The sequence below is a fragment of the Cupriavidus sp. 22TCCZM04-2 genome, assembly GCF_057798895.1.
In genome coordinates, this window is sequence record NZ_JBYOJS010000011.1 from 57,062 (window position 1) to 110,363 (window position 53,302).

The 53,302-nt window shown below is 62.8% G+C and carries 68 protein-coding genes and 1 tRNA gene (2 of these 69 cut by a window edge); 45 read left to right on the top strand and 24 right to left on the bottom strand.

The annotated features are described in order from the left end of the window. The 4 genes from clpX to AC3FKG_RS17235 form a co-directional block, all read left to right on the top strand. A protein-coding gene (clpX, locus tag AC3FKG_RS17220) for an ATP-dependent Clp protease ATP-binding subunit ClpX (protein ID WP_483711237.1) crosses the window boundary here: on the top strand, positions 1-769 show its 3' portion. It extends 509 nt beyond the left edge of the window; 769 of the gene's 1,278 nt are visible here — the last part of the coding sequence; its start codon lies off the left edge, out of view; it ends in the stop codon at positions 767-769. 256 nt (positions 770-1,025) lie between these two features. Continuing rightward, positions 1,026-3,437 (top strand): endopeptidase La, encoded by a 2,412-nt coding sequence (lon, locus tag AC3FKG_RS17225; RefSeq protein WP_483711238.1) that lies wholly within the window; start codon positions 1,026-1,028, stop codon positions 3,435-3,437. A gap of 242 nt (positions 3,438-3,679) precedes the next feature. Continuing rightward, positions 3,680-3,755, top strand: a tRNA-Val gene (locus AC3FKG_RS17230). A gap of 174 nt (positions 3,756-3,929) precedes the next feature. Continuing rightward, positions 3,930-5,057, top strand: coding sequence for a site-specific integrase (locus tag AC3FKG_RS17235; RefSeq protein ID WP_488743635.1), 1,128 nt, complete (start codon positions 3,930-3,932; stop codon positions 5,055-5,057). On the opposite strand, the gene AC3FKG_RS17240 is transcribed toward AC3FKG_RS17235, so the two are convergent. The 18 genes from AC3FKG_RS17240 to AC3FKG_RS17325 all read right to left on the bottom strand — a co-directional run bounded on the left by AC3FKG_RS17240 (position 5,023) and on the right by AC3FKG_RS17325 (position 15,837). Further along, positions 5,023-5,268, bottom strand: a complete 246-nt coding sequence (locus AC3FKG_RS17240) for a helix-turn-helix domain-containing protein (RefSeq protein WP_488743636.1) — start codon at positions 5,266-5,268, stop codon at positions 5,023-5,025. The genes AC3FKG_RS17235 and AC3FKG_RS17240 overlap by 35 nt on opposite strands. Next, on the bottom strand, positions 5,265-5,429 hold the full coding sequence (locus tag AC3FKG_RS17245) for a hypothetical protein (RefSeq protein WP_488743637.1): 165 nt from the start codon (positions 5,427-5,429) through the stop codon (positions 5,265-5,267). Before AC3FKG_RS17245 ends, AC3FKG_RS17240 begins: the two co-directional genes overlap by 4 nt. Next, positions 5,426-5,623, bottom strand: coding sequence for a hypothetical protein (locus AC3FKG_RS17250; RefSeq protein WP_488743638.1), 198 nt, complete (start codon positions 5,621-5,623; stop codon positions 5,426-5,428). Before AC3FKG_RS17250 ends, AC3FKG_RS17245 begins: the two co-directional genes overlap by 4 nt. After that, positions 5,616-5,975, bottom strand: a complete 360-nt coding sequence (locus AC3FKG_RS17255) for a hypothetical protein (protein ID WP_488743639.1) — start codon at positions 5,973-5,975, stop codon at positions 5,616-5,618. The genes AC3FKG_RS17250 and AC3FKG_RS17255 overlap by 8 nt, the downstream gene beginning before the upstream one ends. Further along, a complete protein-coding gene (locus AC3FKG_RS17260) occupies positions 5,972-6,226 on the bottom strand; it encodes a DUF7220 family protein (protein WP_488743640.1) in 255 nt (84 codons plus the stop codon). The genes AC3FKG_RS17255 and AC3FKG_RS17260 overlap by 4 nt, the downstream gene beginning before the upstream one ends. Then, positions 6,223-6,909 carry a dATP/dGTP diphosphohydrolase domain-containing protein gene (locus AC3FKG_RS17265; RefSeq protein ID WP_488743641.1) on the bottom strand — a complete coding sequence of 229 codons (687 nt, stop codon included), beginning with the start codon at positions 6,907-6,909 and terminating at the stop codon, positions 6,223-6,225. Before AC3FKG_RS17265 ends, AC3FKG_RS17260 begins: the two co-directional genes overlap by 4 nt. Before the next feature lie 62 nt (positions 6,910-6,971). Continuing rightward, the gene (locus tag AC3FKG_RS17270; RefSeq protein WP_488743642.1) at positions 6,972-8,402 is read right to left on the bottom strand and encodes an SNF2-related protein; all 1,431 of its coding nucleotides are present in this window, start codon (positions 8,400-8,402) and stop codon (positions 6,972-6,974) included. 2 nt (positions 8,403-8,404) lie between these two features. Continuing rightward, positions 8,405-8,560 carry a hypothetical protein gene (locus tag AC3FKG_RS17275; protein WP_488743643.1) on the bottom strand — a complete coding sequence of 52 codons (156 nt, stop codon included), beginning with the start codon at positions 8,558-8,560 and terminating at the stop codon, positions 8,405-8,407. Beyond that, a complete protein-coding gene (locus AC3FKG_RS17280; RefSeq protein ID WP_488743644.1) occupies positions 8,557-8,877 on the bottom strand; it encodes a VRR-NUC domain-containing protein in 321 nt (106 codons plus the stop codon). Before AC3FKG_RS17280 ends, AC3FKG_RS17275 begins: the two co-directional genes overlap by 4 nt. Then, positions 8,870-9,433 (bottom strand): 3'-5' exonuclease, encoded by a 564-nt coding sequence (locus AC3FKG_RS17285; RefSeq protein WP_488743645.1) that lies wholly within the window; start codon positions 9,431-9,433, stop codon positions 8,870-8,872. The genes AC3FKG_RS17280 and AC3FKG_RS17285 overlap by 8 nt, the downstream gene beginning before the upstream one ends. 28 nt (positions 9,434-9,461) lie before the next feature. Beyond that, a complete protein-coding gene (locus AC3FKG_RS17290; protein ID WP_488743646.1) occupies positions 9,462-11,552 on the bottom strand; it encodes a DNA polymerase family A protein in 2,091 nt (696 codons plus the stop codon). A 119-nt stretch (positions 11,553-11,671) separates the two neighbouring features. After that, on the bottom strand, positions 11,672-11,962 hold the full coding sequence (locus tag AC3FKG_RS17295; protein WP_488743647.1) for a hypothetical protein: 291 nt from the start codon (positions 11,960-11,962) through the stop codon (positions 11,672-11,674). Positions 11,963-11,974: 12 nt separating this feature from the next. Then, entirely contained in the window at positions 11,975-12,541 is a 567-nt protein-coding gene (locus AC3FKG_RS17300; RefSeq protein WP_488743648.1) for a hypothetical protein, read from the bottom strand. A gap of 3 nt (positions 12,542-12,544) precedes the next feature. Beyond that, positions 12,545-12,673, bottom strand: coding sequence for a hypothetical protein (locus tag AC3FKG_RS17305; protein WP_488743649.1), 129 nt, complete (start codon positions 12,671-12,673; stop codon positions 12,545-12,547). Between the two features lie 38 nt (positions 12,674-12,711). Then, the gene (locus tag AC3FKG_RS17310; protein ID WP_488743650.1) at positions 12,712-13,008 is read right to left on the bottom strand and encodes a hypothetical protein; all 297 of its coding nucleotides are present in this window, start codon (positions 13,006-13,008) and stop codon (positions 12,712-12,714) included. Between the two features lie 154 nt (positions 13,009-13,162). Next, entirely contained in the window at positions 13,163-13,783 is a 621-nt protein-coding gene (locus AC3FKG_RS17315; protein ID WP_488743651.1) for an ssDNA-binding protein, read from the bottom strand. Positions 13,784-13,785: 2 nt separating this feature from the next. Continuing rightward, positions 13,786-15,177, bottom strand: coding sequence for a DUF2800 domain-containing protein (locus tag AC3FKG_RS17320; protein ID WP_488743652.1), 1,392 nt, complete (start codon positions 15,175-15,177; stop codon positions 13,786-13,788). Positions 15,178-15,183: 6 nt separating this feature from the next. Further along, positions 15,184-15,837, bottom strand: coding sequence for a hypothetical protein (locus AC3FKG_RS17325; protein ID WP_488743653.1), 654 nt, complete (start codon positions 15,835-15,837; stop codon positions 15,184-15,186). 177 nt (positions 15,838-16,014) lie between these two features. On the opposite strand from AC3FKG_RS17325, the gene AC3FKG_RS17330 reads away from it, so the two are divergent. The 17 genes from AC3FKG_RS17330 (at position 16,015) to AC3FKG_RS17410 (ending at position 21,419) form a co-directional block, all read left to right on the top strand. Continuing rightward, entirely contained in the window at positions 16,015-16,155 is a 141-nt protein-coding gene (locus AC3FKG_RS17330; RefSeq protein WP_488743654.1) for a hypothetical protein, read from the top strand. A 5-nt stretch (positions 16,156-16,160) separates the two neighbouring features. Next, the gene (locus AC3FKG_RS17335) at positions 16,161-16,382 is read left to right on the top strand and encodes a hypothetical protein (RefSeq protein ID WP_488743655.1); all 222 of its coding nucleotides are present in this window, start codon (positions 16,161-16,163) and stop codon (positions 16,380-16,382) included. After that, positions 16,379-16,594 carry a hypothetical protein gene (locus tag AC3FKG_RS17340; protein WP_488743656.1) on the top strand — a complete coding sequence of 72 codons (216 nt, stop codon included), beginning with the start codon at positions 16,379-16,381 and terminating at the stop codon, positions 16,592-16,594. Before AC3FKG_RS17335 ends, AC3FKG_RS17340 begins: the two co-directional genes overlap by 4 nt. After that, entirely contained in the window at positions 16,594-16,869 is a 276-nt protein-coding gene (locus AC3FKG_RS17345; RefSeq protein WP_488743657.1) for a hypothetical protein, read from the top strand. The genes AC3FKG_RS17340 and AC3FKG_RS17345 overlap by 1 nt, the downstream gene beginning before the upstream one ends. Further along, complete coding sequence (locus tag AC3FKG_RS17350) at positions 16,866-17,081, top strand: hypothetical protein (RefSeq protein WP_488743658.1); 216 nt, start codon at positions 16,866-16,868, stop codon at positions 17,079-17,081. The genes AC3FKG_RS17345 and AC3FKG_RS17350 overlap by 4 nt, the downstream gene beginning before the upstream one ends. After that, the gene (locus tag AC3FKG_RS17355; RefSeq protein WP_488743659.1) at positions 17,078-17,305 is read left to right on the top strand and encodes a hypothetical protein; all 228 of its coding nucleotides are present in this window, start codon (positions 17,078-17,080) and stop codon (positions 17,303-17,305) included. The genes AC3FKG_RS17350 and AC3FKG_RS17355 overlap by 4 nt, the downstream gene beginning before the upstream one ends. Next, positions 17,302-17,775 carry a hypothetical protein gene (locus tag AC3FKG_RS17360; RefSeq protein ID WP_488743660.1) on the top strand — a complete coding sequence of 158 codons (474 nt, stop codon included), beginning with the start codon at positions 17,302-17,304 and terminating at the stop codon, positions 17,773-17,775. The genes AC3FKG_RS17355 and AC3FKG_RS17360 overlap by 4 nt, the downstream gene beginning before the upstream one ends. Before the next feature lie 3 nt (positions 17,776-17,778). Then, positions 17,779-18,093 (top strand): DUF4884 domain-containing protein, encoded by a 315-nt coding sequence (locus tag AC3FKG_RS17365; RefSeq protein ID WP_488743661.1) that lies wholly within the window; start codon positions 17,779-17,781, stop codon positions 18,091-18,093. Beyond that, positions 18,093-18,335: a hypothetical protein gene (locus AC3FKG_RS17370; protein ID WP_488743662.1), complete on the top strand. Its 243-nt coding sequence runs from the start codon at positions 18,093-18,095 to the stop codon at positions 18,333-18,335. Before AC3FKG_RS17365 ends, AC3FKG_RS17370 begins: the two co-directional genes overlap by 1 nt. A gap of 7 nt (positions 18,336-18,342) precedes the next feature. Further along, positions 18,343-18,825 (top strand): hypothetical protein, encoded by a 483-nt coding sequence (locus tag AC3FKG_RS17375; RefSeq protein ID WP_488743663.1) that lies wholly within the window; start codon positions 18,343-18,345, stop codon positions 18,823-18,825. After that, on the top strand, positions 18,822-19,322 hold the full coding sequence (gene dut / locus AC3FKG_RS17380) for a dUTP diphosphatase (RefSeq protein WP_488743664.1): 501 nt from the start codon (positions 18,822-18,824) through the stop codon (positions 19,320-19,322). The genes AC3FKG_RS17375 and dut overlap by 4 nt, the downstream gene beginning before the upstream one ends. Before the next feature lies 1 nt (position 19,323). Further along, positions 19,324-19,494 (top strand): hypothetical protein, encoded by a 171-nt coding sequence (locus AC3FKG_RS17385; protein WP_488743665.1) that lies wholly within the window; start codon positions 19,324-19,326, stop codon positions 19,492-19,494. 35 nt (positions 19,495-19,529) lie between these two features. Then, positions 19,530-19,898, top strand: coding sequence for a hypothetical protein (locus AC3FKG_RS17390; protein ID WP_488743666.1), 369 nt, complete (start codon positions 19,530-19,532; stop codon positions 19,896-19,898). Positions 19,899-20,003: 105 nt separating this feature from the next. Beyond that, positions 20,004-20,291 carry a hypothetical protein gene (locus AC3FKG_RS17395; protein ID WP_488743667.1) on the top strand — a complete coding sequence of 96 codons (288 nt, stop codon included), beginning with the start codon at positions 20,004-20,006 and terminating at the stop codon, positions 20,289-20,291. Next, positions 20,288-20,575 carry a hypothetical protein gene (locus AC3FKG_RS17400; protein WP_488743668.1) on the top strand — a complete coding sequence of 96 codons (288 nt, stop codon included), beginning with the start codon at positions 20,288-20,290 and terminating at the stop codon, positions 20,573-20,575. The genes AC3FKG_RS17395 and AC3FKG_RS17400 overlap by 4 nt, the downstream gene beginning before the upstream one ends. Before the next feature lie 2 nt (positions 20,576-20,577). Then, positions 20,578-20,937: a DUF2493 domain-containing protein gene (locus AC3FKG_RS17405; RefSeq protein WP_488743669.1), complete on the top strand. Its 360-nt coding sequence runs from the start codon at positions 20,578-20,580 to the stop codon at positions 20,935-20,937. Then, the gene (locus AC3FKG_RS17410) at positions 20,934-21,419 is read left to right on the top strand and encodes a DUF1643 domain-containing protein (protein ID WP_488743670.1); all 486 of its coding nucleotides are present in this window, start codon (positions 20,934-20,936) and stop codon (positions 21,417-21,419) included. Before AC3FKG_RS17405 ends, AC3FKG_RS17410 begins: the two co-directional genes overlap by 4 nt. Positions 21,420-21,454: 35 nt before the next feature. Here the strand turns inward: AC3FKG_RS17410 and AC3FKG_RS17415 are convergent, their stop codons facing one another. Together AC3FKG_RS17415 and AC3FKG_RS17420 are read right to left on the bottom strand one after the other, a co-directional pair. Continuing rightward, a complete protein-coding gene (locus AC3FKG_RS17415; protein ID WP_488743671.1) occupies positions 21,455-21,769 on the bottom strand; it encodes a hypothetical protein in 315 nt (104 codons plus the stop codon). Between the two features lie 29 nt (positions 21,770-21,798). Next, the gene (locus AC3FKG_RS17420; RefSeq protein WP_488743672.1) at positions 21,799-22,218 is read right to left on the bottom strand and encodes a hypothetical protein; all 420 of its coding nucleotides are present in this window, start codon (positions 22,216-22,218) and stop codon (positions 21,799-21,801) included. Between the two features lie 346 nt (positions 22,219-22,564). Here AC3FKG_RS17420 and AC3FKG_RS17425 point away from each other — a divergent pair, with 346 nt between their 5' ends. The 6 genes from AC3FKG_RS17425 to AC3FKG_RS17450 all read left to right on the top strand — a co-directional run bounded on the left by AC3FKG_RS17425 (position 22,565) and on the right by AC3FKG_RS17450 (position 26,959). Further along, positions 22,565-22,864 (top strand): hypothetical protein, encoded by a 300-nt coding sequence (locus AC3FKG_RS17425; RefSeq protein WP_488743673.1) that lies wholly within the window; start codon positions 22,565-22,567, stop codon positions 22,862-22,864. A 49-nt stretch (positions 22,865-22,913) separates the two neighbouring features. Next, complete coding sequence (locus tag AC3FKG_RS17430) at positions 22,914-23,102, top strand: helix-turn-helix transcriptional regulator (RefSeq protein ID WP_488743674.1); 189 nt, start codon at positions 22,914-22,916, stop codon at positions 23,100-23,102. After that, entirely contained in the window at positions 23,099-25,618 is a 2,520-nt protein-coding gene (locus tag AC3FKG_RS17435; RefSeq protein ID WP_488743675.1) for a PriCT-2 domain-containing protein, read from the top strand. The genes AC3FKG_RS17430 and AC3FKG_RS17435 overlap by 4 nt, the downstream gene beginning before the upstream one ends. Before the next feature lie 264 nt (positions 25,619-25,882). Continuing rightward, positions 25,883-26,326: a helix-turn-helix domain-containing protein gene (locus tag AC3FKG_RS17440; protein ID WP_488743676.1), complete on the top strand. Its 444-nt coding sequence runs from the start codon at positions 25,883-25,885 to the stop codon at positions 26,324-26,326. A gap of 79 nt (positions 26,327-26,405) precedes the next feature. Further along, positions 26,406-26,684, top strand: a complete 279-nt coding sequence (locus tag AC3FKG_RS17445) for a hypothetical protein (protein WP_488743677.1) — start codon at positions 26,406-26,408, stop codon at positions 26,682-26,684. Beyond that, a complete protein-coding gene (locus AC3FKG_RS17450; protein WP_488743678.1) occupies positions 26,681-26,959 on the top strand; it encodes a hypothetical protein in 279 nt (92 codons plus the stop codon). The genes AC3FKG_RS17445 and AC3FKG_RS17450 overlap by 4 nt, the downstream gene beginning before the upstream one ends. Before the next feature lie 320 nt (positions 26,960-27,279). Here AC3FKG_RS17450 and AC3FKG_RS17455 read toward each other — a convergent pair whose 3' ends face one another. From AC3FKG_RS17455 to AC3FKG_RS17470, 4 genes are all read right to left on the bottom strand, one after another. Further along, entirely contained in the window at positions 27,280-27,690 is a 411-nt protein-coding gene (locus AC3FKG_RS17455) for a hypothetical protein (RefSeq protein ID WP_488743679.1), read from the bottom strand. 546 nt (positions 27,691-28,236) lie between these two features. Continuing rightward, positions 28,237-28,524, bottom strand: coding sequence for a hypothetical protein (locus tag AC3FKG_RS17460; protein WP_488743680.1), 288 nt, complete (start codon positions 28,522-28,524; stop codon positions 28,237-28,239). Positions 28,525-28,539: 15 nt separating this feature from the next. Beyond that, the gene (locus AC3FKG_RS17465; RefSeq protein ID WP_488743681.1) at positions 28,540-29,943 is read right to left on the bottom strand and encodes a DNA polymerase III subunit beta family protein; all 1,404 of its coding nucleotides are present in this window, start codon (positions 29,941-29,943) and stop codon (positions 28,540-28,542) included. Between the two features lie 42 nt (positions 29,944-29,985). Next, the gene (locus AC3FKG_RS17470; protein WP_488743682.1) at positions 29,986-30,639 is read right to left on the bottom strand and encodes an antirestriction protein ArdA; all 654 of its coding nucleotides are present in this window, start codon (positions 30,637-30,639) and stop codon (positions 29,986-29,988) included. Positions 30,640-31,184: 545 nt separating this feature from the next. On the opposite strand from AC3FKG_RS17470, the gene AC3FKG_RS17475 reads away from it, so the two are divergent. The 18 genes from AC3FKG_RS17475 to AC3FKG_RS17560 all read left to right on the top strand — a co-directional run. Then, positions 31,185-31,589 carry a DUF1441 family protein gene (locus AC3FKG_RS17475; RefSeq protein ID WP_488743683.1) on the top strand — a complete coding sequence of 135 codons (405 nt, stop codon included), beginning with the start codon at positions 31,185-31,187 and terminating at the stop codon, positions 31,587-31,589. A gap of 73 nt (positions 31,590-31,662) precedes the next feature. After that, complete coding sequence (locus tag AC3FKG_RS17480) at positions 31,663-33,717, top strand: terminase gpA endonuclease subunit (protein ID WP_488743684.1); 2,055 nt, start codon at positions 31,663-31,665, stop codon at positions 33,715-33,717. A 76-nt stretch (positions 33,718-33,793) separates the two neighbouring features. Then, a complete protein-coding gene (locus AC3FKG_RS17485) occupies positions 33,794-34,009 on the top strand; it encodes a phage head-tail joining protein (RefSeq protein WP_488743685.1) in 216 nt (71 codons plus the stop codon). Then, the gene (locus AC3FKG_RS17490) at positions 34,006-35,526 is read left to right on the top strand and encodes a phage portal protein (RefSeq protein WP_488743686.1); all 1,521 of its coding nucleotides are present in this window, start codon (positions 34,006-34,008) and stop codon (positions 35,524-35,526) included. The genes AC3FKG_RS17485 and AC3FKG_RS17490 overlap by 4 nt, the downstream gene beginning before the upstream one ends. Beyond that, entirely contained in the window at positions 35,523-35,720 is a 198-nt protein-coding gene (locus AC3FKG_RS17495) for a hypothetical protein (protein WP_488743687.1), read from the top strand. The genes AC3FKG_RS17490 and AC3FKG_RS17495 overlap by 4 nt, the downstream gene beginning before the upstream one ends. A gap of 56 nt (positions 35,721-35,776) precedes the next feature. After that, the gene (locus AC3FKG_RS17500) at positions 35,777-36,796 is read left to right on the top strand and encodes a head maturation protease, ClpP-related (protein WP_488743688.1); all 1,020 of its coding nucleotides are present in this window, start codon (positions 35,777-35,779) and stop codon (positions 36,794-36,796) included. 11 nt (positions 36,797-36,807) lie between these two features. Further along, positions 36,808-37,161, top strand: a complete 354-nt coding sequence (locus tag AC3FKG_RS17505) for a head decoration protein (protein ID WP_488743689.1) — start codon at positions 36,808-36,810, stop codon at positions 37,159-37,161. Positions 37,162-37,194: 33 nt separating this feature from the next. Beyond that, complete coding sequence (locus AC3FKG_RS17510; RefSeq protein WP_488743690.1) at positions 37,195-38,190, top strand: major capsid protein; 996 nt, start codon at positions 37,195-37,197, stop codon at positions 38,188-38,190. A 3-nt stretch (positions 38,191-38,193) separates the two neighbouring features. Further along, on the top strand, positions 38,194-38,502 hold the full coding sequence (locus AC3FKG_RS17515; RefSeq protein ID WP_488743691.1) for a hypothetical protein: 309 nt from the start codon (positions 38,194-38,196) through the stop codon (positions 38,500-38,502). Then, positions 38,502-39,227, top strand: coding sequence for a phage tail protein (locus AC3FKG_RS17520; protein WP_488743692.1), 726 nt, complete (start codon positions 38,502-38,504; stop codon positions 39,225-39,227). Before AC3FKG_RS17515 ends, AC3FKG_RS17520 begins: the two co-directional genes overlap by 1 nt. After that, positions 39,220-39,672 carry a hypothetical protein gene (locus AC3FKG_RS17525; RefSeq protein WP_488743693.1) on the top strand — a complete coding sequence of 151 codons (453 nt, stop codon included), beginning with the start codon at positions 39,220-39,222 and terminating at the stop codon, positions 39,670-39,672. Before AC3FKG_RS17520 ends, AC3FKG_RS17525 begins: the two co-directional genes overlap by 8 nt. A gap of 82 nt (positions 39,673-39,754) precedes the next feature. Continuing rightward, positions 39,755-40,522 carry a phage tail tube protein gene (locus AC3FKG_RS17530; RefSeq protein WP_488743694.1) on the top strand — a complete coding sequence of 256 codons (768 nt, stop codon included), beginning with the start codon at positions 39,755-39,757 and terminating at the stop codon, positions 40,520-40,522. Between the two features lie 92 nt (positions 40,523-40,614). Further along, positions 40,615-44,427, top strand: coding sequence for a tape measure protein (locus tag AC3FKG_RS17535; protein WP_488743695.1), 3,813 nt, complete (start codon positions 40,615-40,617; stop codon positions 44,425-44,427). After that, positions 44,424-44,822, top strand: coding sequence for a hypothetical protein (locus AC3FKG_RS17540; RefSeq protein WP_488743696.1), 399 nt, complete (start codon positions 44,424-44,426; stop codon positions 44,820-44,822). Before AC3FKG_RS17535 ends, AC3FKG_RS17540 begins: the two co-directional genes overlap by 4 nt. Positions 44,823-44,825: 3 nt before the next feature. Next, complete coding sequence (locus AC3FKG_RS17545) at positions 44,826-48,488, top strand: hypothetical protein (RefSeq protein ID WP_488743697.1); 3,663 nt, start codon at positions 44,826-44,828, stop codon at positions 48,486-48,488. 8 nt (positions 48,489-48,496) lie between these two features. Then, positions 48,497-49,723, top strand: coding sequence for a hypothetical protein (locus tag AC3FKG_RS17550; protein WP_488743698.1), 1,227 nt, complete (start codon positions 48,497-48,499; stop codon positions 49,721-49,723). A 9-nt stretch (positions 49,724-49,732) separates the two neighbouring features. Continuing rightward, complete coding sequence (locus AC3FKG_RS17555) at positions 49,733-50,917, top strand: hypothetical protein (RefSeq protein WP_488743699.1); 1,185 nt, start codon at positions 49,733-49,735, stop codon at positions 50,915-50,917. Between the two features lie 9 nt (positions 50,918-50,926). After that, a protein-coding gene (locus AC3FKG_RS17560) for a DUF2341 domain-containing protein (protein WP_488743700.1) crosses the window boundary here: on the top strand, positions 50,927-53,302 show its 5' portion. 1,092 nt of this gene lie beyond the right edge of the window; 2,376 of the gene's 3,468 nt are visible here — the first part of the coding sequence; it begins with the start codon at positions 50,927-50,929; its stop codon lies off the right edge, out of view.

A 53,302-nucleotide genomic window follows, 5' to 3' on the forward strand; every position in this document is an offset into this window, starting at 1 on the left:
GAACTGCAATTACGAGGTCGAGAAGGCGCAGCGCGGGATCGTCTATATCGACGAAATCGACAAGATCTCGCGCAAGTCGGACAACCCGTCCATCACGCGCGACGTGTCGGGCGAGGGTGTCCAGCAGGCGCTGCTCAAGCTGATCGAAGGCACGATGGCATCGGTGCCGCCGCAGGGTGGCCGCAAGCATCCGAACCAGGACTTCCTGCAAGTCGACACCACGAACATTCTGTTCATCTGCGGTGGCGCATTCGACGGCCTGGAGAAGGTCATCATGCAGCGCTCGGACAAGACTGGCATCGGTTTTGCGGCCCAGGTCCAGAGCAAGGAAGAGCGCGATGTCAGCGAAGTGCTGCCGCAGACCGAGCCGGAAGACCTGATCAAGTTCGGCCTGATTCCGGAACTGATCGGCCGCCTGCCGGTGGTTGCCACGCTGGCCAAGCTGGATGAGGCCGCGCTGCTGCAGATCCTGGTCGAGCCCAAGAATGCGCTGGTCAAGCAATACCAGAAGTTGCTGGCGATGGAGGGCGTGGAGCTGGAAATCCGCCCCGGGGCGCTTTCCGCGATTGCGCGCAAGGCAATTCGCCGCAAGACGGGTGCGCGTGGCCTGCGATCGATCCTGGAGCAGTCGCTGATGGATGTCATGTACGACCTGCCCAACTACAAGGGCGTGCAGAAAGTGGTCATCGACGAGAGCACCATCAACGGAGATGCACCTCCGCTGCTGATGTACGAGGAACAGCAGCCGAAGGTGTCAGGCTCCAACTGACGCGAGCGCTGTCCGGGGTGAAGTGGTCAGGAGCCCACGACAGCCAGCCAGCAAGGCCGTTCGCGTAGAAGCGAGCGGCTTTTTTTGTTTATTTCAACCGACGAAGAGGAGGAAACGCGGGTATGCTGTTCCAGATGGGCCTGCAAGTGCAGGATGCGGCATCAGCCTGTCAATCCGAATCGGTTTCGTCAGCGGTATCTTGTAATCGATTTGGGCGGCCCAATTTACGCCTTAAATGACTGACTTGGGGAAAATGATGTCCGGAACACAACTCCTCCCGGCCGAGCCGATTCGCCTCCCATTGTTGCCGCTGCGCGACGTGGTGGTGTTTCCGCACATGGTGATCCCGTTGTTCGTGGGACGCCCGAAGTCCATCAAGGCGCTTGAGACTGCGATGGAGTCGGGCAAGAGCATCATGCTCGTGGCGCAGAAGACTGCTGCCAAGGACGAACCGACCGCCGACGACCTGTATGAGGTCGGCTGCATCGCCAATATCCTGCAAATGCTGAAGCTGCCGGACGGTACCGTGAAGGTGCTGGTCGAAGGCACGCAGCGTGCAAACATCCGCGAGGTCAGCGAGGACGAGTCGCACTTCATGTGCGAAGCCGTCCCCGTACCGCCCGAGCCGGTTGAGAGCGCCGAGACCGAGGCCCTGCGCCGCGCGATCGTGTCGCAGTTCGACCAATACGTAAAGCTCAACAAGAAGATCCCGCCGGAGATCCTGACTTCGCTGTCGGGCATCGACGAGGCCGGGCGCCTGGCCGACACCATCGCCGCGCACCTGCCGATCAAGCTCGAGCAGAAGCAGAAGATCCTGGAGATGGTCAATGTGACCGAGCGCCTGGAAAGCCTGCTGTCTCAGCTCGAGGGCGAGATCGACATCCTGCAGGTGGAAAAGCGCATCCGCGGCCGCGTCAAGCGCCAGATGGAGAAGAGCCAGCGCGAGTACTACCTGAACGAGCAGGTCAAGGCGATCCAGAAGGAACTGGGCGAGGGCGAGGAAGGCGCCGACCTGGAAGAACTCGACAAGCGCATCAAGGCTGCGCGCATGCCGAAGGAAGCCAAGAAGAAGGCCGATGCCGAATTCAAGAAGCTCAAGCTGATGTCGCCGATGTCGGCGGAAGCCACCGTCGTGCGCAACTACATCGACACGCTGGTGAACCTGCCGTGGCGCAAGAAGAGCAAGGTCAACAACGACCTGGCCAACGCCGAACGCGTGCTCGACGAAGACCACTATGGTCTCGAGAAGGTCAAGGAACGGATCCTCGAGTATCTTGCCGTGCAACAGCGCGTGGACAAGGTCAAGGCGCCGATCCTGTGCCTGGTCGGGCCTCCGGGCGTGGGCAAGACCTCGCTCGGCCAGTCGGTGGCGCGCGCCACGAACCGCAAGTTCGTGCGCATGGCACTCGGTGGCGTGCGCGACGAGGCCGAGATCCGCGGCCACCGCCGTACCTACATCGGTTCGATGCCGGGCAAGATCCTGCAGAGCCTGTCGAAGGTCGGCGTGCGCAATCCGCTCTTCCTGCTCGACGAGATCGACAAGATGGGCCAGGATTTCCGCGGCGATCCGTCGTCGGCGCTGCTCGAGGTGCTGGATCCGGAACAGAACCACACGTTCCAGGACCACTACATCGAAGTCGACTTCGATCTGTCCGACGTGATGTTCGTAGCGACGTCGAACTCGCTGAACATCCCGCCGCCGCTGCTCGACCGTATGGAAGTGATCCGCCTGTCGGGATACACCGAGGAAGAGAAGCTCAACATCGCCACGCGCTACCTGCTGCCGAAGCAGATCAAGAACAACGGTCTGAAGGCTGGCGAGATCGAGGTGACCGATGCGGCGATCCGCGACATCATCCGCTATTACACGCGGGAAGCCGGTGTCCGTTCACTCGAGCGCGAGGTGTCCAAGATCGCCCGCAAGGCGGTCAAGCTGCTGCTGCTGAAGAAGGAGTCGGGCACGATCAAGGTCGATTCGGACAACCTCGACAAGTTCCTGGGCGTGCGCAAGTACGACTTCGGCCTGGCCGGCAAGGAAAACCAGGTTGGTCAGGTGACCGGTCTGGCATGGACGGAAGTGGGCGGCGATCTGCTGACCATCGAAGCCGCGATCATGCCGGGCAAGGGCAACATCACCCGCACCGGTTCGCTGGGCGATGTGATGAAGGAATCGGTCGAGGCCGCACGTTCGGTGGTGCGTTCGCGGGCGCGTCGCCTGGGCATTGCGGATGAGATGTTCGAGAAGCGCGACATCCACATCCACGTGCCAGAAGGCGCCACGCCCAAGGACGGTCCGTCGGCTGGCGGCGCCATGACGACCGCGCTGGTGTCGGTGCTGACCGGCATTCCGGTGCGTGCCGATGTGGCGATGACGGGCGAGATCACGCTGCGAGGCGAGGTGCTGCCGATCGGTGGCCTCAAGGAAAAGCTGCTGGCTGCCCACCGCGGTGGTATCAAGCTGGTGCTGATCCCCGAGGAAAACGTCAAGGACCTCGCAGAGATTCCTGACAACGTGAAGAACGCCATCGAGATCGTGCCGGTTCGCTGGATCGACAAGGTGCTGGAGCTCGCACTCGAGCGCAAGCCCGAGCCGCTGGCCGAGGAAGATGCCAAGCCGGCGGACGTGTCGGACAAGGCAACGGCCAAGGTCGAGATGATCCACCACTGATCCGGTTGCTGCACAGCGGACGAAACGCCGCGGAGTCACATCCGCGGCGTTTTTCTTTATTCCGGGCAGGCCGTATTCTTGTATTTGCGCTTCAAAAGATTATTGCCATCAGTGCTTGGCAAATCGAAAACTCTCGTATTACAATCGCGGCCTCGCAACGCAAACAGCGGCAGCCAAGCAGTACCTGTCGAGTCGTGCGAAGCGAGATTCCCTGCAGGCGGCCCAGCCTGCGATGGTTCAGTGGGTGCTTAGCTCAGTTGGTAGAGCGGCGCCCTTACAAGGCGTAGGTCGGGGGTTCGAGCCCCTCAGCACCCACCACTTCACCATCAACAAAATCAAGGACTTAGAGCGATCTAAGTCCTTTTTTGTTGCCCATCCTACCCGCGACAATCGCAGTCTGTCGCAGTCTCTACCAGCCAAAAACGGTCGTCTACCTGCTGTACTATCTCTGTGCAGGGCGTAGAATGGAGAAACCGATGCGGAGGGCTCCAAATGGCCGGCAAAAAGCAGTTCCCGAACGGGACGTGGCAGTACACCTTCAAGCGCGCGGGCGTGCTGGACAAGCCCCTGTATCTGACGTTTGCCACCGAAAAAGAAGGCGACGAGTACGCTGAACGGCTGGAGCTGCTGCTGGAGCGCGGCATCGTGCCGTCAGAGCACCGGCCGGTGTCCCGCATCGTCCGACTCGACCAGCTCGTGTCTGAGTACGAGCGAGAGGCCCACCCGAGCCCCAAGGATCAGGGGGCGCTGAACGCGGCGCTGAAGCGTTGGGGCGACACGCCGCTACCCAAGATCGACGCCGGATGGGTCGACGGCATCATCGCGGAGATGAAGCGTTTCGAAAAGCTTGCCCCGGCCTCGATCCGAGCACGCATCGGCGCGCTGGCACGAGCTACCGACTGGGGCATGCGCAAAGGGCACCTGACGATGCCAGATCATCCGTTCCGCACGCTGCCGGACGGATATGCCCAGTACAGCAAGGCGGACACCGTAGCGGCCGGCGTGAAGCGCCAGGACATCGAGCGTGACCGCCGCCTGGAGCCGGGCGAGTACGAACGCATCCTAGCGGTCATAGACGGCGGTGTGCTGGCCCGCAAGCAGCGCCCGCTGACTATCCAGTACCCGAAGGCCCATCGTGCGCTGTTCATCCTCGCGGTGGAGTCGGGCATGCGTATGTCGGAGATGTACACGCTGCAGGAAGACCAGATCGACCTGGCGAAGCGCACGGTGTTCCTGGAGAAGACGAAGAACGGCGACAAGCGGCAGGTGCCTCTGTCCAGCGTGGCGCTGGCGCTTCTGCGCGAGTACCTGGCCGAGCGGGAGATCCCGGCCGAGCATCCGGCGGATCTGGTGTTCCCGTGGTGGAATGGGGATCAGTCCCCGAAGGTGCGCGCGGCCACGTCAGACTATCTATCGAAGCGGTTCGATGACATCTTTGGGCAGGCTAGGTGCGCCGGCCTGAAATTCCATGACCTGCGGCACGAGGCGGTGAGCCGGCTCTTTGAGAAGACAACCCTCTCAGAGAGCCAGATCATGAAGATCAGCGGCCACAAGAGCCACCGTATGATGATGCGGTACGCGAACCTTAGAGGCTCCGACTTGGCGGCTGCGCTTTGGTAGCCTTGCGGCGCTGTGCAGTCAGCCGCTCGGCTGTCTGCGAGATGATCAGCTTTTCGGCATAGGCCAGCACGTCGCGGGTCAGCATCACCCACGACCGCCCGATCTTGCCGGCCGGGAACGCCCCCTGGTTGATCAGCTCTTTGACCGTCTCCGGGTGGACGCGCAGGATCTCGGCCGCACCCGTGACGCCTACGGTGGTGGCGGTGTTCATGCGGCAAGCCTTTCGATGTTGCGCTCCACCGCGGTCGCATCCATTCCGCAATGGACCATGAGTCGGAGCAGCAGTTGCATCCACCGGTCCCCATTTCGGTCGCGTTCCGCCAGGGCTTCACGGGCCATTGAACGCAGTTCGCCTCGATGATATTTGCTCATCCCCGCAACCTCTGTTCACGTTCCCACTCGTCCCGGCATGACACGTCGCACCAGCGCAGGCCGGCGGCGACCGGCTCAGAGCAGTAGTGGCAGTGGCCGCAGGCGATCGGGCCGGTCGGGCGCCTGTTCGCCGCCAGCAGGCGCTTTTCCTCGCGCTCCATGTGCTCTTGGGCAAGGTCAGCTACGTCAGGCATGGTTCATGGCCTCCAGGTGTGCGATGCGTTCCAATCGGTTGTTGACGCTATTGGTGTTCGTGTTCTCGACGGTGAGCCCGGCCAGGTGCAGCAGCGCGACGACGGCGCGGCCGACGCTGGTCAATCCCTTGAAGCCGTCGAACTTGCCGATCACGTCCGAGTTCCAGGCCACGAGGCCGCGGGCTTCTAGCTCGCGGATAACCGCCATCGAGTGCATGTTCAGCGCGTGAAACTTGGCGTTGTCGCCGACGGTCGGGTACCGGTCGGCGCGCAGCAGGGCATTGCAGTGCGCTTTCGAGAGCGTGAGGTTGAAGAAGCCCGTGCAGGCTTCGGTGAACTGTTTGACGCTCATGCGCGCTCTCCAGAGATTGCGGCCAGGCGCTGCGCGGCAGCGTGCAGGCGAGCGTTGAAATGGCGCCGGATCACGTATGACCTGGCGATGCTGATGGCGGTGTAGATGAGCCCCATCAGCAGGTTCTCGGACAGCGTGATGTGGAGCCCGAACAGCGGGAAGATCAGCAGGTTCGCTGCGTAGTTGATCCAGAAGCCGATCAGCACGTTGATGACTGCTTCGTACAGCGAACCGAGGCGGGTCTGCGTCATGACCTCACCTCGGTGTCGGCGATGGTGTAGTGGCGCGGGTCGCGGTCGGCGTAGCGAGCCCGGATCTTCACCATGATGGATTCCAGCTCGGCATACAGCTCGGTCAGGTCGCGGCTCGGGGGCCGGTCGTCGACGAGGGTGCCGTCCAGTTCGCCTTCGATCAGGATGTTCAAGCATGCCTGCGCGTTAGCCAGGTGCGGGGTTCCGTCCACCGGGTCGTACTTCTCCCCCTCCCACCAGCGGTCGACGTGGCGGTGCAGGGCGGACACATAGACCGACGCCCTGGCGCCGCACGCGCGATAGTTCCAGGCGCCGTACTTCACGTTGCCGAGGAAGTGGGCGATGGCCTGGTAAGCCTTCACGACGCCCGAGACGAGGTGCAGCGGCACCTTCATCGCTCCGATACCATCCTTCGGGTTCGTCGGCTTGCTGTCGGGCGGCTGGCCGCAGCCGCGGCAGTCCTTCGGGTCGGTGTCCGGACACCAGCAGAGCGGGGGCACGGCGTCCAAACGCCGATAGGCCATGATGTCGTTCTCGGCTTTGAAGTCGTGATGCCAGTGGAGTTGACCAGCGGTTGTCCCGGCCACAAGCGACATGTTGGGGTCGCGAAACTTCACGTCGACCGGCATATCCATCGGCACCGGGCAGTCCCCACCTTGCCACTCAATCCATTCGTTTTGCATACCACCCTCGCGTTGTTTGCTTAGCGAGTAATTTAGCACTTGCGAAGTAACTTTAGCAAGTGCTATCCGCGCCGGCGCATCGCATCCTTCAGCGACTGCTGGACGCTGGCCTTCGATTTGATGCGCGGGATCGCGCTGTCCTGCTCCACGGTGTCGCGCGCAACGATGCGGTAGCGGTACACCTCGCGCTTGTAGCCGGACTGCGCCTGGCGGGTCGGGCCGACGCGCTCGATGATCTGCTCGTCGTGCTCCAGGTTGAAGTCGGTACCGAAGTCGACCAGCGTGCGGCAGTTGTCCTGCAGGCTGAGCCCGTGGCCGGCACTGGCGGCGTGCGTGACCAGCATCGGCAGCCGGCCACGCTGGAAGTCCTCGACGGTGCGCGGGTCGTTGTCCAGGAACTTCGCCCGCGGGAACGCCTTCAGGATGCGCGCCATGTCTGAGCGGTACGTGTAGCGGACCAGCAGCGGTTCACCGTTCGTTTCCTCGACGATGGACTTCAGCGCGTCGATCTTCGCGTCGTGTGTCTCCACCCAGTTCTTCTGATCGTCGACGTACACGGCGCCGTGCGCGAGCTGCATGCACTTCCCGAGCTTGCCGCTGGAGTTGAACGCCTGGATGTCGTAGTTCACGAGCCCCTCGCGGATCTCGGCGAACAGGTCTTTCTCCATCTGGTCGTACGCCTTGCGCGCCTTCGGGGGCAGGTCGACCATGATGTGGCGCTCGATGGGCTCTTTGATGTCGAACCAGTCTTTCGCCTCGATGGTGATACACACGTCGCGGATGCGCTGCTCGATCTCGGCTTTCGCGTGCGCGAGCGGTTCGAGCTGGCTATAGCCGTCCGCGCCGGGCCGGCTGCGGAACCACCGTTCCTCGAATGCCGTGAAGCTGCGGCCGAGCCGCGCACCGCCATCGACGAACCACATCTGGCCCCACAAGTCGTGCAAGCCATTCGGGGCAGGGGAGCCGGTCAGGTTGTACCAGCGGCGCACGTACTTGTGGGCCACCTGGCTGAGCGCCTTCGCGCGGGTCGAGCCTTGCCCGCGGGTGAACTCTTTCCCCTTCGAGCTGGTCTGCAGCGAGATCCGCAACCCCTTCAGGCGCGTCGCCTCGTCGGCGAACACTACGTCAAACGGCCAGCGGTCGCCGTACCCTTGGATCAACCATTCGACGTTCTCGTAGTTGATGCAGAGGATGTCCGGCTTCGCCATGATGGCGCGCTTGCGCTGCTCGGGCGTGCCGATGGCGGCGCCGATTGTCAGGTGGCCGAACGACTCGGCCCACTTGTCGATCTCGCCCGGCCATGTCGACTGTGCCACGCGCTTCGGGGCGAGAACCAGGGCGCGCTTCGCCTCACCGAACAGGCGCAGTCCGTCGAAAATCTCGATGCTGGCTGTCGTTTTTCCAGTGCCCATGCTTGCGAAGATGTTGGCACGCTCGCGCTCGACGGCGAAGTCATAGATCAGCTTTTGATAGGCGCGGGGGGTGAACTTCATAGCTATGAGTTGTTCTGGACACCGATGCTGCGATTGCGGTAGGTAAAGACCAACTGGTCGCCTTGAATACGGACCTTGACCAAATGCCGGTCGTGGAAGCGGAGGCCAAAGAAGCGCAGAGCCTCCTTCATTTCTTCATACAGATCGTCGGCAGTCATTTCTTCGTCCGCTGGTCGATGACGTTCACCTTGAACCCCATGCCGCGCAGGTAATCGTGCTCGCGCTGCTGACTCGGCGTCGGTACCTCGCCAGGCTTTTTCAACTCGGTGAACTGGACGTACTTGGCGACGATCTCGCGGTGCTCGGGTGGGATCTCGTACAGGTCCAGGCGGTCAGGTACGCTGCGGCGCGCTGGCGACGTGAACTTGTAGCTGTGCCCGCCGTCGGCTTTGACGCCAGCGATGTGATCCTTTTCAACGTCGGCCTCGCGCACTTTCTTCGCGCGCTTCACGGGCATGCGGAAGTCGTCAGCCATTCGCCACCGCCTTCGGAGCCGTGCGTGCGCGGACGCTCTCGCGGATCTTGATCAGGTGCTGCGCTTGAGCCAGCGCGTCGTCGACAGCGTTGTGCTTCTCGCCGACAAACTCGTCCGCTTGGACGCTCGGGTACAGGGCGCGCAGAGTGCGCACGCAGCGGTCGTTCCAGAAGCTCCACGGCTGTTTGATGTCGCACGCATGGTAGGCGTGGGCCAGCGTGGCGTTGTCGAACGATGGGCCATTGCCCCACATGCGTACCTCTTTCTGCGGACCGCACGAGGCGACGAAATCGGCGAAGTCCGTCAGCGCGTGCTTCAGAGCGTAGGTGCTCTGCGTGATCGCGCGCTGAGCTTCCTTCGACTGGCTGAGCCACCACGCGACCGTGCCCGGGTCCATCTTGCAACCCTGGCGCACGGCGTCGGCCAGGTTCACTGCGCGGAAAAACGTGTTGCCGATTTTCCCGGCGGACAGGTCGAATTCGACGGCGCCGATGCCGACGATCGCGCTGTCAGGTGCGGTGCCCATCGACTCCAAGTCGAGCATGATGTCCAGCATTCTGTTCTCCGATGAGGGTGTGTATTGGTCAGTCTTTCTTGTAGCGGTAGGACTCGAAGCCGGCGGCGGCGAGGGGCAGGCCGACGTTCCAGTCGCGCTGGCGGGCAAGGATCTCGGCGAGCCCGTCGTAGTTGAACTCGGGGGTGTCCGGTGCTTCGCAGATCAGTTCATCGTGAACACTCAGGATCGGCAGGTAGCCGGCTGATTCGGACTCCGGCATCGACGGGGCGAGCTGGTCGCGGGCGAGTGTCTGGCAGCAGTTGCCCGTGATCTTTCCGCCGTGCGTATGCACACGAATCCAACGGCGGGTAGTGGAGCCGGCATCCGCAGCGTCCCCCATGTAGGTGATCGTGCGGTTGATGATCCGCGGGTCGAAGTACGTCAGGTAGCGACCGCTCGGCAATTTGATGACCAGCCACCGCTGGCCTTTGTGGTCGAGCCCTTTGACCTTCAGGTACTTGCCTGCGGGGAACATTGCGCCCCAGTGCATGATCGCTTTCTCGCAGGCGTCCTGGAGCGCGTACCACAGCTTGACGGTGGCGGGGTGTCGCGCACGCCAGGCGAGTTTGCACGTCTCACTGGCGATCCACTCCAGTGCGTCGATCTCCAGGTCTGCCAGTTGCTCGCGGCCCCACTTTTCGAGGTTCTGTTTCGCTTGGGCGATGTGTCCCGGCGCGATCATCTGCTGGATGGTCCCCCAGTGGTCCGCCATCCGCACGCCGTAGGCGTGGGCGAAAGTCTGGAAGCCCGCGACGCCGCCGCGGTATCCGCACGCGAGATCCGGCACCTTGCCGAACACGTTGCGGTTCTTCTTTTCGACTTTCCACGGGTCGCCGCCGATGATGCTCACAGCCGTGATGTTGTAGAGATCGGGGCCTGTACCGGCATCGTATTCGCGGAACGCCTTCAGTTTCCACTGCTCGTCAGCCAGCCAGGCGAGCTTGCGCCCCTCGATGTTCGACAGGTCGGCGACGATCAGCTTTTTGCCTTTCGGTGCGACCACGGTACCGCGCAGGGCGGCGGCGCCGTAGAGCATCAGGTCGTCGAAGAACAAGTCATGCACGCCGGCCTTCAGCGCCTCGATGTACGTCTCGATCATCTCAGCCGGGGGCAAGCCGCGACTCGGTAGGTTCTGGAACTGCGGGCCTCGTCCAGCCCATCGGCGCGTGCGGCCGGCGCCGGCGAACTGAGCTGCGCCGCGGAAGCGCCCATCGCGCGAGATCGCCGGGTCCAGGGCGGCGTACTTTGCCGTGCTGGTCTTATTCGCGGCGATCGACAGTTGCATCAGCTCGCGGCACTCCGGCGCCAGCTTGTCGGTTTTCAGATACTGCTGGAACGTGTCGCTGCGGGTGTTGTCCAGGTTCAGGTGGAACTCGTCGTTAAGGAACTCCAGAAACCGAGCGCGCAGCGATGGGCGATCCACCGCCCCGCGGGTCAGCTCGCGGAAGCGACGACCGATGCGTTCCTTCTCCTGCACGGCGGCGCGTGCGCCCGCCTGGGTCAGCTCGCGGTCGACGTGGAAGCCGCGATCGTTGATCCGCTGGTCGCAGTGCCACTCGGCGATTGCGCTCGCATTCCAGTTCCACGTCGGCATGCGCCTGGCGCTCTCGCGCATTGCCTCAATATCGTTCGCGGCGTATAGCTTGAAACGTTCCCACTCGACAGGGTGCGTGAGGCGAGTGGCGCGCTGGATCTTGCGGTTCGTGGGCTGCGGTTTGGTGAACAGATGCACCAGCTTCGTCCCCTCCGACAGCTTCTGTTTGTCCTCCGGCACGTTGAGCACCTGGCACAGTTCGCTCAGTCCGGCCGGCAGGGCGTGTGACAGCGCCTGGGCCATCGTGCAACGCCAGCGTTCGAGCGGCGGGTACCACTCAGGCATCTGCAACCGGATGTTCGTGCGGTCGAACTGTGCGTTATGGGCAGTCACCTCGTCGGCGTGCTTCAGCGCATACTGCAGCTCGACCGGCAGGCACGGGTCTTCGGTCAGGTCGGCGACCTGGGCCGGCTCGTCGCCGATGCCATAGGCGAACAGAAGGATCTCGGACGACTCGGCGTACTTGTACGTGCCGACAGAGATGTCCGTCTCATTGAAGGTTTCCAGGTCAAGCCACAGTTTCATTGCGTTCGATCCTTTTTGCGGAAGGTTGCCCGCTGGCAACCCTCTGAAAAAAGCCCCGCGGCGATGCGCGGGGGGGGGGAAGTGGCGCGGGCTCCCTCGATACCCGTGCCAGGAGACACTTACTTGTTCCGGTCGGTGCGCCACACGCGCACTTCCGGGTCAATGCGGCGACCGTGCTCATCTACTTCGCGGAACGCGCAGGTGAACTTGCGTTTCAGCCCGGTGCGGCGCGTCCAGGCGCTCGCTGCGTTGCGCAGGCGGGCCACAGTCTTCTCGGCGTCGGCGGGGTGGCAGGGCACCGCAAACGAATGGTTCGTGGCGAGCTGGTTGAACGGGTACTTCGGCGGACGGCCGGCGTTAAACGAGGCTTTCTGCGGCAGAGGGACGTGGGTGTCGATGGCAATGGTCATGGTGTTCTCGTATCAACGACGCGAGCTGTATGCGCCGGGGCGGGACGTGTAGGACGGGGCGCTGTACGACCGGGAGGGCGTGAGCGACGAGCTGCTGGCCGAGCGCGACGACGAGAATCCGTTGTATGTGACAGTCGGCTTCGGAGCCGGCGGCGATCCGTACTGCGGCACTTTGGCGACTGCAGGAGCAGCGGGCGCGGCCGGCGCAGGGGTTGGGGCCGCAGGCTTCACTTCAGGCGCTGCAGCGGCCTGTTTCGCAGGCTCTGCGAGCTTGCGCGGCTCGACACGATAGAAGTGGTGGCGCTCGACCACCTGCGGCGCCGGTGCGTAGGCTGGCTGACGCGAGTTGCTGGAGCCGAGCAGGTATCCCGCCAGGCCACCGAGCAGCATGTCCTGCGTGCTGTTGTCGTGCTGCGCCGGTGCGCTCTGCTGGACGATGATCGGAGCGGCTGCAGCACCGGATGCGGCGGCTTGCGGAACGACCACTGACTGCGGCGGCGTGGGAGTCGGGTTGTGATCGCTGCATGCGGCCAGCAGAAGCCCGGCGGCGAGCGAGAATGCGAGAATGATTTTCTTCATGGCTCAGACGATGGTGGTGCGCGCCTGGCTCACGACCGGGGCGCAGGTTTTGGGCTTCTCATCGGCGATCACCGAAACGATGATGTCGACGGCGAAGATGACAATGAACAGGACGGTGATCGCGTTGCGCATGGTGGCGGGGGAGGGAACCGAAGCCCCCTCGCGCTCAGTTACTCGGCGGTGCGCGTGGCGTGGCCGACGCTGCAATTGATGTTGACGCCGCTGATCGCACACGTTTCCTGGTTGCTCCAATCCAGAAGCGACAGGGAACCGGACACGGAGATCACAACATCCTTGGTGTCGTCATCGGTCAGCAGCGCGAGCGAGTTGTCGACATTCGCCACTGCGGCGTCGCGGTCGCGCTTGTGGCTAGGCTGGTGCTTGACGACTTCCTCGTCGAACTTCTTTACGACGGCTGCGCGGGCTTCGGACTTGGTGGCAGCACGGGCGCTGAATGAATAGCTCATGGTTTTCTCTCGTTGAGGTGTAGGGTGGGGGCGGCGTAGCTCAGCGAGCCCGGCTGTCGGTGGTTCCTGCGGTGCGTATGTACGCTCGGCGCCGAGGCATCTCGCAAGGCGCAGCAGGTGCAATCCGTCAGGCGTGCCGCCCCCGGTAAAGTGGTTAGGCGAAGGGGTCGATTTCTTCGGTCGCAGTAGCAGTCGACGCGCCGGCGCTTTCCGCGAACGGATCGTCGCCGGTACCGCCGCTCTCGTCGTCGAAGTCGTCAGCCGAACCCGAGGCGCCGCCGAACGACTCGCCATCCGCGACAAACTGCACGCCGAGCAGCGTGGCGTTCACCGACTTGCCCTGGCCGGGCTTGTCCAGCGCGTAGATGTCGAGCGACACGTTCACGTAGCAGCCGCCGTAGGGCTTGCCATCGGCTTCGGTCAGCGGACGGCGTGCCTGGTCGACGACCACGGGGCGTGCCTTGTTGCGGGCCACTACGTACAGCATGTCGGCATAGCCGTCGCGCACCTTGCCGCTCTTGTCCAGGTTCTCGTTGCCGACGCGCAGGCACTTCTTGTCCTTCGGCAGCGCCTTCAGGAACTGAGCGAAGTTCTCGCCGAATTTCTCTTTTGCCACCGCCAGAATGGCGTTCTTCACCGCCGTGGCGTTGTCGCCGACCGGATCGATGATGAACTGGCCGCCGAACTTCGGACCCGAGGCGCTGCCCGGGGGCGGATCGCCGGCCTTGTGGATGTCGGGGTACGAGAGGCGCGCACGCTTCAGGACAATTTTCATTTTCAGATACCTAGAATGGCGTCGGCATCGGCAGGTAGTGATGCGACGGGTGACGAAATATCGGCAAAGTCATCGACGATGCCGGGGAGTGCAGGCTTCGGATTCGACGCGGGCACGATGACGGGCTGCGTGCGACCTTGTTCAGCGACGTGCTGCTTGACCACTTCCCACTGCTGCGGATGCTTCTTTGCCAGCAGTTCCTCCAACTGGGTCGGAGACTTGAACTTGCGGGTGTGCGCGTTTTCGCCGAGAAAAACGACGGCCAGCTTTTCGGCGCGTGCCGGGTCACCCCAACGACGGGCGGCGAGCTTGCCTTCGATCAGCTTGTACGGCTCATTCGCGCCGATCACCGGGCGCCCGGCAAGTAGCTCGGCGCGGACGCGAGCGCGCATGGCTTCGCACCACGTCTCGATGATGTCCAGGCGCTCATAGATCACGCCCAGTTCGGGGTCGCACACGTCACGCACCGGCGCCGTGCTCAGATCCTCGAAGTCACCGATCACCGTCTCAAACACGAAGTTGCGCAGCGCCTTGCAGCGATCCTTCGCCTTGCAGAAGTGGCAGTGGTCACCTGGCACATGCACGGGATTCGTTCGCGTCCGCTCGGCCGCATCGCTCAGCGTCTGCAGGTACGCCCGCAGATCCTCCACCGACATCTCGAACTCGCTGACGTGGTGCAGGCGCGGCTGGACGATGATCATGCGCACGCGCTTGAACGGTCCCATCCAGGCGAAGTCATGCAGCGCGCCGCCGGCGTACATCGCCATCTGGCTATTCGGCTCGGCGCGCGGCACGTCCTCGGCAACACCCGTGATCACGTCGACGACAGCCGGCAGCAGGTGGAAGGCGTCAACCTGCCCCATGCCACCCTTCAGGTCGACGATGATCAGCTCGTCCTTCGTGAAGATCACGCAGTCCGACGTGCCCGTGGCGCCGTGTTCGCCGGTGATCCAGCCGATAGATACGCGCCGCTCGACCATGAGGTAGGCGCCGAGGCTTTCGATCAGCTCGCGCACGAAATTCACGTAGCGCGTGCAGCATTCGATCATCTCGTCGTCGGGCACGATGCGGTGGATCACCGTCTCGCCGCCGCGCAGCTCGTCCTCGAACATCTCGCGGGCGGGGCGCGGCTGGAACGCCACGGTGCGCCCGTGGAACGCCGCCGGCTCGATCCCTTGCTCCAGGCAGATGCTGGAGATCAGGTGCGCGGCAGTGCCCCACATGGCAGCTTCGCTGGACTCGTCATAGATGCCCGCTTCCTCCATCGGCGCGGCGGTGCAGACCGACCAGCGATAGGCGCCGGACGGGCTGAGCCGCGCGTGTCCGGTCGCCTCGGCAGCCGCGACAGCGACCGCATCAGCAACCAGGTTGGGGGTGGACGGGCGGAGCTTCACGTCGGCTTACTTCAGGGCTGCGACGGCCAGGTCGAACGCTTCCTGGAACTTCTCGGCCGGGATGGTCGGCACGCTGGCGGCGCCGATCTGTTTCACGATGCCGACCACTGCCTCGCGGCCCTTGGCGGTGTTCACTTCCATCAGCTTGTCGATCACCTGCTTCTGCGTCAGAGGCTCCGGGGCGGCAGCGGCGAACGGGTCGGCGAACGGATCTTCGCTGGCGGTCGTGGCTGCAGGGGTCTGCTTGGCAGCGTCGGCAGCCGTCTTCGCGTTCTGCTCGGCCTGGTACTTGGCGCTCAGACGCACGCAGTGCTCTTGGAACTGGGCGACGGTGATCTCGACCGCGCCGGCTACCTCGGCTTCAGCCTCGCCCGGCTTGCGTGCGTACACGGTGTCGGTCTTCTCGGAATAGAAGTACACGGTGCCCGAGGGGTTGCCTTCGGCGTCCGGACCGGTGTCTTCCGGCTTAGCAGTTGCTGCATCGACGGCAGCGTCGGTGTTCTTTTTGCCGCGGCCCCGGGTCGTAGCCGGAGCGGCTGCGGTCGTAGCGGGAGCGGCTACAACGCCACCTGCAGCCATAGCGGCGAGCAGTGCGGTGATGGCTGCCGTATGGGCGAGTACGGCGTCGGTATTGGCTTGGAGAGTGGCTTCGAGACTCATTTCAGTCCTGGACAGGTGGGTTCGGTTGTTCGGGCGTCGGCATGCGACGAGTGAATTTAGCCACGGCTAAGTAAAGTTTGCAATAGCGAAGTAAAAAGATAAATTCGGCTTGCTTTTTACTTCGCAGTTGCTAAATAATTCACTCGTGCAATCGAGCACAACAACCGGAGACGCACCATGCGCGCGACGAACGACAACGACCTGCTGGCTGCGGCTGACGACGGACCCGGCCCATTCCATGCAATTGCGCTCGCCGCCGCGGGTGCCGTCGGGCTGATGCTTGCCGTCGGCTTTGCCAACGCATTCACCTGGATCTGATCACCATGAAATTGTTCGGAGCGAAAGAGCCCGCCCATGAGGCGGCGCGCGAACTGCGCGAGGCTCAACTGGCGCTGCTGCAGTCGGACGCAGCCGCAGAGCACTTCAAGCACACCAGCGCAATGCTGCGCGAGCGCATCGGGCGCCTGGAGAAGCTGGCCGAGGCACCGACCGCGCGTAGCAGCGCCCGGCCTACCAAGGGTCAAGAGGGATGGGTGCCGGCGTGATCGAAGTCCGCATCGAGAACGAGGTTCAGCGCAAAGAAATCAGCGCGACCGCCCGCGGGTACCGCCTGCTGGATGCCTTGAAGAAGGCTGGCGCACCGGTTAAGGGCGTGCTGGCGATCGAAGGTGCCGAGCGTGGCCGGATCGTGATCTCCAATGACGAGATGTTCGATCAGACGGTCGTCCAGTGGTTTGACGAGGGAGAGCACGAGTAATGCCTGCGCAGAAATTGAAGCCTTGCACCACCGGCCCGAAGCACTCGTGGGCGCACGTAAAGAACGTGACGTTCCAGCGGGCGAGCTACGGACCCAACGGCCGCCGCATCCAGATGAGCTACCGCGGCAAGTACAAGTGCGCGTGCGGCGAGATCAAGTACGGCCCGTCGAAGCACGAGCCGGAGGTTCCCGCAGCTCCGCCTCTGTGTCGGACGTGCGGCCACGCCGCGCACCAGGGTTCCTGCGTGAACGTCGCACCCGAGGCTCAGTCGTGATCGAGGTCCGCATCCCGCTGGCGGATCTCACATCGCCCAACTGCCTGCAGCGCGATATGGATGTCCGCGCGAAGCTGCGTGAGCAGCGGGTGGTGTTGGGCGGTGTCGGGCACGTCGAGGGGCTGCGCGGCGGCACGCTGGTCATCAGCGAGGACTCGCTGTTCGACGAGCTGGTCTACCAATACTACCCGGAGGGGGAATCCCCGAAATGAGCAAGACGCAACTGCTCTTTATGAGCATCCCATATGCGCTGCTGGTCGCGCTCACGCTGGCGAATCTGGCGCGCGTGTACCAGGTCAAGTCGGTGCGCGAATGGTTCATTGAGCACGACTACCCGACGTACCGCCGCCTGCCGTCGTTCGACGCGATGGTGAGCAAGCACTGGAAGCTGTGGTCGCTGCAAGCCTGGCGGAACTACGTGAAGGGGCCGAAATGATCAACGAACACGACATCAAAGACTTTCCGTGTGCGGCGCCTGCCGCGCGGCCTCGTGGCTTCGGGATGGGCGTTACGGCGCTCGCTACTGAACTCTCGAATGCAGTGCGCGAAGACGAAGCGAGCGAGGGGTGTGACATCGCTGCCGGACTGTATGGACCAAAGGTTTCGGAACTGATTCGCAGATTGGTTGCCGACCACTTGGAAGCCGCCGGTGCGCAACAGGCCGCAGTGAAGACGCTCGAACACCTCAAGTACGCGTACCGCGGTGGTGAATTGTGGGTGCCGCCAATCGGTAAGCCGCCGGCATGGATCGTGGCGCCCCAAGGCTGGAAGCAACTCATGAACTTCTACAGCGTCGACACGCCGGAAGCGATGGTTGCGGAGATGGAGCGCCACATCGTGAAGCTGCAGCAGAAGGTGTCGAACTACCAGCATCAACCTACGTTCACCAGGGTGCGGGAGGGCTAAGTTATGGAAACGATTGGTTGGATCGCAACATGGGGCGCGGTGGTGACTACCGTGCTCGTCGGCATCTCGAAATGCACCGACTCCGATTGGTACAAGGCCGACCAGGCGCGGGCGGCTGCGGAGCGTCGTGCCCGCGAGACTCCGCACGTCATCCGCGAGGCGGACGGATGCAAGGTGTATGCGTTCGAGAGCGGCGGCTGGCACTACTTCACCAAGTGCGGGTCGACGGTCAGCACCGAGCGGCACTACACCGAGTCGTGCGGAAAGAACTGCACGAAGCAGAAGTCGGAAACGATCGTAACGGAAGGGAATTCGTAATGGACGGCGACGACATCAAATACCGCAACGAATCAATGCCGCACTACCCGAAGGGGATGCCGCTTTGGCAACGGATTCTGTGTTTGCTCGGCTACCACAAGCGCGAAACACGCCAGTCGGCCAAGGGGCATTGCTACGGATTCCAGACGGAAGAAGGCAAGCGGCGCGGCATCTTCGGGATACACGACGAGACGCCGATGAAACTGCGCGACCAATGCGGTCGGTGCAACACACTACTCTGAACTGACCATGCCACGAGCACCACGCATCCCGCGCCAAAGGGTTGTCAGCCACATCCACCTGCCGGTCGCATTTCGCCAGTTCTTCGACAGCGACACGAACCTGAAGCTGGTACCGCACGAGCACCTGGACAAGATCCTGCACGGCAAGGGCAACAACGATTCGTTCTGCACGCTGGCGTATCGCACCCTGGTAGGCGAGGGGTTGGCCCGGTCGCATTTCGATCACCACCCGGAGGCGCTGGCCGCGATCGCTGACGCGAAGCGTGCCCTGCACAGCGTCGGCACCCGCTATCACAAGACCGGCCGCGTCGGTTGCAGCGGAGACGAACTGCTGGCCGTGAAGTTTGCGCTGAACCTGATCGACGACATGCAGGACAAGACGACGAAGCGCCAGCAGCGCGAAGCCTATCGCGCGGTCGAACCCAAGGTCGGGAACCTCGGCATGACGCTGAAAGCATTAGAAGTTCAACCTGAAGGAATCCAACAATGAGCAACACCCAACTGCGCGTGAGGCGCATCCATCCTGACGCCATTCTGCCGAAGTACCAGACGACCGGCGCCGCTTGCTTCGATCTGCATGCCATCGGCGTGCTCGGCATGACTCCCGCAGAAGCGGAAGTGATGGAAAAGTTCGCCAGCGAGAGCACCGTTGAAGTGAACGAGTCTCGCGCACGGAAGTTCCACACCGGGCTCGAATTCGAGATCCCGCAGGGTCATGTGATGCTGGTGTTCAGCCGCTCGGGGCACGGGTTCAATAGCGACACTCGCCTGGCGAACTGCGTCGGCGTGATCGACAGCGACTACCGCGGCGAGGTGATGGTCAAGCTCACGCGCGACGCCGGTAGCAGCGCATACGCTCGGGTCAAGTCCGGCGACCGCATCGCGCAGGCAATGATCGTTCCGCTGCCGGCGGTCGAGATCCTGGAAGTCGATGAGCTGAGCAGCACCGAGCGCGGCACGGACGGCTTCGGCTCGACGGGAGCCTGACATGAGCACCGTAGCAAACCGCAGGGAGTTTCTAGTCGCAGCGCACGAACTGGTGCAGACGAACAGTCCGGACATGGCGCACTACCAGAAAACGCTGGACGCGCTCGGCCAGGTCATTCAGGACGACACGGGTCTACGCGTGAAGGTGGTTGTTGTGATGGACGGGGCATAAGCCACCGAGCCGTAAATAAAAGCAGGGAGGACATCATGGTAATGACAAAACGGGAGCGGCAGTACATGGAGGATCTGGAACGGCGCCTGCGCGTTATGGGCGCATTGCGATGGACATGGAAGTTATCACCGGATGTCCCCGAGCCGAGTCGAGGCGCGACGACAGGCTGGACGTTCAACAGCTTCACGGGAAAGGTGCAGCCCGCATGGTCCGAGGTTTCTTCGCACGGTATCGGCACGCCGCATCGCATGCCGGGCGTCAGCGGAACGCAGCGCAGCATTGCGTTGTATAGCTCGCGGCTGCTGGCGTTGCGCGCGATGCGTCACCAGGTCGAGCGCGCTGCGGCCGAGCAACTGGCGGACATCGACTTGCTGATCGAGGCTGAAGAAAAGGGGAGTGCCTGATGTGGCAACTAGCTTTCGGCCTGGGGCCGCGCATCTGGATGGACATCATGCTCAGCTTCATGTTTATGGCGCCCGTGCGGCTCGATACGAAGAAGGAGAAGCGGGATGAGTAGTTCGGTCATCGTGTTCGTCGACGGTTTGGCGATGCTTTACCTGACAGGCGTTCTCCGCAACGCCGACGGCTCGATCAAAGCTGCGGATGTGGAGAACGGCGCCTGGCGGTTAGAGATCCGCGGCGGCGAGATGCTGGCGAAGAATGGCAATTACATCGTCCATCGTTGGCCGACCTGGAGCTACGAGGAACTGCCCCGCGACCCGGCATGGAGGGGCGATTACAACGCAGTAATGAACGCCGCACAGCGTGCGTATGACGAACGTAAGGAGGTCCAATGAAACTCGGCTCCGCTCTGCTGATTGTCGACGGCACGATCATCTCCGCGGCAGCGTTCATCGCCAGCGTCCCGTCCAAGCTGGACCTGTGCGCGATTGGCGACCTCGAACTCCCGCCCACGATGGAGTTCACCTGCACGCTGACCGACGTCGACAAGGCTGCAATCGAAAGACTATTCGCCGCGGGGCCGGTCACTGAGGCGGAACTGGAAAGCTCGCTGCGAGCTGCTGGTGTACCGAAGGTTCGCAACAACTTGCCCTACTACCACGGCAGACGCCGTTTCTAACGATGAGAGTAATCATTGCCGGCAGCCGCGGCATCACCTCGTTCGCTACGGTGGGCCAGGCGATACTGGCCGCGGCGTGGCCGATCACAGAGGTGGTGAGCGGTACCGCTCGCGGCGTCGATCGCCTGGGCGAACAGTGGGCGCGCATGCACAACGTACCGATCAAACGGTTCCCTGCGCAGTGGCGCGACGCTGCCGGCTACAACCCCGCGGCCGGGCACATCCGCAACCGACAGATGGCCGAGTATGCCGACGGGCTGATTGCGGTGTGGGATGGCTTTAGCACTGGCACAGCGGGTATGATCGACGCGGCTCGCATGCGCGGGCTGCGCGTGTTTGTCTACAAGCTCGGAACGCCATGAGAAGCGGCGCCATCATCTCCCAGTGCGAACGGTTCCGCTACCGGCTGTGGCGGCACTGGGACGATGCCCGGCCGCCGATGGTGTTCGTGATGCTGAACCCGAGCACAGCAGATGCGAGCGAGGATGACCCCACCATTCGGAAGTGCATCGGTTTTGCTAAGCGGTGCGGATTCGGCGGCATTGTTGTCGTCAACCTGTTCGCGTTCCGCGCGACAGATCCGCGCGACCTGAAGTTGGCCGGCTACCCGGTAGGTCCGGAGAACGATCGGCACATCGCCGAGGTGGCTGCGATACCTGGCGCGCGGATTGTGTGCGCCTGGGGCGCGAATGCGCGAGGCATGCAGCGTCAGCGCGATGTGATGGACATCGTGCGGCTGTGGAGCGCAGGCGAGCCGCTGGCGCTACGATTGACCGGCGATGGGGTGCCGTGCCATCCGCTCATGCTGCCGTACAGTTGCGAGCCAATACGCTACCCCCTATAAAGAAACGAGCCCCGGTCATCCCGGGGCTTTTTGCTTCATGCCGGCTTCAATACTACAGTTGTCTCCTGCTTGAACACGGCCGGGCGACGAGTTGTCACCGGGCGGGGCTCATCGTCCCCGCCGTGCCAGCCGCTTCCAATGCGGACGACCACCAACTCGTCGTCCACCACGTCGACGAACGCGCCGCCGACTGCCAGGCCGAGGAAACCTGCAACTGCCGCTACTGCAGCAGTCCGGTACCTCATCCTCGCATTGCCCCTCGCTTGCGACCCAAGAGCGTCACGGTTTGCTTCCTTCAGAACCATGCCCATGACCCTTTGACGCACTACTTCGTTGTGGTATTCGTCCATCTTATTGATTTTGTTACGACTTGCTCAATTCACTTTAGCAGTCGCACTAACTGTGTTATGAGATTGTCGCTCAGTTTCGCCTCGTAGACAAAAGCGACTACCTCTGCCTGTTTTGTGGGCTCAAACGTCACTTTCTCTGCCTTACATATTTCTCCCAGTATGGCGATGACCCGATACACGTCATTTGTGTTTACAACGGGTGCTGCATTGTCGGTTTGGCGATGCGTCTGGTCAAGCCAACCCTCCGGAAGTCGGGTGACAGTTTCGACCTTTCTGGCGACCTTCTCGCTAACCGGACGAGACTTGTTCGGGCCAATCAACTGTGCAAGGTACGAGGTAGTCGGGTAGCCAAACTTTTCGAAAAAGTCGGTAGGCCCATCGTGTATCTCGTACACCAACTTGTATAGATTCTCGGCACGACGTGCTTCAGAGCTATTCGATTTGGTCATTTTTTAGGTTGCACCATATTGTTTTACTAGTGGAGGCGATCTTAGTTCGCAACTGCGCAACTTGCAACCAAATTACGCAAAAAATAAACGTTAATTTGTGTGGCAAATGCTTACAAATACCCTACTTTTGGGGCGTGTGAGGCGGGCGAGCCACACAAAAGAGGGGTGTCTGCTTAGCAAATTGCGCGGCACGAGGCTGGCTAGCCGCCGAATAGGCTCATCAACCTACAAGCCATGCTGGAGGCGGATTCGCAGTTCGCAGATGCGAAAATCTGCTAAGTGGTCATTGCTCGTTTAGTTCGCAAGTGCTAAATTCCTGGCCTAGTACATCATCCGTCGGGCCATCATGCAAAAGGCTGAAGAAGTCACCCCCCTCCTGCTGTTCATCCGAGCAGCAACGCCCGAGCAGCGGGAACGCTGTGCCGCCCTGGCAGGGACGAGCGTGAACTACCTGTATCAACTGGCGACCTGCCGCCGTCCCAACGTGTCGGCTGCCACGGCGCTCGGCATCGAGGACGCGACCCGCCTCATGCACAAAGAGACGGACGGCGCGCTACCGATCATCACGCTGCGCACGCTCGTCACCATGTGTCCGGTGCTCGGCTTCGACAACAAGGCGCCGGCCGACGCTGCTGCCGCGGCCTGACCGCATCCTGCCTGCGGTGCAGGCGCTAACCATTTCTGGCGGGGAAGCAGTGACGACTCAGCACAGCACGATCATCCATATCGACCAGGTGCAACGCATCACCGGGCTCGACAAGCAGGGCATCTATGCGGCCATGCGCGACCAGGGCTTCCCGAAGCAGAGCATGCGCGGCACCCGGCGCGGTGGCTGGCACGAGCCGCTGGTGCGTGAGTGGATGAAGCAGCGGGGGCGCGCTTGAGCTACACCGCCCCGAAGATCCCCGCCTATCTCCGGGAGCTGAAAGCCTGGGTGGTATGGCGCCTCACGCATATCGAGGGCGAGAAGAAGCCGCGCAAGGTTCCGTACTACGCCGACGGTGGCGTCCGCGGCAACGAGCACGGGAGCGCAGATGATGTCGCACGGCTCGCCACGTTCGAGGACGCGGTGCGTGCGTGCGCCGCCGGTGGCTACACGGGTATCGGGTTCGCCACGCTGAGCCAGTTTGGCGTCATCGCGTTCGACCTGGACGACGTGGTGAAGGCTGGCGTCGTGCGTCCTGATGCGCTCGCTGCGGTCGACGGCACCTACGCCGAGATCAGCCCGAGCGGCAACGGCCTGCGCGCGTTCTACCGCGGCTCGATCCCCGGCAACCCGAAGGCACTGCGCCCTGACGAGGATAGTTTCAAGCTCGAAGTGTTCCACTCGAAGGGCTTCGTCACGGTCACCGGCAACGTGCTGGACGACTGCACGCTATGGGGCTACGACGATCTAGTCGCCGACATGACCCCGGCCGCGACTGCGCTGTACGAGAAGACGTTCGGCAAGCCGCAGCACCTGCCCGCGGTGGTGGGCGACGGTAGCGCCGACTGGATGCTGACCATCACGCCGCCGGTGGGCCTGTCGGACGACCAAATCCGCGAGGCGCTGGCCGCGCTGCCGGACGACATGGAGTACGACGACTGGCTTCGTACCGGCATGGCAATCCACCATGAGACGGACGGCAGCGAAGAAGGGCGCGAGCTGTGGCTGGAAAAGAGCCGGCAGAGCCCGAAGTTCACCACCGAGAAGTACCTGAACGACCGCTGGCGCTCATTCGGTCGCAACACATCAGCCAACCCGACAACGTTCCGCTTTGTGCTCGCGCAGCCGTCGGTCAAGGCGCTGCGCATCGAGCCCGAGCAGTCCGTCGACGACCGCTACACGGCGCGCGATGAATGGACGCAGGCGCTGAAGCGTGAAGGCATCGACGAGCGCACCATCCGCGAGGAACTGTGTCCGAAGATCGCGGCCGACACGCGCCTCGGGGACGCCGAACGAGAACAGCTCGCGCAACTGCTGCGCAACACGCTGAAGGGAATGGGCATTGCGTTCCCGATCGGCCAGGTGCGCAAGATGCTGGTGCCGACGAAGATCGTGCGCAACCTGGCGGACGGCGATCGGCCCGACTGGATGCTCGACTGGTGCTACGTCGGCACGCATGACAAGTTCTTCAAGTACGACACCGACGAGTGGCTGACTGCGCAGGGCTTCAACGCGAAGCACAACCGCTACATGCCGCGCAACGAGGACGGCTACATCTACAAGTCGGCCAGTGCTGCAGCGACGGACGACTATGAGATCGAGCACGTCAACCGTGCCGTCTATCTGCCGCAGGAGGAACAGCTTTTCCCGAACAGCCTGGAGCGCGGGTTCTTCGACATGATGCCCTATGGGCGCTGCGTCAACCTGTACCGCCCGAGCTGCGTACCGAAAGCGGCCGACGAGATGACGCCCGAAGGCAAGCGTGCTGTCCAGGCGGTGCTGCGCCACCTGATGCTGATCGCCGGCGGGCGCAAAGACGTGGCGTTCGCACTGCTGAACTGGTTCGCGCACAACGTCCAGCGGCCCGGCATCAAAATCCGTTGGGCACCGCTGATCAAGGGCATTGAAGGCGACGGCAAGTCGACGCTCGGCAAGCTGCTCACATTCGTGATGGGCGGGGCCAACGTGAAGGCGGTCAGCCCGCATGTGCTCGCCAGCGACTTCACGGGGTGGTCCGAGGGTGCGTGCGTTGTCCAGTTCGAGGAACTGCGCATCGCCGGTGAGAACCGCTACGCCATCCTGAATGCCCTGAAGCCGTACATCTCGAATGACACGGTACCGACGCACCGCAAGGGCAAGGACGAGTATCAGATCCTGAACGTCACGAACTACATCGGCTACACGAACTTCAGCGACGCGCTGCCGCTGAACGACAACGATCGCCGCTGGCTCGTGGTGTTCCTGCCATTCGCGGATGTCGGTGAGATGGAAGCGGCAGTGGCCCCGGAATCCCCCTCGCTCAAAGCCTATTTCGACACGCTACACGCTGCGATCGACAAGCAGTGGGCTCAGTTGCGCCGTTGGCTCCTGGACTACCCGATACCCGCGACCTTCGACCCGAACGAGCGCGCTCCGATGACGGATGAGAAGCAGTCGATGATCGCCATGAGCATGACGGAGGACGAGCAGGCGGTCCGTGAGGCGATCGAGCAGGGCGGCGAGGGTGTGACACAGAACGTGCTGATTACCCGCTACCTGATGAGCGCACTCAGCTTTAGCGAAGCGGGCGCTGCGATCGGTTCCAAGGACGTTGCACGCATCCTGACGCGCATCGGATTCGTCAAGGCACCCAAGATGAAGTGGGACGGCAAGACAGAGAACGTGTGGATTCGAGGCAATCCGAGCCGGAACGTGCGCGCTGAGCTGGAAGCAACTTTCGCCAAAGCGGAGGAAACGGTCGATCCATTTGCCTAATAGATCACAAAAGTTCCAGTGCACGGCTGCAGGTTCCAGTTAGGTTCCAGTTCTCAGCCAGGTACTGGAACCTGTGCAAGCCGTTGATTTACTTAGCTTTCTCTCTCTAGGTTCCAGTGGTTCCAGTAAATATAGGTTACGCACACAGGGAGAGAAAAATCAGAAGCACACACATATTTATTGCTGCCAGCCCGGCGGAATAGGAAATGCTGGAACCAGTGGAACCACTGGAACCTGACCCGGAACCCACCACCTGGAAAAACGATGGAACGTACGAAAGTGAATGGAGTGCTGGAGGACATCAGCGCAGAGATCGGCTACACGGCCACCTCGCTGCTGGTCGCATGGTTCGGCGGCACGAACCTGTATGTCCCCGAGCAGGCGACGGACGAGCACCCGGTAGCGCGGCTCATCGGCGTGCTGGCATTCCGCCGCCTGGTGGCTGCCTATGCGTGCGAGACGGTGGCAATCCCGAGCGGGCACATGGAAGCGGTCGACCACCGCAACCGCCTGATCGTGGGCCTGACGAACCGCGGAAAGAGCACGGCCGAGATCAGCGAGGCGTTCGGCATCTCGAAGCGCCGCGTGCAGCAGATCCTCCTGGAAGCGGAAGGCAAGGGGCTGGTGCCGCTGATCATGCGCGCTGCGCAGGGCATGGAGGGTATGGCCGTCCCGAATTTTGGGGAAAAAGCCGGTGCCGAGCAGTAGGCCGATGCCGGCGTGGTGGCCGCACCAGTGGCCGAATTTCAAGGGAAAAACGGGTTCCCGAAAATTGGAGGAAAACGGCATGCCTGGAATTGACGCAGCACGGCCGGTGATCGGCGAGGAATGGAGCGTTGTCGTGCTCGGTGACGCTGGTGAGGTAAAGCGCGTCACTACCATCCGCGCAAAGACCCGCGATGGGCTCGACCGGCAGATGGAGGAAATCGTTACCCCCGCCAATGTGCAATTCGCCGTGGCTCACATCACGCTGCATGAGTTGCCGAAGCGTGAAGTCGTGCGCATCGAGCATGAGACTGCGGCATCCGGCGCGTTCGCTGCAATGGCACGGGGGCTTGCTCGATGAGCGTTACGCCGGAAGAACACGAGCGCATCAACGCCGAGCTGGAGAACCGCCACGGTACCGCGCTGATGGAGATCATCAACGTCGGACACATTGTCGCGTCGCTGAGTCGTGTACATCTGCCGGACTCGCACGACATGCTGATGGCGCAGTTTCGCAAGCTCGTGCAGGCGCGGCTGCGAGAGATCGGCATGACCCCTGGCCGGTACGTTGCGGCAGCCGAGGACTTCTATCGAGCGTTCGAGACGCTGCGCGCGTTGGAGGCACTGCCGGACTGATCGCATCGGCGCCGAGATGCGTCGGGCCACGCCGCCGGCCGCGGTGCCTGGCTCAGCAACTGCGAAGTGAAATTTCCAACCCGGCGGGGGGTACCGGGGGTGCGATCAGTTCAGGCCGGAATGAAATTTTGAACCCGGCGGGGGGTACCGGGGGTCGCCTCGATGTCGACCTGGCTGGACCCTTGGATCAACAGGGGTGGGGTGCCGGGCCTGTCGACCGCGGCAATTGGCAGCCCCCTGGAATCACGCAAAATGTGCGTTGGCGTCACATGGCGCACCGATCGGCGCCTAGTTTCGATCGAATCGGACATAGAACCCCCTCACACCAGCGCCAGGCGCGGCACCTCATCCCCAGTCATACCCGCGCCAGGCGCCGCGGGCACGTATCGCGCGGGCAATGCTTGCCAGGCAATCAGCATGCGGCAGTTCTGGCGAGGGGGAAGCAGGAAAAGCGGCGCAAGCCCGGGATAGATCGGCCGCGCGCCACTAGATCCGATTTCCAGCAATCGCGCGTCCCCTGTTTGTGCGCCGCCTATGGATTGCTCTATCAGTTCCCTTTCGTCCGCCAGGTTGTAAAGGCCGATGGAATCCCCCGGAACATGCCACACCAGCGCCAGGGCATCGCGTAGTGCCTGACTTGCGCCGCGCCGATCCGGTGCGCTGATGAATACGATTTCTTCAATGGATGGCGCGTTTTCGTCGGTGCTGTAACAGATAGCGCGGTAAAGCATGGCAAGCCTCATTGCATGGGATTGGACGGACCGCGGCCGCGCCAGGTAGCGCACCGCTCAAACAGAAACCACAAAGCAAAAAGCCCTAGGGGGCATGCCAGCCAGTAGCCAGCATGCCCCCTAGGGCTTTCCGCCTTTTGTAGTGCGCCGCGGGTATGGCGCGCGAATTTGGGACTAGTCTAGGACTTGATACCGCAAGCCGCAAGGAAAGCCGCGCGGTCTATGCGCGCACGGCGCGCGAATTCTTCCGCCAAAAATTCTAGCTTCGCAACTGCTATCTCGCGCGTTTCGTCTGAGTAGTGCGACGCGTGGCTAGTCGTCGTGCGGATGTCTCGAATAAGGTCCGCCAAAGTCTGGTAATCGGCTTTGCGCATGTTCAAGCCTTATAGACAAGTACGGCAGTGTTTGACGCGATCAGAGCAAGCGGGTACAAGGTGCCCCCGCGGCCGGGTCGGAAACCCCCGCGGCATCTGACGAAAACGGCCCCGTCCGTTTCAAACTGAAATGCCGTACCGATTCTCAGCTTATTGATAGTCGTTTTCATGGTCAGATATTCCCGTCTGCGATGTCACCCGCGGCAAGCCATAGAATGCGCTGGAGATTCTGCTTATGGTCCGCCAATTCCGCGCTATCCCATGCGCCATACTCGCCGAGTGCTTCGCGCACCTGGTCCGGGTCAAGTTTCGCCAATTGTGCGGAAACTTCCGGCACCTCTGACAGCGCCTTAACGTCTGTATCGCATTGTCCGGAATGGTGCGCGCCGTTCGCTTGCGCTTCTGTCAATTCGAGATTGACCCGGCCGGACCCGTCGCACCAATAGTGTATTGTTTCCATCGTTAGCACCTGGTGTTAGACCGATTCAGGGAAATGAGCGGCAAGCAATTTGCGCCCCTCATCGCGTCCGACGCCATAACCATCGTTTGCGATTTTCTCGACTAGCGCGCGAACCTCGCGCATGATGCGGCAGTCCCCCTCTTTAAGCGATTGGAGCATTGCAGCGCGGCCGGCATCGGGATGGAATGACATAAGAATGCGGGTCAATCCATCGTGCAACTCGGAAACATCGCGCGGCGAAAACCTCAGTTTTCCATCTGGCGCCACATCTGCAACCCTGGAATAGAGATCCGGCAGTGTGTCAAACGGTACCCATTCGCCGCCGTCAATTGTGCCAACGGCATTCTTTGCGGCGAGTGTGAAAGCATCGCGCGATACAGCATGCACCCATGCGCCATCCGGACCCGTCGTGTCATCATGCCCCCAGTATTGCCGGGAATTGTCCGGGCTTTTAAGCACGTAATAGGGCGCAGGGTCCGCGGGTTTCCATGTGATGCAAAACGGCAGGTTGTCAGTATTGGCAATCGCAGAACCCGCGCGGCCAATCAATAGATAGGCTTCGCCGTTCAGAATGTGCGAGACTCGCCGGTGTTTTACGTCTGTTCCCTGCTTCACACTGACCCGTCCGTCGGTGTGGTGTGTCATGGCGCACAAGCCATTAGCCCATTGTGCGCCATTGACAATCCGAACAGCCGCGGACGGTACCCGCTCAAAATACTGAATCACTTCCGGCATGGGTTCTGCGGCAATGTCCGCGGCAGTCTCTGCGATTGCTTCGGGTTCCGGTGCGGCCGGTGCTGCTTCGGGTTCCGGCGTTGCCTGAATCCATGCCGGCACGGATTTGGGCTCATCGGTGCGCCGCGGCATGATGACACCATAGAACCAATCCGCGCCAATCTCGGCCGTTGCGGACCCGATGCCGTTATGCCCGATGACAACGGCATCCCGGCATTTGTTGCCGTGCGCCGCTTTAATCGCCTTTTGGAATTTGGCGATTAGTTCCGGGTCAAATTGGGCGATCTCGCCGCTTACCTTGTGCGGAATGACACGGCGAAAATCGGGAAACTTCCCTTCAATCGGCGAGAATTGCACCGACGCCATACCATCGGACAATGTGCATTTGTTGTCATCGTCGACAGTCAATGTCAGATCGTCATAAGGGAATGACTTGCTAAGTTTGAATTGTTCGCAGATGTGCCGCGGAATAATCAATTCCAGACGATGCGATGCCAGGGTATTAGCTGCATCGTGCCCGTTGTCATTCAGTGCCGCCAGGCAATGCCCGTCCGTTGCGGACATCAAAACGCGGTCCGCGTAGCATTCGAGATAAACGCCGTTCAGATAGAAACGGACATCCTTATCCGCGGCGAAGATCAGGGCAACGGCGAGTTTCTTACGGCTAATAGTGATCGTTTGCATTTTGTACCCCTGAGAGATTGGAATTGATTTAGGCACCTGGTGTTACCAATTGGCGCGGAAAACATAACCGTTTTCAATGGTGAAATCGTGCTGCAGTTCACCATTCCAGTAATGTTCCCAGTCGATATAAGAGAAAAACGGGCTATCAGTGTCGATCAGTCCCATTTCAACGGCATAGTCTTCTGCGAATTGTTTTTCGCTTTCGGCCGTACCGTAATAAGCATCCTCGAATCGGTCCCATTGGTCCCGGCTGACACCAAATGCAGAGACAAATGCGAGGAATGCTTCGCCATGTTCTTCTAGCATTGCGTCCAGTTCTGCAACTTCGGAAAGGCTCGAATATTCGCCGAGTAGATTGCCGAATCCTTCAAAGTCATGGATTGCAAATTCTTCAGCACTCGGCACCATGCCGGACCCGCTGCACGTTTCGCAAATGACCCATTCGCGGGGGGTGGTGTACGTCCTACCCGCGATACTGGCCGGAAGGGGGATATTCTCAAAATGCCCCCCTTCGCCGTCACACTCCGGGCATGCCACCTCCACATTAGGGAATCGGCTAGTGCGCAGGATTGCATTTACTTCCGTTTGCAGATCGTCCGCATCCTTTCCCTCTGTTTCAATCCATGCGCCATGCAAAACGCCGTTGTTATAAGAGGCAAGGCAGGCAACGTAAATGCGGCGAGTAGTTTCAGACATTTTGTTTTCCTTGTGCGGTCTATGCCAGGGTAGGCAGATCAGATGCCGAGTGCGCGCACGATGGGGCGCGAGATAGTCCAGCCAGTGATAACGCAAGCCAATAGAACCAGTGCCATATCAACTCCCGTTTGTGTACTGCGTTTCCATGAGTATTAGTGTATGCATCTGCTAAGCAGATTGCAAGCAGAACTTAGCAAGTGCGAAGTAAAAACATTGCATTGCATCAGGCGCGCAGCTCAGTAGCTCTAACTTCGGGTCGGCATGGGGTACACCAGGCGCAGCACCAGGGGCGCGCACTACTTCGCAGGTGCGAACAGAACAGCCCGCGGTGCCTTGCCTAGCAAAGGCTGGCGGGTAGCTGCAGTGCCGCGCGGCGCCAGGCTGGCAGGCCAGGGGGCCCCGACAGGGATAGGCTACGTGCGGGGGAACGCAGACGCGGCTTTCGAGAGTTTTTCGCTTTGGCGAACTTGATTTCTAGGGATTATGGACATAATCAGCGCGGCCATATTGACTTAGCAAGTGCTAAATGCACATAATGGCCCAGCATGATTACCGATGTCGAAATCCTCGATCCCATTAAGCCGGGCAATGCCAACGGGCATGGCGGTGCTCGCGCCGGCGCTGGCCGGAAGTCGAAGGACTACGTAAAGCCGCAGGAGCAGGTCGACTTCGAGAAGGCACGAGCCCGGCACGAAGCGGCGAAGGCGGACAAGGCTGAACTGGACTTCGCAATCCAGTCGAAGGAATACATCTCGCGCGCCGCGGTCGTCCAAGCGACGGCCACCGCCTACGCCGCGGTCGCGCAAACGCTGCGCTCGATCCCTGATCACCTCGAACGTCGCCTGGCGCTCGCACCGGAGATCGCGGAGGAAGTCGGCCGCATCATCGACGAGTCACTGGCCGAGCTGGCTGACTCGTTCGAGACGATGGGGGGCGGCAGTGCCGCTTGACGCTTCGGCGCACTACGGAATCGCGCTGTCCGACGTGCTCGGGCCGTACGCTGCATTCCGTCCGCCAAAGCGCATGTCCGTGTCACAGGGCGCGGCCGAGAACCTGATCATCAAGCAGACCGGTGGGCCGGCTACAGCGTGGTCCGCGGCGGAGACGCCGTACATGGTCGAGCCGACCGATATGCTGGCGTCGCGCCGGCACGAGGCAGTGGTCTTCGTCGGCCCGGCGCGTACCGGTAAGACGGCATCGCTGATTCTCGGCTGGATGTCGCATGCGGTCGTGAACGATCCCGGCGACATGCTGCTGGTGTCCATGACGCAGGACAAGGCGCGCGAGCTGAGCAAGACGGACATTGACCGCGCGCTGCGACACAGCCCGAACCTGGCGGCGATGAAGTCCTCGTCCTCGCAGGACGACACCGTACACGACAAGCAGTTCAAGCATGGCATGTGGCTGCGCATCGCGTGGCCGACGATCTCGAACCTGTCGGGCTCGACGTACCGTTACGTCGGCTTCACCGATCTCGACCGCATGCCGGACGACGTTGACGGGGAGGGTCCACCGTTTCCCGCCGGCCTGAAGCGCACGACGACGTTCATGTCTCGCGGCATGGCGCTGGCTGAGTCGTCGCCGGGCCGGAATCTCGAAGACCCAAACTGGACGCCGGCCACCCCGCACGAGGCGCCGCCGACGAAAGGTATTCTCGGCCTGTATAACGGCTCGGATCGCCGCCGCTGGTACTGGAAGTGTCCGGACTGTGCCGAATGGTTCGAGGCTGAGCCCGGCCTGGGCCTGTTCCACCTGCCGCCGCTCGACCAGCTCGGGCCGATGGTGCGCGAGGGCGACATCAACGCGCTGGCGGACCAGTACAACCGGATCATCTGCCCGCACTGCGGCGCCATGCACGGGCCGGAGGTGAAGCCCGCGCTCAACCGCGGCGGACGATGGCTGGCCGAGGGGCAGCAACTCACTGCCGACGACGAGCTGGTGGGCGAAGCGATCGTCTCGGCGTCGGCCGGCTACTGGCTCGGCGGCGTGGCCGCGGCGTTCCAGTCGTGGAAGTCCCTGCTGCTGCGTTTCTTCACGGCGCTGCGCCAGTACGAGCTGAGCGGCGACGAGGAACCGCTGAAAAACACGGTCAACGTTGACCAGGGTATGCCGTATCTGTCGCGCCTATTGGCGGACGCAGCGCAGAACAACGCAGACCCGTCATCGCGTAGCGACAAGGATCTAACCAGGTACGTCGTGCCGGATGAGGCTCGGTGTCTCATGGCGTCAGTCGACGTGCAGGGCGGGGTCAATGCGCGCTTCGTCGTCCAGGTTCATGCCATCGGACCACACCTGGAGCAGTGGCTGGTCGACCGATACGAGATCAAAACGTCGATGCGCCCTGGCATGGGCGACGACTTCGCTCCTATCGACCCGGCCGCATACGCAGAGGACTGGGATGTACTCACGGAAAAGATCATCCGCGCCACCTACAAGACGAACCTGGTGGGGAAAGAGCTAGGCATCCGCATGACTATCGTCGACTCCGGCGGCGAGGATGGCGTCACCGACAAGGCTTACGACTGGTACCGCCGCATTCGTCTGCAGGGCTACGGCAACCGCGTGATGCTGGTCAAAGGCGCGTCCACAAAGACGGCGCCGATTATCCGCGAGTCGCTGGTGGGCGGAAAGGTGGGCAAAGAGGGGGACATACCGCTATACGTGCTGAACCCGAACCTCATGAAAGACGGGGTGTCGACCGGCCTGAAGCGCGCGAAGCCCGGCCCCGGCTACATCCATCTGCCGTCGTGGCTTTCGCCGGCGTTCTATGACGAGATGTTCCGGTCGGAGGTGCGGCTGCCGAACGGCGTGTGGTCGCAAATTCGAAAGCGCAACGAAGCATTCGACCTCGCTGCGTACATCCGTGCCGGCTGCCTGCGCCTGTCGCTCGACAAGCTGCTCGACTGGAGTGCCGCGCCATCGTGGGCTCGCCCACTGGCCGAAAACTCGGATCTGATCACCGTCGAGGATCGCCGCGAGATGCAGGACAACACGCCGGTACCGCAACCGGCCGCGCCAGCGCCCGTCGGCATGGCGCGCGGTGGTCGACGGACCAGCAGATCCAGTTACCTGCGCTGACGCGCGAAATCCGACCGCATACGTGATTTGAGGGGTGGCGCTGAGAATCGGCACTGCATCCATCCATAGGTCACCCATGCCGGTTACTCAATCCGACATTGACGCGCTGAACAGGGCAATCGCCGCGGGCGAGCGCCGGGTGACGCTCGGTAGTCAGAGCATCACCTACGCTTCGATCGCCGAGCTGATTCAGGCGCGCAACGACATGCAAACGCAGCTCGCTGCGCAGAACCCTGTGGCGCCGCGCCGGCGCACGCAAATGTATTACGGCGGTCGGGGGTACCAGCGATGAGAAACCCGTTCCGCAGCACCGTGCGCGCCATCTCGCGCGCCGCGCTTTCCGTCGTCGCGCAATTCGACGTGGGCGGCATGGGTCGCCGCATGGCCGGCTGGAAAGCCCCATCGACTGGCCCGAACCGCTCGACCACGCAGCAGCCGAAGGTGCGCGACCGTGCGCGCGACGCCGGCCGCAACGACTGGACCGCATCGGCAGGCGTACAGCGTTGGGTCACGAACATGATCGGCACCGGCATCGTGCCGCGTCCGAAGCGCATCAAAAACAAAGAGCAGAAGCAGAACGTCGTCGACCTGTGGGACCGCTGGTGCGCACAGTCTGACGCTGACGGCGTGCTGAACTTCTACGGGCAGGAGGCGCTGGCCGTCCGTTCATGGATTGAGTCGGGCGAAGTGTTCGCGCGCCTGCGCTGGCGCCGCAAGGGCTCAATGGAAGTGCCGCTACAGGTGCAGCTCATCGAGTCGGACTTCTGCCCGGTCAACTTCGACGCCGACACCTGGCCCGGCTTGCCGGTCGGAAACAAGATCCGCCAGGGTATCGAGTTGGACAAGGCTGGCACGCGGACCGCCTACTGGATCTATAAGGCGCATCCGACCGACTTCAGTGCGGCCAATGTCAACAGGTCGGATCTCATTCGCGTCCTCGCCGACGAGATCGTTCACGTATTCGAGCCGAAGCGCCCCGGGCAACTGCGCGGCGTGTCGGAGTTCGCCGCGGTGCTGGCCCGTTTGCGCAATGTGGCCGACTTCGACGATGCAGTGCTCGAACGCCAGAAGTTGGCGAACCTGTTCACGATGATCATCGAGAAGCAGGCGCCGACGGCCCCGGACGGCATCAACCCGCTGACGGGCAAGGCCACCGAGTACGAATCGGACGGCACCCCAGTGGCCGCGATGGAGCCGGGAATCTCGCAGGAGCTACTGCCCGGCGAGAAAGTGGTGTTCAGCAATCCCCCCGAGGCTGGCACGACCTACAGCGAGTACATGCGCACGCAGCACATCGCTACTGCCGCCGGCCAGGGCATCCCGTACGAACTGCTGGCGGGCGACATCATCAACGTCTCCGATCGCACGCTGCGCGTGGTGATTCAGGAGTTCCGCCGCTTCGTCGAGCAGCGCCAGTGGCACGTCGTCATCCCGATGTTCTGCCAGAAGGTGCGCGCGGCATGGGTCGACACCGCGGTGCTCGTAGGCGCCATCCCGGCGCTGATCGCTGACGACGCGAAGGCTGTCGAGTGGGCGCCGCACGGCTGGCAGTACATCCACCCAGTGCAGGACGTTCAGGGCAAGCAGATGGAAGTCGTCGCAGGCTTCCGCAGCCGTTCGAGCGTGATTGCCGAGCGCGGCGATGACCCCGAGCAGGTAGACGAAGAACGCGCGTCCGATAAGAAGCGCGAGGAAGAACTGGGGCTGCCGCCCATCTCGATGCCGAACGACCCGAAACAGCCCGCCGGCGACAACAGCGGTGGCACGGCCCCCGGCCAGTACCCCGACACCCAAAAGGCAAAGAAATGACCCTCGCTGAACTGCTCAATGAAGTGGTGAAGGGCGCCCCGGTGGCGCTTGTCGGCGGCATTCAGTGGCTCACCGGATTGTTGCCGAGCCTGCTGCTGTGGATCGCGTTCATCTACAACGCACTGCTTTTGTACGTCTTCATCCGCGACAAGCTGCGCCGTCGCACAAAGCCCGCTGACGACAGCGAAATCTAGCCGCAGGCGCGTTCGCCTGCAGATGCAGAGAATCCGCATCATCGAAAAGGATAGCCATGAAAGACTGGTACAAGATCATTGCAAAGGCCGCTGACCAGCCCGCACAAATCTCGGTGTTCGACGAGATCGGGGCGTGGGGTGTCAGCGCGAAGATGTTCATTGCCGACCTGAAGACGCTCGGCGACGTGAAGCTGATTCACATGGACATCAATTCGCCCGGCGGCTCGGTGTTCGACGCCCTGGCGATGTACAACGCGCTGCGTGCCACGGGTGCCGAGATCACCGTGAAGGTGCTCGGCGTGGCCGCGAGCGCCGCGAGCCTGCTGGCGATGGCTGGTGACAAGATCATCATGCCCGAGAACGCCTTCATGATGGTTCACAACCCCATCAACGGCGTGTACGGCAACGAGCACGACCTTCGGGACATGGCGGACGTGCTCCACAAGATCGGCGCCAGCCTGATCGGCACCTACGTAGCTCGCACCGGCCGCACCGAGGACGAGGTGAAGGCACTGCTCGACGCGGAAACCTGGCTGAGCGCGGCCGACGCCGTTGCTCAGGGCTTCGCTGACGAGATGGAGCCCGCTCTGAACGTCCAGGCGGTGTTCGATTACGACCGTCTCCCCGAGAACGTCCAGGCGCTGTTCAAGCCCGATGCGAAGGTCGTCGAGCCCCCGAAACAGCCCGTAGTGCCGCCGGTTATCGACAACAAGCCGACCGCCGCCCTGGCCGATCAGATCACCGCGCTCGCCACCGAGCACGGTCTGCAGGCGTACGCCGCCCACTGGGCGCTGCGAGCCGCGTCGCTCGATGCCGCGCGCCCGATGGTCGAGGCTGCCCGCGAGATCACCGCGCTGTGCGCCGTCGCAAAGCGTCCGGACGATGCGAAGGCGTTCATCGAGGCGAACACGTCCATCGAGAAAGTCCGCGAATCGCTGTGCGCCACTCTGGCTGCGCTGAGCGAGAACAACCCCGTCGACACCACGCCCCCTGTTTCCGGTTCGACCGCCAAGCCCGCGCAGCCCGAGGCGGTTTCGTCCACCAGCCTTTGGGCTGCGCGCAAACAAGCTAAGTAAGGAGAGCAAACATGCCTCAAGTGTTCAACGAAGGCTTGCACACGGCCGAATTCCTGCTGATGGAGGCAGATGGTGCCTACAGCCGTGAGCAAGTCACCATCGCCGCTGCCGCCGGCGCCATGCCGTCCGGGCAACTGCTCGGCAAGATCACCGCGTCCGGCAAATACGTCGCCTATGCCGACGGTGCAACGGACGGTTCGCAGGTTGCCGTGGCGATTCTGTACACCCCAGTGCCGGATCTGACTGTCGACCAAAAGGCGACCGTCATCGCTCGTCTCGCTGAGGTGTATTCGCCCGCGCTCACCGGCTTGGACACCCCTGCTCGCGCCGACCTGGCTGCAGCCGGCATCGTTGTCCGCGACTAAGCGGAAACCCCACTCACATATCAGGAGATCCGCATGCCGGCACTCGATATTTTCAACAACGACGCCTTTTCGCTGACTTCGCTCACGAAGGCGATCAATGACGCCCCGTACCAGCCGAAGCGAATCCAGCAACTGGGTTACTTCGCCGAGGAAGGCGTGGCTACCACTTCGATGATGATCGAGCGTGAAGGCACGACTATCAGCCTGGTGCCGTCGGCATCCCGTGGCGCCCCGGGCTCAAACACCCCGCGTGAAAAGCGCAAGCTGGTGTCGGTTCCGTCCATTCACCTGCCGCAGCGCGACACCATCCGCGCCGACGAAGTGCAGAACGTTCGTGCGTTCGGCAGCGAGACGGAAGAAATGGTCGTCCAGACCCTGGTGAACAAGCGCCTCACCAAGATGCGCCGGAACATGGACACCACGCTCGAATATCAGCGCATGGGCGCGATCAAAGGCCAGGTGCTGGACTCGGACGGCTCGGTGCTGCTCGACCTGTTCCAGACCTTCGGCGTGAGCAAGACCGCGATTGCCCTGGCTCTGAACGTCGACGCGACGAAGCTGCGCTCAAAGCTGGTGGGTGTGAAGCGCACCGTCGAAGACAAGCTCGGCGCAATGGAGTATTCGAGCCTGCGCGTGCTGTGCTCGGCGTCGTTCTTCGATGCGTTCGTCGACCACCCGGCCGTCGTACGCGTGTGGGACAACTTCCAGGACCGCCAAGCACTGGGCGAGGATCTGCGCGGCGGCTTCCGCTTCGCCGGAATCTTCTTTGAAGAATACCGCGGCAAGGTCGGCGGCACGGACTTCATTGCCGACGGCAAAGCGTACCTGGTGCCGGAAGGCGTGCCCGAGTTGTTCTCCACCACGTTCGTTCCGGCGGACTACATGGAGACGGTCAACACGATCGGCCTGCCGTACTACGCCAAGCAGGAAATTCTGGACTTCAACAAGGGTGTGGAAGTGGAGGCTCAATCGAACCCCATTCACCTCTGCACCCGTCCGGAAGCCATCGTCGAGCTGTCGATCAGCTAAGCCGTGGCACTGAGTGCGTTCCAACGCCTCGCTGACCGCATCCTCGCTCGATTGGGTGAGGATGCGGTTTTGCGTAATGGCGAGCCCTGCCGGGTCAACATCGAGCGCAACGTCGAAGTCTCGGGCTCCGACGGGCTCGTCTACGTCCGCACCGTGGCTACGCTGCAGCGCGCGCTGGCCGCGCGCAAGGGTGACCACCTGGCGCTCGTCGACACCAACGGTAATCCGATCTCGGGCGAGTCCTACGTCGTCGACGGTCCGGCGTTCGAGGACAACGGGCAGACGGCGCGCTACGTTCTGCGGAGCGCCTGATGGCTGGCCGCTCCGGCTTCTCGGTCACGGTTGAAACCGCCACGCTGCAGGAGGTGGCGGATTCGCTGTCGCACCTGGACGACGAAAGGCTCGGCCGCGCCGCCATGACGGCCGTCAATACGGTTACTCAGAAGGCGTACACCGACGCGCGCGAGAAAATGAACGCGGGCATCAACCTGTCCGACAGTTATCTCGACGAGCGCATGTCGTTCGAGCCGGCCACCGAGCCGGGGAAGCCGACGGCGCGCATCACCGCGCGGTACCGGCACACCACGCTCACGTCATACGGCGCGCAGCAGATGACGCGTGTCGTCAAGTACCCGAATGACTCGTTCAAGGCGGGCGCGATGGGTAAAAACCCGCGCAAGGCGGGGAGCCTACTGCCGTGGAAGGCCCGCATCGGTAACGAGGCACTAGGCATCCCGGTCGGCATGAAGCAAGACGGCGTGTCTGTCGAAATCACGCGCGGAGCCCGCAAGCCGATCAGCAGCGTGCAGTCCTTCTTTATCCGCGGCCGGAACGGAAACTTGCTCGTGATGACGCGCAAGCCCGGCACCAGCGGGAAGAAGCGCGGCGATCTGAAGGCGCTGTACGGGCCGTCGGTCTACCAGCTATTCCGCGCCGCGCTCGACGAGAAGTTCCTGAACGACGTGGCCGCGCGCCTCGGTTCGACCGTGGCCGCACTCACCGCTGACGAACTACGAAAGGCACTCGGAAATGAGTAAAGCAAGCGACATCGCAGGCGTCCTCGCCGCGCGCCTGGCCGCGATCACCGTGGCAAATGGCTATTCCACCGACATCGGCACGCGTGTGTTCCGCGGCAAGCGTGCAGTGGGCGAGGACGACGTGCCGTGCGTAATCCTCGTCGAAGGGAACGACACCGTGCAGGACAGCGCGCTGACCGCCGCGTCGCTGAGCCAGCGGTACCAGTTCGAGGCGCACGTCAAATGCGACCCGGACCACCCGAACGATGCAGCGCACCTGGTCATCGCGGACCTGAAGCGCGCGGTGTTCGCCGGTGAGCCGAAGCACGGGAGGCGCCTGGACGGCCACGCGATGGGCCTGACCTACAAGGGGCGCGTGATCGGAGCACGAGACGACGGCATCGACATCGTGTTCGCCGGCATCCACGTCGACGTGCTCTACACCGAGGATCTGACGAACCCCTAAGCGAAATTCATCCGCAGGCACTGCCAGCGGCAGCCCGCCACACTGCCGACGGTGCCAGTGCTGGCAAATCTAGGAGAAAGCTATGACCGCAGCCCGCGGCTTTATCGGTGCTGGCGACCTTTACATCGCCCGCTACAACCCCACAACCGCTCAATTCGACGCATTCAAAGGCCCGTATGAAGCGTCGAAATTCGAGATCAAGCCGTCGACCGACCTGAAGGACAACACGTCCCGCGGCCGGGCCAGCTACGGCCAGATCCTCGAAACCGTCGCTCTGCCGAAGCCGACGGAATTCACGCTCGAACTGGCCGAAGTCAACCGCGAATCGCTGGCGACCGCGCTGCTCGGTACCGACGTTGACGTGAACCGCGCCGCCGGCACGATCACCGACGAGGCGATCACTGCCAAGCTGAACGGGTGGGTCGAGCTGTCGAAGAACAACTTTGCGGCGACCGGCTTCCTTGTGAAGAACACGGCTGGCAGCACGACCTATGTGCTCGACACCGACTACGAAGTGAACTGGCGCATGGGCTGGATTCGCGCCAAGGTCGGCGGCGCCATTACCGACGGCCAGGCGCTGAAGGTGACGGGCTCCTACAACGCCGTGACCGGCTCGCTGATCCGCGGCTCGACGAACCCGATGGTGCGCGCTCGCCTGCGCCTGGACGGCATCAACTTCGCCGACCAGCTTCCGGTGATCGTCGACGTGTACGAGGCGGTCATCGCGTCCAACAGCGCGTTCGACTTCCTGCAGAACGACTTCGCAAAAGTCACCATGCCGGGCCGTCTCAAGACGCCGGTGGGCAAGAGCGAGCCGTTCACCGTCGAACTGCGCGACAACGCGTCCTAAACGGCGTAGCGCCGCCCGGGGCATTCGTCCCGGGTGCCGGGGGAGGGCGCTGACGCTCCCCCGACATCACCTCACGTCTCGCGCAGGCCCACATGGCAAATAACGACCGCGATGTTTCCCTACAGGTTACTGCCTCGACGGTCGGCGCCGAGAGCATCCGTAACCTCGCAAAAGATGTTCACGACCTTGCCAAGCAGGGCGGGGACGCTGCACCCGAATTCAAGCGCCTGGGCGACGAGCTGGACAAGCTGGCCGAACAAGGCGACGCCATTGACACCTTCACGCGGATGAAGGATGCAGTCGACGCTCTTGCCGTCGACCAGCAGAAGGCGAAGGAGTCCTCGGCCGCGCTCGCCAAGGAACTGACCGACCTTTCGGGCACCACGGCGAAGTTCGAGCAGACCGAGACGGAAGCCCGTGAGGCACTGCGTGCGTCGCAGCGCGAGCTGGCCGACAAGAAACTCGCGCTCGAAAACCTGAAGCTGTCGACCGATGACGCGTCGAAGACCGAGGCTGAATATAAGCTGAAGGTTCAGGAACTGCGCCTGGCGATCAACGATGCCAAGCAGACCATCCTCGACCGGAAGGACGCGCTGAGCGCCGCGCAGCAGGCCACGAAGGCCGCTGCCGATGCCGAGGATGATTTGTCCGCGCGGTCGAAGCTCGCCAACAAGGAAGTCGAGGCTGCCAGCCGGGAGCTAACGCGCCGCACCGCCGCGATGAACGAGTCGCGCGAGGCGATGCAGGCTGCCGGTATCGCCACCGAAAACGTTGCGGAAGCGCAGGCTGAACTGGGCCGGGCGTATGTGAAGGCGACCGAGGACGTTGCCGCGCTGAACGCCGCGCTGCTGGAACAAGCGCGCGTCGCCGAAGCCGCTGCCGAGCAGAAGAAGGCTGCGTTCGCGGAAGAAGACCGCCTGGCGCGCATCCAGCAGAACCGCCAGTACGAACTGGGCCGGGCTGCCCGTGAGCAGTTGGAGATGGAGCGCCAGCAGTATGCGGAAGCGTCCGCTGCTGCCAAAAAGGCGTCCGAAGAAAAGATCGCGGCCGAGCAGCGGTACCAGCAGTTCGCACAGTCAGCGGCGCAGGCTCGCAAGGCGCTCGACGATGCGTTCGCCGTGACTGGCGTCAAGTCGGCGCAGTCGGTGCGCATCGAGATCGACCGGATCAACGGTGCGCTTCACGCGCTGGCGAACGACGCATCGGTGTCGGGCGCGGAGTTCGATCGGGCGTTCGCCGCCGGTCAGAAGCGCATCGAGGCGCTGAAGAACTCCCTGAATGACGCTGGCGAAGCAGCACAGAGAACGTCGACGGCCGGACGTTTGGTGTCCAGCATGCTCGGCCAACTGGCCGGAGCCTACGGCGCATTCGAGCTGTCGAAAAAGTTCCTCGACGCGAACGTGCAGTTGGAGTCGATGCGCCGCACCCTGGCGATCACGACCGGCAGTATCCAGGAGGCAGCGCGTCAGATCGAGTTCCTGCGCAAGACGGCCAACGATTCCGGCATCGCCATCGGCGAGATCAGCGAGAGTTACAAGCGGTTCTCGGTGTCGATGCAGCAGGCCGGCATCTCCGCGCAGACAACCGAAGCGGTATTCGCGGCAGTCACTCGTGCAACAGGTCTGATGGGGCAGGGTAGCGAGCGCGCGGCGCTGGCTCTCGAAGCACTCTCTCAGATGGCGGGCAAGGGCACCGTCTCGATGGAGGAACTGCGGCAGCAGCTCGGCGATTCGCTCCCGGGCGCGCTGAAGGTCGCTGCCGACGGCATGGGCCTGTCGGTCAAGCAATTAACGAAGATGACCGAAGCCGGGCAGATTATGGCAGCCGACATGCTGCCCGCCCTGGCGGACCAGCTCACGAAGACTATCGCCAAGGGTACCGATCAAGTCGAGGGCTTCGGCGCATCGTGGGCACGGTTCAAGAACCTGATGACCGAGGCGTCGACGACCATCGGCGATACCGGTGCGCTGAACGTGCTCACCGCGGCGCTACGTGCGGCCGGTGTCGTGGTCGGTTCGGTAGCGATGGGCGTCTCGACGACGCTTGACGTGGTGTTCACGGGCGTGAAGCAACTCGCTACGCTCACTGCCGGCGTCGTGCATGGCGACCTGAAGGGTGCCGTCGCCGAGTCCGGCGTGCTTTTCGATCAAATGATCGACCGCCAGGCAAAGCTAGGGCGCTCAATCCAGGAGATGGCCGGCGCCGGTGAAAAGGGCGCCGCTGCTCAACGCACGGCCGGCCAGGCGGCGCAGCAGTCCGCGTCTCAGGCGCAGGCGGCTACGGGAGGGATCAACGCCAACGCACAGGCACACGGGGCTGCCGCTGCTGCGGCAACGAGCAACGCGCAGGCGCAAGGCTCGGCGGGCGCTGCCTCGACTGCCGCGGGCAATCAGGCTGGTGGCGCCACGCAGGGCTGGTACGCGATCCAGGCTGCGTACATCGACGTCAACAAGCAGGCTGAAGCGAACACGCTGATCGCGGAGAAGCTGTCGCAGGCAAAGAAGCACGAGGGCGAGGCGACCGTCGCGCTGGCGAACGTCGCTGGCAATGAGATCGAGATGCGCCAGGCTGCCGTACGCGCCGCACAAGGCGACGAGCAGGCGCTGCGCACGCTCGCCCTTGCGCGCCAGCAGGAGGTGATCTACCTGAAGGCGCAGGCCGAGTCGCTGATCATCGCCGCCGGGGGATCGGAGAAGCTGCGGGACGACCAGAAGGAACAGCTCAAAACCCTGACCGATCTGATCGACAAAAAGACAGCCGAGGCTGAACGGTCCAAGGTCGCTGCGGATCAGGCGCAGGTCGAGACGGTCGCCCGCCGCGCCGCTGCGGAGACGTACAAGGACAACGCCGATCGCCTGGCCGAACTGAAGACCAATGCCGAGGCTGCATCGGCGCAACTCACGCGGCTTAACGCTCAGCACGCCGCAACGGCCGAGCAGCAAGCGCAAGTAGCTCGCGCTCAGCAGGAGGCAGCATTCGCCGAGGGTCTGTACCGCGACGCCTTGCGCGACACTGCCGCCGCGGCTGAGCGAAAGATCGCCGTCATCCGCGAGAACGCATTCGAGACGGACGTAGCCACGCGCGCCAGCCTGGCCTTTTACAAGACGCAGGAGCAAGAGGCGACGATGTACGGGCGCACCCTGGAGGCGCAGGCCGCGCAGATCCGGCAGAAGCAGATCCAGATCGAGACGGTGCGAAACCACATCTCCGCCGTCGAGCAGGAGACGAAGGCGAGTATCGCTTCGGCAGAAGCCGATCGCGCCGCACTGGACGCGTCCGGCCAACTGACCCCGGCCAAGCAGCAGGAGATCGAGCTGCGCATCCGCAACGCACAGGCGAAGCTGCAGGAGGCGCAGGCTGGCGAGCAGCAGGTCCGCCAGTTGCAGAACGAGATCGACGCCATCCGCATGCGCAACGACGCCTCGCAGGAGAGCGTGCGCGCCAGCCAAGCGGGCGCTACGGGCGGCGCCGGCGGGGCGGCCGGTGGGCGGCGCGGGCTCGAAGCCTCGCAGAACGATGCCCTGATGTCCCTGGTCGACAAGCAGACCCGCGGCACGCTCGGCGCCGATGACCTGAAGACGGCGCAGGCCGCGTTCGATGCGGCGAATTTCAACCGCAATGTCATGCAGAAGTACAGCGGTCAGGCGGCTTATAGCTTTGACGGCATCCGCAGCATTGAGACTGCGTACAACCAGGCACGCAACGTCCTCGAAGCCGTTCAAAAGCTGCAGGCGAAGCCGAACGCCCCCGGTAACACCCGGGACAAGGTGGCAGGCGTCAAGACGGTCAACATCAACCTGAACGGGAAGTCTACCCCGGTCAATGTCGCATCGGATGCTGATGCCGAGAACCTGACTGGCGTGATGCGGCAACTCGAATCCTTCTCGGGGAGGTCCAACACATGAGCATCACCCTGGCGGTCGGCACGACGGTCGTCGCACTGAGCCCCGATCTGTACTGGTCGGACGAGAACAACTGGGCGCCGGTCGAGCAGACGGCGCAGCGGACCATCACCGGGGCGCTCATCGTCAGCGCGGCGACGCGCCAGGGCGGGCGACCGATCACCCTCGAACCGTCGGACGACGAGAGCGGCTGGATGACCCGGGCGGTCCTTGACCAACTGCGAAATTGGGCCGCAGTCGCCGGGCAGCAACTCACTCTTACACTTCGCGGGCAAGACCACACGGTGATCTTCCGCCATCACGACGGCGCCGGTATCGAGGCGCACCCAGTCGTGCATTACAGCGATGTGGTCGACGGGGATTTCTACCTCGTGACCGTGCGGCTCATGGAGATTTGACGAATGACCAGTTCCATCACCTCGAACAGCATCAAGCTCATGAAAAGCGAAGTGCTGCTCGACACCGACAACGGGGGCGGCAAGATCACCGCAAACGAGGTGGTCGACGGTGTGTCCAACAACCTGTTCCCGGACGTGTCGGAGCTGGATCGCACCTACGGCCGGATCGGCCTGCGCAAGAGCTTTGCATCTGTCAACACGACGACAACGGACTCGTATCTCGGTGCCCACGCCATCGTGCTGAAGCAGCCGGACGACCCCAACGTGTCGATCACGATGTTCACCACGAAGTCCTGGACGGACCAGCGCGTCGCCGCGGCGAACAACATCCAGTCGTACCTGGCGAAGTCGGTGAAGTGGCCCGGTCAGGTGCTTGGGGTCCAGCTCGCCGGCCAGCGGTCGGTGCAGTTGCTGCTGCGCGTGGGTGATGCACTGCCGAAGGTCGGCCAGTCGCTGGTGCTGATCCAGAACGAAGGGCTCGGTACCGAATTCAGCCAGTTCGTTCGCGTGCAGAACGTAGCCACGCAGACGCGCCAGTTCACAGTGCTTGTTGGCGGGCAGTCGGTGACCTTCACGGGTGTCATGGTGACGCTGACGATCTCGGCGCAACTGCAGTACACCTTCACCGGTCCAGACCCGTCCCCGCTCGATCTCGGCTCGTCCGCCGGAGCCATCTGCCGCGACACGCAGGTAGCAAATGCCGCCAACTACTATGGCGTCGCCGACTTGATCGCCAACGTGGCGCCTGGAGACATCGCCGTCCAGGCCAAAAGCATCTATTCGCAGCTCGTGCCGAGCGCGCAGTCGCAGACGCCGCTGACGAACCTGTCGGCCGCGGGTACGACGAACCCGGCGGTGCAGTCCGGCCAGGCGAATCAGACCTTGAGCGGGGTGCTGTCGGGCCCGAGCTACGTGTATGTGCCGACATCGATCGTGCCGGGTACCTGGACGCTCGGGCCATACTCGGACGACAAGCAGGGCAACGTCATCGTTACGTCCTCCGGCACGGTTGTGGGTACGATCAGCTACGCCACCAACACGGTGCAGTTCACGCAGACCCCGAGCACCGGCACGCTCACGATGTCGTGGATGCCAGCCGGCGTCCCGATCCTGCCGCAGAACACCGCTTCCATTGACATCAACCAGACCAACCGCGTCAATGTGTTCGTGATGACGCTGATTCCGAGCCCGTCCCCGCGCCGGCTCCAGGTCAGCTATATGTCGCAGGGTAACTGGTACACGATGCAGGATCAGGGCGGTGGCAGCACCGGCTCGATCAAGGCGTCGGACCCGAGCATCGGCGCCGGCACCATCGTGTACGCCACCGGCACGGTGACGATCACGCTCGGCAGCCTGCCGGACGATGCCAGCTCGATCCTGTTCTCATGGGCGAGCCCGGCCAACGTGTTCAATCGCTCGAACACCACGCCGCCGAACCCCTACGTCGAGTTCACGATCACGCCGCCGGCCGGGCAGCAGCTCGTGCAATCGGGCCTGACGATCACCTGGCCGAAGTTGCCGAGCGGTACCAATACCGCCACGCTCGATCCGGCCACGCAGACCTTTTCTGGTGACGGCACCGGCTACGCCCGTTGGGCGAACGGTCAGTACCTTCTGCGGATGGCGCCGAACAGCATCCCGGCTGCCGGCACGGTGTTCACGGCGAACTACAACCTCGGTACGAAGAAGACCGCGCACTTCAACGCGCCGCTGCGCGATGGATCGGGCAACTTGAGTGTGTCGTTGCCGGACACGAACGTGGTCGCCGGCACGGTGAAGGCGACCTGGAATGTCTTGATCAACGACTACTCGCTGATCTCGAATATCCCGGCGCAGATGCAGTATTTCCGCACCGACCCGTACATCACGGCGCAGGACAATGGTGCCGGCGTGCTGAAGCGCTACAACGGCGACGGCACGAGCACAACGGTCACCAACGGCGCGGTGAACTACGTCGCCGGCACCGTTACGTTCAAGCCTGACGTGATCGTGAAGATCGCGCAGCCGCTGTTTCAGTCGAACCTGATCGGCTACATGAAGAATGCTAACGGTATCGGCATTGATCGTAGCGATCCGGTGTACCAGAACACGCTGCAGGGCATCCAGTATTACGACGCGGCAGCGACCTACCCGAACGACACGACGGGCTCGGTTGATGTCGAGTACATGACCACCTCCGGCTCAGCCACGCAGCAGACGGCCACGATGAGCCAGTGGGGGCTCAACCTCATGTACCAGTACGCCGAGGCACTGGTGCCGGGGTCGACCATGTTCACCTGGGGCGGAAAGACCTACTACGACGACCTGGTAGGCAATCTGTACATGGATTTCAACCCGCTGACGAACGCGGGCACTCTTGCAGGCTCGATCAACTACAGCACAGGTTTCGCCATCATCACGCAGTGGAACGCTGGCGGCTCGAACGCGCTGTCGCTGAAGTCAATGCTGACCACGCAGGGTAACGTGCCGGTCGACTTCGCGTCGTTCCGCATTCCGGCCGCACCAGTGGTGCCCGGGTCGCTGCAGATTCAGTTCTCCCCGGTTACCGGCGGATCGGTATCGGTCACGGCCAACGCCGACGGTACGATCAGCGGTACCAATGTTATCGGCGCAGTCAACTATCAGACGGGTGTTGTGAACTTGCGGTTCGGCAAGATGGTCACCGCGGCCGGCAACGAATCGCAGGTCTGGTACAACGCCGCCGCAGTCACGGCAGACGGAAAAATCTTCAAGCCGTACCCGGCGTTCGCATCAACCATCGTGTTCAACGCGGTGGCGTATAGCTACCTGCCGCTCGATGCGTCGATCCTCGGCCTGGACCCGGTGCGCCTGCCTACCGACGGCCGGGTACCTATTTTCCAGAAGGGCTACGTCGTCGTTGTCCACCATACCGCGAAGCAGGCTGTCACGCCCGCGAACGGGCTGACCGTCGACGTTGGCCGGGTGCGCGTCGCTGCGATGCGCGTGGTCGACTCGTCGAATCCCCCGGTGGTGATGGACCCGACGATGTACACGACGAACCTGGACGCCGGCACGCTGACGTTCGGCCCGACAGTGAGCACGACTGGCATGACCGGCACGATCTACGTCGAGAACCGTGTCGAAGACATGGCGATGGCGTCCGACGTGCAGATCACCGGCCGCATCGCGCTGACAAAGCAACTGACGCACACATACCCCGCCAACGAGGCGAAGGTCAGCTCGGCGCTCATCATGGGCGACCTGCAGGCGCGCATGTCGCTCTCGTTCGCACAGACGACGTGGGCGAATTTGTTTGCGGATGTGGTGAGCGGTGGCAGCCCGTCCAGCAACTACAACTTCGCCAGCTTCCCGCTGCAGGTGACGGACCAGTCGGCGATTCAGGAGAGGTGGGCACTGGTATTCACCAGCTCGACGAGCTTCAACATCATCGGCGAGGCGGTGGGCAACATCGGCACCGGAACGATCAACGCCGACACGTTCCCGACCAACCCTGCGACCGGTCAACCGTACTTCACGATAAAGCAGGGCGGATGGGGTGGTGGGTGGGCTATCGGCAACGTGCTGCGTTTCAACACGGCTGCCGCCAACTACCCTCTCTGGCTCGCCCGAACGGTATTGCAGTCGACCGCTACCGGACAGAGTGATTCGTTCCGCCTGCAGATCCGCGGCGACATCGACGCATAAGAGGACACATGGCAAGCGTATATCCGAAACTTTTTACTTCGCAGGACTACGGTGCTCCGACGCTGAGCGCCACGGCCGGCTCGCTGGTCGCACTGCTCGATGCCTGTCTCAAGGACGGCTACGGCAGCCGGTCGCTGAGCGCCATTGCCGTGACCGGAACGACCGCGCAGGCCACGGTGGGTACCGGGCACGGCCTGATGCCAGGTCAGGTGATCCTGATCTCCGGCGCCAACGAGAGCCAGTTCAACAACGAGTTCAAGATCACGGCCATCGGCCAGAACACGGTGACGTTCACCGTACCGGCCGGCACGCCCGCCAGTGCGACGGGAACGATCTCGTTCAAGATGGCGCCGCTGGGCTGGAACAAGGTGTTCTCCGGCACCAACAAGGCGGTGTACCGCACGACGGCGACGATCAACACCGTGGGCCTGTACCTGCGTGTCGACGACACGGCCAACGTACTAGGGTTCGCCAGTCGTTGCGCGCAAGTGACCGCCTACGAGCTGATGACCGACGTGGACACTGGTTTCTACGCGGTGCCACGCGCGACGCAGAACGTGCTGAACTGGCCCAAGTCGGATGGCGCGGCGGCCAACGGTGGGCTGCGCAACTGGGCGATTTACGGTGACGACCGATTCTTCTATTTCTGGGTCAACCCTTGCTCGGTGCAGACCCTGACGTTGAATGGGGTCACTATGGGTTTCGGTGACCTCGATGCGCAGCAGACCATCGACGGTTACGGGGCGATTCTCGCCGGTGCGAACGTCGACATCACCTCGGGGGCTACGATCTATAGCGGGGACTTGGGTAACTCGTTTATCGGGAATAGCGCCGTCTATCTGCCGCGCCCTCCGAATGGCATCGGCTCGCCCCAATCCTCGAACCACTTCGCCCTGGGGATGATTAATGCCTCGATTTCCGGCAACCTGGGCGGAGGCAGCCTCGGAGTTAACTGGCCCGACGCCTGTAGTGGGGGTGCCTTCCTGCAGAACGTGGTGGTTATTGCAGGCGGCGGCACGCGAGGTTGGTTGCCAGGCATGTACCACATCCTGCAAAACATGCCGATGGGCAGCGTGACAAACGCGGTCATGACGAATCTGCAGCAGATCGACGGCATGCGCCAACTGGTGGGGAAGAAGCTCGCCTTCCTGTCGGCGGGCAGTCCCAACGGGGCCACCTGGATCGGCTGCGGGTATTTCTTCGATCTGACCGGCCCGATCCGGTCGTTCAACTGAGCGAACATCATGTCCAACGTAGTCAAGTTCATGCACGGCGACATGGTGAACGCTCCCACCGTGTTCGGTAACGCGGGCGGTCTGATCCCGATGCTCGACGCCTGCCTCAAGGACGGGTGGGGGCAGCAGACCTTGTCGTCGCTGGTGGTCGCAGGCGGCGTCGCCACGGCGACCTTCGGAACGGCGTTTCCATACGAGATTCAGTCGGTGGTGCTGATCGCCGGCGCCACACCAGCGGGCCTCAATGGCGAGAAGAAGGTGCTGTCCATCACCAGCAACACGCTGACTTTCGACGCGACCGGTATCTCCGACCAGACCGCGACCGGCACGATCACCGCGAAGATGGCGCCGCTCGGCTGGACGAAGCCGTTCTCGGGCACGAACAAGGCCGTGTACACCTCGCCGGCGGCAGCGTTCACCGGCGGCTTCCTGCGCGTCGACGACACCAACACGCTGAACGCGCGCGTGGTCGCCTACGAGGGCATGTACGACGTGGACACCGGCGTGAACCCGTACCCGACCGCTGCGCAGATGTCGGGCGGCCTGTGGTGGGGCAAGTCCAGCACGGCCGACGCCACCGTCCGTAAGTGGTTCCTTGCCGGAGATGACCGGGGCTTCTACCTGTGGCTGGCCCCCAACCCGGCGGCCTCGGGGCTGAACGGGGTGGTGTACTACTTTGGCGACCCGATCTTCCGCAACAGTGTGGATAAGTTTCCCTCGGTGCTGACCGGTTGCACCTCCAGCCTGGTAGCGACTGGCTCAGTGGTGACAACTTGCGTGGGGTATTCCAACACGCCGAACACGGCGGCGGGCGGCTTGTTTATTGCCCGCTCGCATACCGGCGCTGTGGGGGCGCTCAGCGCAGCGAAGGGGTGCATGCTGCTCGCCACGACGCCCGACTACTCCGGGCGAGTCCTCGTGAACAGCGGCGTGCTCAACTTCCCCAACGGGGGAGACAACGCGCTGCTGCTCGGGCTGATGGGGATTAACATCGCCGGCGCGCTGCGCGGGTGGTTCCCCGGCTGGTATTGCTCGCCACAGAACCTGTACACATATTTCTCGCATCGGGACGTGGTTGTAGGAACCGATGACTTCCCAAATAAGCGGTTCATTGCGCTGCGCGTCGCGCCCTGCGCCGACAGCAACGCGACGTGGGGTTTCCCTTTCATCGACGTAACCGGCCCCTGGCGCTAAGGAGATAATGTGGCAGTCGATCAGTTCGGTAGCAGCATCATCTCCCTGCTGCACTTCGATGGCGCCAGTGGCTCGACCACGATCACCGATTCGTCGAGCACGGCGCAGAACGGTGCGGTTGTGGGCTCGGCCGCCATCAGCATCGCACAGGCCAAGATCGGCGGGGCGTCGCTGAAGACTGGCAGTGCCAACGGCAACTACGTCAAGCTGGCCGCGACCAAGGCCCTTGACTTGGCAGCCGGTGACTTCACGATGGAGGCCTGGGTCTGGCCGGTGTCGCAGGGCACCGACTACGGTGCGATCTTCGGGCGATGGGACGACAGCGTGGCCGGCAACCAGGACTTCCTGGTGGCGCGCATGAGCAACGGCGCAGTGCGCGTGTGGTTCAACGGCGCGCAATTGATTGCGGGCAACGCCAGCGACCTGGCGACCGGGGGTTTCTCCCACGTCGCGGTGACGCGCCAGGGCACGAGCGTCAAGGTCTGGATCAACGGCACGCAGGTATCGAGCGCAACACTGTCCGGCGCAATCAATTGCGCGGCGACGCAGGGCATCGTGTTCGGGCAGAGCAACTTCAGTGCGGGCTCGACGTTCCTGGAGGCGTACTACGACGAATGGTGCTTGACTACCGCGTGTCGCTACACGGCGACCTTCACGCCGCCGACCGCCCCCTACGGCACCCCGGACAACACGAACTACGCGCTGATGCTGCACGGCGAAGGGTCGACCGGGGGCTACCCGACCGACAGCTCGGTGTTCAATGCCCAAGGCGCGGCGCTGGTGGGCACTGGCGTGACGACCAGCACGGCGCAGAAGAAGTTCGGCAACTCGGCGATTGCCTTCAACGGCAACAGCTCGATCCAGTACCCGAACGCTGGTCAGTATGACCTATCGACCGGCACCCCGGACTGGACCATCGAATTCTTCATCTACATGAATGCGTGGCCGACCAGCGGCAACAACACGCAGGTGCTCAACAAGGATGTACTCCCCGGGTCGATCAACCCGTCGTACGCGGTGTCGATTGGTGCGGCCGGCAAGGTCAACCTACTGATCGGCAACGGCACCTCCAGCTCGGGCCTGCAGCAACTGCTCGGCGTCACGCAGGTGATCCCGTTGTCCACCTGGACGCACGTCGCCGTGGTGCGCAAGAGCGGGACGCTGTATGTGTTCGTCGGCGGCGTGCTCGACCAGTCGGCTGCGGTGTCTGCGACGATGGTCAACGGCACTGGCACACTGCGTATGGGCAATACGGCCGGGAGCGCCATCGCCGCCGAGTACCTGAACGGGTATCTCGACGAGGTGCGGATCACGAAGGGGATCGGGCGGTACACGACCAACTTCAACCCGCCGACTCAGCAGTTCCTCGACGACGACGGCGCGTACGCCGGCCCCTGCACGCTGTTGCTGCACGGCGACGGCAACAATAACGACACCAGCTTCAGGGATACGAGCACCTATGCACGGACCGTGACGAGCACGGGCACGCCGAAGCTCAGCACCGGTAGCGTTAAGATTGGCACGGCGGCGATGCGGTTCACCGGATCGCAGAACGCCACGGTCAATCAGGATCGTCTCGATGTGCCGGTCACCGATGGCTCGCTGACCATCGGCCAGCAGGATTTCACCATCGAGTGCTGGCTGAACATCCAGGCGATTCCCGGCGCAGGGTTCGCCACCTTCCTCATCGACTGGCGCCCGACCTCGACCAACGGCGCGTACCCGGTGCTGGCCGTCGACCAGAACGCCAAGCCGATCTACTACGTGAACACGGCGAACCAGATCACCTCGTCGATTGCCATCACGGCCGGCACCTACGCGCACATCGCCGTGGTGCGCAAGTCCGGGGTGACCACGCTGTACGTGAATGGCGCGGTGGGCGGCACCTGGAACGACGGCACGAACTACCTGGCGCCGGGCGGCAACAAGGTGCGGATCGGCGCGTCCGGATGGGATGCATCCAGTAGCCTGAACGGCTACATCGACGAGTTGGAGGTGACCGTCGGGGGCGCGCGTTACGTCGGGGCCTTCACGCCGCCGACGACGCCTTATGCCGATGCAATCGGAACTCGCCGCACGATGACCTACAGCTCCAGCCTGTACGCCTTCACGCGCTTGCCTTCGGCCCCGGCAATCGGCCTCGGCAGTGACAAGGCCCACCGTGGACGCCCGGGTCAGACCGACCAGACCTGGGGAGGCAAGGGTCGCGTCGCCGGACAGACCACGGTGAACAACACGCCGACGCCTGAGCGAGTGAGGCTGCTGGAGGAGGGCGGTGCGGTGGTGCAGTCGGCGTGGTCCGATGCGAACGGCAACTACGTGTTCGACAACGTGAACGAGAACTACAAGTACCTGGTGCTCGGCCGCGACTACTCGAAGACCTAC

What these genes read in the sequence shown, in the direction of transcription:
- lon (WP_483711238.1), top strand. Translation starts at nt 1,026, where the DNA reads ATGTCCGGAACACAACTCCTCCCGGCCGAGCCGATTCGCCTCCCATTG.
- AC3FKG_RS17235 (WP_488743635.1), top strand. Translation starts at nt 3,930, where the DNA reads ATGGCCGGCAAAAAGCAGTTCCCGAACGGGACGTGGCAGTACACCTTC.
- AC3FKG_RS17240 (WP_488743636.1), bottom strand. Translation starts at nt 5,268, where the DNA reads ATGAACACCGCCACCACCGTAGGCGTCACGGGTGCGGCCGAGATCCTG.
- AC3FKG_RS17245 (WP_488743637.1), bottom strand. Translation starts at nt 5,429, where the DNA reads ATGAGCAAATATCATCGAGGCGAACTGCGTTCAATGGCCCGTGAAGCC.
- AC3FKG_RS17250 (WP_488743638.1), bottom strand. Translation starts at nt 5,623, where the DNA reads ATGCCTGACGTAGCTGACCTTGCCCAAGAGCACATGGAGCGCGAGGAA.
- AC3FKG_RS17255 (WP_488743639.1), bottom strand. Translation starts at nt 5,975, where the DNA reads ATGAGCGTCAAACAGTTCACCGAAGCCTGCACGGGCTTCTTCAACCTC.
- AC3FKG_RS17260 (WP_488743640.1), bottom strand. Translation starts at nt 6,226, where the DNA reads ATGACGCAGACCCGCCTCGGTTCGCTGTACGAAGCAGTCATCAACGTG.
- AC3FKG_RS17265 (WP_488743641.1), bottom strand. Translation starts at nt 6,909, where the DNA reads ATGCAAAACGAATGGATTGAGTGGCAAGGTGGGGACTGCCCGGTGCCG.
- AC3FKG_RS17270 (WP_488743642.1), bottom strand. Translation starts at nt 8,402, where the DNA reads ATGAAGTTCACCCCCCGCGCCTATCAAAAGCTGATCTATGACTTCGCC.
- AC3FKG_RS17275 (WP_488743643.1), bottom strand. Translation starts at nt 8,560, where the DNA reads ATGACTGCCGACGATCTGTATGAAGAAATGAAGGAGGCTCTGCGCTTC.
- AC3FKG_RS17280 (WP_488743644.1), bottom strand. Translation starts at nt 8,877, where the DNA reads ATGGCTGACGACTTCCGCATGCCCGTGAAGCGCGCGAAGAAAGTGCGC.
- AC3FKG_RS17285 (WP_488743645.1), bottom strand. Translation starts at nt 9,433, where the DNA reads ATGCTGGACATCATGCTCGACTTGGAGTCGATGGGCACCGCACCTGAC.
- AC3FKG_RS17290 (WP_488743646.1), bottom strand. Translation starts at nt 11,552, where the DNA reads ATGAAACTGTGGCTTGACCTGGAAACCTTCAATGAGACGGACATCTCT.
- AC3FKG_RS17295 (WP_488743647.1), bottom strand. Translation starts at nt 11,962, where the DNA reads ATGACCATTGCCATCGACACCCACGTCCCTCTGCCGCAGAAAGCCTCG.
- AC3FKG_RS17300 (WP_488743648.1), bottom strand. Translation starts at nt 12,541, where the DNA reads ATGAAGAAAATCATTCTCGCATTCTCGCTCGCCGCCGGGCTTCTGCTG.
- AC3FKG_RS17305 (WP_488743649.1), bottom strand. Translation starts at nt 12,673, where the DNA reads ATGCGCAACGCGATCACCGTCCTGTTCATTGTCATCTTCGCCGTCGAC.
- AC3FKG_RS17310 (WP_488743650.1), bottom strand. Translation starts at nt 13,008, where the DNA reads ATGAGCTATTCATTCAGCGCCCGTGCTGCCACCAAGTCCGAAGCCCGC.
- AC3FKG_RS17315 (WP_488743651.1), bottom strand. Translation starts at nt 13,783, where the DNA reads ATGAAAATTGTCCTGAAGCGTGCGCGCCTCTCGTACCCCGACATCCAC.
- AC3FKG_RS17325 (WP_488743653.1), bottom strand. Translation starts at nt 15,837, where the DNA reads ATGAGTCTCGAAGCCACTCTCCAAGCCAATACCGACGCCGTACTCGCC.
- AC3FKG_RS17330 (WP_488743654.1), top strand. Translation starts at nt 16,015, where the DNA reads ATGCGCGCGACGAACGACAACGACCTGCTGGCTGCGGCTGACGACGGA.
- AC3FKG_RS17335 (WP_488743655.1), top strand. Translation starts at nt 16,161, where the DNA reads ATGAAATTGTTCGGAGCGAAAGAGCCCGCCCATGAGGCGGCGCGCGAA.
- AC3FKG_RS17345 (WP_488743657.1), top strand. Translation starts at nt 16,594, where the DNA reads ATGCCTGCGCAGAAATTGAAGCCTTGCACCACCGGCCCGAAGCACTCG.
- AC3FKG_RS17355 (WP_488743659.1), top strand. Translation starts at nt 17,078, where the DNA reads ATGAGCAAGACGCAACTGCTCTTTATGAGCATCCCATATGCGCTGCTG.
- AC3FKG_RS17360 (WP_488743660.1), top strand. Translation starts at nt 17,302, where the DNA reads ATGATCAACGAACACGACATCAAAGACTTTCCGTGTGCGGCGCCTGCC.
- AC3FKG_RS17365 (WP_488743661.1), top strand. Translation starts at nt 17,779, where the DNA reads ATGGAAACGATTGGTTGGATCGCAACATGGGGCGCGGTGGTGACTACC.
- AC3FKG_RS17370 (WP_488743662.1), top strand. Translation starts at nt 18,093, where the DNA reads ATGGACGGCGACGACATCAAATACCGCAACGAATCAATGCCGCACTAC.
- AC3FKG_RS17375 (WP_488743663.1), top strand. Translation starts at nt 18,343, where the DNA reads ATGCCACGAGCACCACGCATCCCGCGCCAAAGGGTTGTCAGCCACATC.
- dut (WP_488743664.1), top strand. Translation starts at nt 18,822, where the DNA reads ATGAGCAACACCCAACTGCGCGTGAGGCGCATCCATCCTGACGCCATT.
- AC3FKG_RS17385 (WP_488743665.1), top strand. Translation starts at nt 19,324, where the DNA reads ATGAGCACCGTAGCAAACCGCAGGGAGTTTCTAGTCGCAGCGCACGAA.
- AC3FKG_RS17390 (WP_488743666.1), top strand. Translation starts at nt 19,530, where the DNA reads ATGGTAATGACAAAACGGGAGCGGCAGTACATGGAGGATCTGGAACGG.
- AC3FKG_RS17395 (WP_488743667.1), top strand. Translation starts at nt 20,004, where the DNA reads ATGAGTAGTTCGGTCATCGTGTTCGTCGACGGTTTGGCGATGCTTTAC.
- AC3FKG_RS17400 (WP_488743668.1), top strand. Translation starts at nt 20,288, where the DNA reads ATGAAACTCGGCTCCGCTCTGCTGATTGTCGACGGCACGATCATCTCC.
- AC3FKG_RS17405 (WP_488743669.1), top strand. Translation starts at nt 20,578, where the DNA reads ATGAGAGTAATCATTGCCGGCAGCCGCGGCATCACCTCGTTCGCTACG.
- AC3FKG_RS17410 (WP_488743670.1), top strand. Translation starts at nt 20,934, where the DNA reads ATGAGAAGCGGCGCCATCATCTCCCAGTGCGAACGGTTCCGCTACCGG.
- AC3FKG_RS17415 (WP_488743671.1), bottom strand. Translation starts at nt 21,769, where the DNA reads ATGGACGAATACCACAACGAAGTAGTGCGTCAAAGGGTCATGGGCATG.
- AC3FKG_RS17420 (WP_488743672.1), bottom strand. Translation starts at nt 22,218, where the DNA reads ATGACCAAATCGAATAGCTCTGAAGCACGTCGTGCCGAGAATCTATAC.
- AC3FKG_RS17425 (WP_488743673.1), top strand. Translation starts at nt 22,565, where the DNA reads ATGCAAAAGGCTGAAGAAGTCACCCCCCTCCTGCTGTTCATCCGAGCA.
- AC3FKG_RS17440 (WP_488743676.1), top strand. Translation starts at nt 25,883, where the DNA reads ATGGAACGTACGAAAGTGAATGGAGTGCTGGAGGACATCAGCGCAGAG.
- AC3FKG_RS17445 (WP_488743677.1), top strand. Translation starts at nt 26,406, where the DNA reads ATGCCTGGAATTGACGCAGCACGGCCGGTGATCGGCGAGGAATGGAGC.
- AC3FKG_RS17450 (WP_488743678.1), top strand. Translation starts at nt 26,681, where the DNA reads ATGAGCGTTACGCCGGAAGAACACGAGCGCATCAACGCCGAGCTGGAG.
- AC3FKG_RS17455 (WP_488743679.1), bottom strand. Translation starts at nt 27,690, where the DNA reads ATGCTTTACCGCGCTATCTGTTACAGCACCGACGAAAACGCGCCATCC.
- AC3FKG_RS17460 (WP_488743680.1), bottom strand. Translation starts at nt 28,524, where the DNA reads ATGGAAACAATACACTATTGGTGCGACGGGTCCGGCCGGGTCAATCTC.
- AC3FKG_RS17465 (WP_488743681.1), bottom strand. Translation starts at nt 29,943, where the DNA reads ATGCAAACGATCACTATTAGCCGTAAGAAACTCGCCGTTGCCCTGATC.
- AC3FKG_RS17470 (WP_488743682.1), bottom strand. Translation starts at nt 30,639, where the DNA reads ATGTCTGAAACTACTCGCCGCATTTACGTTGCCTGCCTTGCCTCTTAT.
- AC3FKG_RS17475 (WP_488743683.1), top strand. Translation starts at nt 31,185, where the DNA reads ATGATTACCGATGTCGAAATCCTCGATCCCATTAAGCCGGGCAATGCC.
- AC3FKG_RS17480 (WP_488743684.1), top strand. Translation starts at nt 31,663, where the DNA reads ATGTCCGTGTCACAGGGCGCGGCCGAGAACCTGATCATCAAGCAGACC.
- AC3FKG_RS17485 (WP_488743685.1), top strand. Translation starts at nt 33,794, where the DNA reads ATGCCGGTTACTCAATCCGACATTGACGCGCTGAACAGGGCAATCGCC.
- AC3FKG_RS17490 (WP_488743686.1), top strand. Translation starts at nt 34,006, where the DNA reads ATGAGAAACCCGTTCCGCAGCACCGTGCGCGCCATCTCGCGCGCCGCG.
- AC3FKG_RS17495 (WP_488743687.1), top strand. Translation starts at nt 35,523, where the DNA reads ATGACCCTCGCTGAACTGCTCAATGAAGTGGTGAAGGGCGCCCCGGTG.
- AC3FKG_RS17500 (WP_488743688.1), top strand. Translation starts at nt 35,777, where the DNA reads ATGAAAGACTGGTACAAGATCATTGCAAAGGCCGCTGACCAGCCCGCA.
- AC3FKG_RS17505 (WP_488743689.1), top strand. Translation starts at nt 36,808, where the DNA reads ATGCCTCAAGTGTTCAACGAAGGCTTGCACACGGCCGAATTCCTGCTG.
- AC3FKG_RS17510 (WP_488743690.1), top strand. Translation starts at nt 37,195, where the DNA reads ATGCCGGCACTCGATATTTTCAACAACGACGCCTTTTCGCTGACTTCG.
- AC3FKG_RS17520 (WP_488743692.1), top strand. Translation starts at nt 38,502, where the DNA reads ATGGCTGGCCGCTCCGGCTTCTCGGTCACGGTTGAAACCGCCACGCTG.
- AC3FKG_RS17525 (WP_488743693.1), top strand. Translation starts at nt 39,220, where the DNA reads ATGAGTAAAGCAAGCGACATCGCAGGCGTCCTCGCCGCGCGCCTGGCC.
- AC3FKG_RS17530 (WP_488743694.1), top strand. Translation starts at nt 39,755, where the DNA reads ATGACCGCAGCCCGCGGCTTTATCGGTGCTGGCGACCTTTACATCGCC.
- AC3FKG_RS17535 (WP_488743695.1), top strand. Translation starts at nt 40,615, where the DNA reads ATGGCAAATAACGACCGCGATGTTTCCCTACAGGTTACTGCCTCGACG.
- AC3FKG_RS17540 (WP_488743696.1), top strand. Translation starts at nt 44,424, where the DNA reads ATGAGCATCACCCTGGCGGTCGGCACGACGGTCGTCGCACTGAGCCCC.
- AC3FKG_RS17545 (WP_488743697.1), top strand. Translation starts at nt 44,826, where the DNA reads ATGACCAGTTCCATCACCTCGAACAGCATCAAGCTCATGAAAAGCGAA.
- AC3FKG_RS17550 (WP_488743698.1), top strand. Translation starts at nt 48,497, where the DNA reads ATGGCAAGCGTATATCCGAAACTTTTTACTTCGCAGGACTACGGTGCT.
- AC3FKG_RS17555 (WP_488743699.1), top strand. Translation starts at nt 49,733, where the DNA reads ATGTCCAACGTAGTCAAGTTCATGCACGGCGACATGGTGAACGCTCCC.